The sequence below is a fragment of the Clostridioides sp. ES-W-0016-02 genome (genome assembly GCF_020641035.1).
Classification (GTDB): domain Bacteria; phylum Bacillota; class Clostridia; order Peptostreptococcales; family Peptostreptococcaceae; genus Clostridioides.
This window is the reverse complement of sequence record NZ_CP061361.1, coordinates 478,871-536,541: the sequence shown is the minus strand read 5'-3', so window position 1 is coordinate 536,541 and position 57,671 is coordinate 478,871. Positions and strand designations below refer to the sequence as shown.

50 protein-coding genes, 1 pseudogene and 1 riboswitch (1 of these 52 cut by a window edge) are annotated in these 57,671 nt (G+C 28.4%); of the genes and pseudogenes, 21 read left to right on the top strand and 30 right to left on the bottom strand.

Features of this window, described 5'->3' with window-relative positions; genetic code table 11:
* Positions 1-538: 538 nt before the first annotated feature.
* The 5 genes from IC758_RS02850 to IC758_RS02830 form a co-directional block, all read right to left on the bottom strand.
* A complete protein-coding gene (locus IC758_RS02850; RefSeq protein WP_227433650.1) occupies positions 539-1,243 on the bottom strand; it encodes a response regulator in 705 nt (234 codons plus the stop codon).
* Positions 1,234-2,841: an ATP-binding protein gene (locus tag IC758_RS02845; RefSeq protein WP_227860736.1), complete on the bottom strand. Its 1,608-nt coding sequence runs from the start codon at positions 2,839-2,841 to the stop codon at positions 1,234-1,236. Before IC758_RS02845 ends, IC758_RS02850 begins: the two co-directional genes overlap by 10 nt.
* A gap of 263 nt (positions 2,842-3,104) precedes the next feature.
* On the bottom strand, positions 3,105-4,283 hold the full coding sequence (locus tag IC758_RS02840) for a hypothetical protein (RefSeq protein WP_227433652.1): 1,179 nt from the start codon (positions 4,281-4,283) through the stop codon (positions 3,105-3,107).
* A 228-nt stretch (positions 4,284-4,511) separates the two neighbouring features.
* A complete protein-coding gene (locus tag IC758_RS02835; protein ID WP_227824615.1) occupies positions 4,512-5,006 on the bottom strand; it encodes a threonine/serine exporter family protein in 495 nt (164 codons plus the stop codon).
* Positions 5,007-5,768, bottom strand: a complete 762-nt coding sequence (locus IC758_RS02830; RefSeq protein WP_227483657.1) for a threonine/serine exporter family protein — start codon at positions 5,766-5,768, stop codon at positions 5,007-5,009.
* A gap of 686 nt (positions 5,769-6,454) precedes the next feature.
* Between IC758_RS02830 and IC758_RS02825 the strand changes: the two genes are divergently transcribed.
* Positions 6,455-9,289 (top strand): sigma 54-interacting transcriptional regulator, encoded by a 2,835-nt coding sequence (locus IC758_RS02825; RefSeq protein WP_227860735.1) that lies wholly within the window; start codon positions 6,455-6,457, stop codon positions 9,287-9,289.
* A 41-nt stretch (positions 9,290-9,330) separates the two neighbouring features.
* Positions 9,331-10,575 carry a D-alanyl-D-alanine carboxypeptidase family protein gene (locus tag IC758_RS02820; RefSeq protein WP_227834810.1) on the top strand — a complete coding sequence of 415 codons (1,245 nt, stop codon included), beginning with the start codon at positions 9,331-9,333 and terminating at the stop codon, positions 10,573-10,575.
* A gap of 369 nt (positions 10,576-10,944) precedes the next feature.
* On the opposite strand, the gene IC758_RS02815 is transcribed toward IC758_RS02820, so the two are convergent.
* The 7 genes from IC758_RS02815 to IC758_RS02785 form a co-directional block, all read right to left on the bottom strand.
* Positions 10,945-12,330 (bottom strand): sensor histidine kinase, encoded by a 1,386-nt coding sequence (locus IC758_RS02815; RefSeq protein WP_227834811.1) that lies wholly within the window; start codon positions 12,328-12,330, stop codon positions 10,945-10,947.
* The gene (locus IC758_RS02810; RefSeq protein ID WP_227435254.1) at positions 12,323-12,970 is read right to left on the bottom strand and encodes a response regulator transcription factor; all 648 of its coding nucleotides are present in this window, start codon (positions 12,968-12,970) and stop codon (positions 12,323-12,325) included. Before IC758_RS02810 ends, IC758_RS02815 begins: the two co-directional genes overlap by 8 nt.
* 487 nt (positions 12,971-13,457) lie before the next feature.
* Entirely contained in the window at positions 13,458-14,297 is an 840-nt protein-coding gene (locus IC758_RS02805; RefSeq protein ID WP_227435256.1) for a PTS system mannose/fructose/sorbose family transporter subunit IID, read from the bottom strand.
* Between the two features lie 24 nt (positions 14,298-14,321).
* Positions 14,322-15,080 carry a PTS mannose/fructose/sorbose/N-acetylgalactosamine transporter subunit IIC gene (locus IC758_RS02800; RefSeq protein WP_227435258.1) on the bottom strand — a complete coding sequence of 253 codons (759 nt, stop codon included), beginning with the start codon at positions 15,078-15,080 and terminating at the stop codon, positions 14,322-14,324.
* A 43-nt stretch (positions 15,081-15,123) separates the two neighbouring features.
* On the bottom strand, positions 15,124-15,597 hold the full coding sequence (locus IC758_RS02795) for a PTS system mannose/fructose/N-acetylgalactosamine-transporter subunit IIB (protein ID WP_227834812.1): 474 nt from the start codon (positions 15,595-15,597) through the stop codon (positions 15,124-15,126).
* 28 nt (positions 15,598-15,625) lie between these two features.
* Positions 15,626-16,042 carry a PTS sugar transporter subunit IIA gene (locus IC758_RS02790; protein ID WP_413926642.1) on the bottom strand — a complete coding sequence of 139 codons (417 nt, stop codon included), beginning with the start codon at positions 16,040-16,042 and terminating at the stop codon, positions 15,626-15,628.
* A 54-nt stretch (positions 16,043-16,096) separates the two neighbouring features.
* Positions 16,097-17,149, bottom strand: coding sequence for a galactitol-1-phosphate 5-dehydrogenase (locus IC758_RS02785; RefSeq protein WP_227483342.1), 1,053 nt, complete (start codon positions 17,147-17,149; stop codon positions 16,097-16,099).
* A gap of 393 nt (positions 17,150-17,542) precedes the next feature.
* Between IC758_RS02785 and IC758_RS02780 the strand changes: the two genes are divergently transcribed.
* Positions 17,543-18,223: a phosphoribosylaminoimidazolesuccinocarboxamide synthase gene (locus IC758_RS02780; RefSeq protein ID WP_227435267.1), complete on the top strand. Its 681-nt coding sequence runs from the start codon at positions 17,543-17,545 to the stop codon at positions 18,221-18,223.
* Between the two features lie 270 nt (positions 18,224-18,493).
* On the opposite strand, the gene sugE is transcribed toward IC758_RS02780, so the two are convergent.
* Entirely contained in the window at positions 18,494-18,814 is a 321-nt protein-coding gene (gene sugE, locus IC758_RS02775) for a quaternary ammonium compound efflux SMR transporter SugE (RefSeq protein WP_227435269.1), read from the bottom strand.
* 72 nt (positions 18,815-18,886) lie between these two features.
* Positions 18,887-18,992: riboswitch (guanidine-I (ykkC/yxkD leader) on the bottom strand.
* Between the two features lie 217 nt (positions 18,993-19,209).
* Here sugE and IC758_RS02770 point away from each other — a divergent pair.
* The gene (locus IC758_RS02770) at positions 19,210-20,037 is read left to right on the top strand and encodes a carbon-nitrogen hydrolase family protein (RefSeq protein WP_227435271.1); all 828 of its coding nucleotides are present in this window, start codon (positions 19,210-19,212) and stop codon (positions 20,035-20,037) included.
* A 111-nt stretch (positions 20,038-20,148) separates the two neighbouring features.
* Here the strand turns inward: IC758_RS02770 and IC758_RS02765 are convergent, their stop codons facing one another.
* Positions 20,149-20,931, bottom strand: a complete 783-nt coding sequence (locus tag IC758_RS02765) for an EFR1 family ferrodoxin (RefSeq protein WP_227860734.1) — start codon at positions 20,929-20,931, stop codon at positions 20,149-20,151.
* Positions 20,932-21,194: 263 nt separating this feature from the next.
* Here IC758_RS02765 and IC758_RS02760 point away from each other — a divergent pair, with 263 nt between their 5' ends.
* Both IC758_RS02760 and IC758_RS02755 read left to right on the top strand, forming a co-directional pair.
* Positions 21,195-21,869 carry a response regulator transcription factor gene (locus IC758_RS02760; protein ID WP_227860733.1) on the top strand — a complete coding sequence of 225 codons (675 nt, stop codon included), beginning with the start codon at positions 21,195-21,197 and terminating at the stop codon, positions 21,867-21,869.
* Complete coding sequence (locus IC758_RS02755; protein WP_227860732.1) at positions 21,857-23,017, top strand: sensor histidine kinase; 1,161 nt, start codon at positions 21,857-21,859, stop codon at positions 23,015-23,017. The genes IC758_RS02760 and IC758_RS02755 overlap by 13 nt, the downstream gene beginning before the upstream one ends.
* Positions 23,018-23,380: 363 nt before the next feature.
* Here IC758_RS02755 and IC758_RS02750 read toward each other — a convergent pair whose 3' ends face one another.
* Positions 23,381-25,369: a sensor domain-containing diguanylate cyclase gene (locus IC758_RS02750; RefSeq protein ID WP_227860731.1), complete on the bottom strand. Its 1,989-nt coding sequence runs from the start codon at positions 25,367-25,369 to the stop codon at positions 23,381-23,383.
* Positions 25,370-25,962: 593 nt separating this feature from the next.
* On the opposite strand from IC758_RS02750, the gene IC758_RS02745 reads away from it, so the two are divergent.
* The 3 genes from IC758_RS02745 to IC758_RS02735 all read left to right on the top strand — a co-directional run bounded on the left by IC758_RS02745 (position 25,963) and on the right by IC758_RS02735 (position 30,034).
* Positions 25,963-26,631: an ABC transporter ATP-binding protein gene (locus IC758_RS02745; protein ID WP_227483347.1), complete on the top strand. Its 669-nt coding sequence runs from the start codon at positions 25,963-25,965 to the stop codon at positions 26,629-26,631.
* A gap of 2 nt (positions 26,632-26,633) precedes the next feature.
* Positions 26,634-29,108, top strand: coding sequence for an ABC transporter permease (locus IC758_RS02740; RefSeq protein WP_227860730.1), 2,475 nt, complete (start codon positions 26,634-26,636; stop codon positions 29,106-29,108).
* A 302-nt stretch (positions 29,109-29,410) separates the two neighbouring features.
* Positions 29,411-30,034, top strand: a complete 624-nt coding sequence (locus IC758_RS02735) for a uracil-DNA glycosylase family protein (RefSeq protein ID WP_227435286.1) — start codon at positions 29,411-29,413, stop codon at positions 30,032-30,034.
* Between the two features lie 155 nt (positions 30,035-30,189).
* On the opposite strand, the gene IC758_RS02730 is transcribed toward IC758_RS02735, so the two are convergent.
* The 3 genes from IC758_RS02730 to IC758_RS02720 form a co-directional block, all read right to left on the bottom strand.
* Positions 30,190-30,969, bottom strand: coding sequence for an EFR1 family ferrodoxin (locus IC758_RS02730; protein ID WP_227851386.1), 780 nt, complete (start codon positions 30,967-30,969; stop codon positions 30,190-30,192).
* Positions 30,970-31,038: 69 nt separating this feature from the next.
* Positions 31,039-31,464 carry a MarR family transcriptional regulator gene (locus IC758_RS02725; RefSeq protein WP_227435289.1) on the bottom strand — a complete coding sequence of 142 codons (426 nt, stop codon included), beginning with the start codon at positions 31,462-31,464 and terminating at the stop codon, positions 31,039-31,041.
* Between the two features lie 11 nt (positions 31,465-31,475).
* Positions 31,476-32,153 (bottom strand): flavodoxin family protein, encoded by a 678-nt coding sequence (locus IC758_RS02720; protein WP_227860729.1) that lies wholly within the window; start codon positions 32,151-32,153, stop codon positions 31,476-31,478.
* 261 nt (positions 32,154-32,414) lie between these two features.
* Between IC758_RS02720 and IC758_RS02715 the strand changes: the two genes are divergently transcribed.
* Both IC758_RS02715 and IC758_RS02710 read left to right on the top strand, forming a co-directional pair.
* Positions 32,415-32,801, top strand: coding sequence for a BlaI/MecI/CopY family transcriptional regulator (locus IC758_RS02715; RefSeq protein ID WP_227435294.1), 387 nt, complete (start codon positions 32,415-32,417; stop codon positions 32,799-32,801).
* A gap of 2 nt (positions 32,802-32,803) precedes the next feature.
* The gene (locus IC758_RS02710) at positions 32,804-34,606 is read left to right on the top strand and encodes a BlaR1 family beta-lactam sensor/signal transducer (protein WP_227860728.1); all 1,803 of its coding nucleotides are present in this window, start codon (positions 32,804-32,806) and stop codon (positions 34,604-34,606) included.
* A gap of 428 nt (positions 34,607-35,034) precedes the next feature.
* Here IC758_RS02710 and IC758_RS02705 read toward each other — a convergent pair whose 3' ends face one another.
* Positions 35,035-37,113 carry a penicillin-binding transpeptidase domain-containing protein gene (locus IC758_RS02705; RefSeq protein WP_227860727.1) on the bottom strand — a complete coding sequence of 693 codons (2,079 nt, stop codon included), beginning with the start codon at positions 37,111-37,113 and terminating at the stop codon, positions 35,035-35,037.
* A 344-nt stretch (positions 37,114-37,457) separates the two neighbouring features.
* Between IC758_RS02705 and IC758_RS02700 the strand changes: the two genes are divergently transcribed.
* On the top strand, positions 37,458-38,036 hold the full coding sequence (locus tag IC758_RS02700; protein ID WP_227825126.1) for a TetR/AcrR family transcriptional regulator: 579 nt from the start codon (positions 37,458-37,460) through the stop codon (positions 38,034-38,036).
* Positions 38,029-38,688, top strand: a complete 660-nt coding sequence (locus IC758_RS02695) for a CatA-like O-acetyltransferase (protein ID WP_227860726.1) — start codon at positions 38,029-38,031, stop codon at positions 38,686-38,688. The genes IC758_RS02700 and IC758_RS02695 overlap by 8 nt, the downstream gene beginning before the upstream one ends.
* Before the next feature lie 129 nt (positions 38,689-38,817).
* Here the strand turns inward: IC758_RS02695 and IC758_RS02690 are convergent, their stop codons facing one another.
* The 5 genes from IC758_RS02690 to IC758_RS02670 all read right to left on the bottom strand — a co-directional run bounded on the left by IC758_RS02690 (position 38,818) and on the right by IC758_RS02670 (position 42,911).
* Entirely contained in the window at positions 38,818-39,870 is a 1,053-nt protein-coding gene (locus IC758_RS02690; RefSeq protein ID WP_227860725.1) for an ABC transporter permease, read from the bottom strand.
* A complete protein-coding gene (locus tag IC758_RS02685; RefSeq protein ID WP_227825123.1) occupies positions 39,870-40,610 on the bottom strand; it encodes an ABC transporter permease in 741 nt (246 codons plus the stop codon). The genes IC758_RS02690 and IC758_RS02685 overlap by 1 nt, the downstream gene beginning before the upstream one ends.
* A 3-nt stretch (positions 40,611-40,613) precedes the next feature.
* Complete coding sequence (locus IC758_RS02680; RefSeq protein WP_227860724.1) at positions 40,614-41,372, bottom strand: ABC transporter ATP-binding protein; 759 nt, start codon at positions 41,370-41,372, stop codon at positions 40,614-40,616.
* 101 nt (positions 41,373-41,473) lie between these two features.
* Positions 41,474-42,142, bottom strand: coding sequence for a PadR family transcriptional regulator (locus IC758_RS02675; RefSeq protein ID WP_255630980.1), 669 nt, complete (start codon positions 42,140-42,142; stop codon positions 41,474-41,476).
* Positions 42,143-42,302: 160 nt separating this feature from the next.
* Positions 42,303-42,911: an MBL fold metallo-hydrolase gene (locus tag IC758_RS02670; RefSeq protein WP_227483358.1), complete on the bottom strand. Its 609-nt coding sequence runs from the start codon at positions 42,909-42,911 to the stop codon at positions 42,303-42,305.
* A gap of 167 nt (positions 42,912-43,078) precedes the next feature.
* On the opposite strand from IC758_RS02670, the gene IC758_RS02665 reads away from it, so the two are divergent.
* From IC758_RS02665 to IC758_RS02650, 4 genes are all read left to right on the top strand, one after another.
* On the top strand, positions 43,079-43,717 hold the full coding sequence (locus IC758_RS02665; protein WP_227851378.1) for a TetR/AcrR family transcriptional regulator: 639 nt from the start codon (positions 43,079-43,081) through the stop codon (positions 43,715-43,717).
* A 161-nt stretch (positions 43,718-43,878) separates the two neighbouring features.
* Positions 43,879-44,076 (top strand): hypothetical protein, encoded by a 198-nt coding sequence (locus IC758_RS02660; RefSeq protein WP_227435321.1) that lies wholly within the window; start codon positions 43,879-43,881, stop codon positions 44,074-44,076.
* Positions 44,077-44,190: 114 nt separating this feature from the next.
* Positions 44,191-44,853, top strand: a complete 663-nt coding sequence (locus tag IC758_RS02655; RefSeq protein WP_227435324.1) for a response regulator transcription factor — start codon at positions 44,191-44,193, stop codon at positions 44,851-44,853.
* On the top strand, positions 44,853-46,034 hold the full coding sequence (locus IC758_RS02650) for a sensor histidine kinase (protein WP_227860723.1): 1,182 nt from the start codon (positions 44,853-44,855) through the stop codon (positions 46,032-46,034). Before IC758_RS02655 ends, IC758_RS02650 begins: the two co-directional genes overlap by 1 nt.
* Positions 46,035-46,163: 129 nt before the next feature.
* Here IC758_RS02650 and IC758_RS02645 read toward each other — a convergent pair whose 3' ends face one another.
* The 4 genes from IC758_RS02645 to IC758_RS02630 form a co-directional block, all read right to left on the bottom strand.
* The gene (locus IC758_RS02645; protein ID WP_227860722.1) at positions 46,164-48,824 is read right to left on the bottom strand and encodes an ABC transporter permease; all 2,661 of its coding nucleotides are present in this window, start codon (positions 48,822-48,824) and stop codon (positions 46,164-46,166) included.
* Positions 48,821-49,504, bottom strand: a complete 684-nt coding sequence (locus IC758_RS02640; RefSeq protein ID WP_227435330.1) for an ABC transporter ATP-binding protein — start codon at positions 49,502-49,504, stop codon at positions 48,821-48,823. Before IC758_RS02640 ends, IC758_RS02645 begins: the two co-directional genes overlap by 4 nt.
* Positions 49,505-49,798: 294 nt before the next feature.
* A complete protein-coding gene (locus IC758_RS02635; protein ID WP_227860721.1) occupies positions 49,799-50,734 on the bottom strand; it encodes a penicillin-binding transpeptidase domain-containing protein in 936 nt (311 codons plus the stop codon).
* 28 nt (positions 50,735-50,762) lie between these two features.
* Entirely contained in the window at positions 50,763-51,479 is a 717-nt protein-coding gene (locus IC758_RS02630; RefSeq protein WP_227860720.1) for a hypothetical protein, read from the bottom strand.
* A 335-nt stretch (positions 51,480-51,814) separates the two neighbouring features.
* On the opposite strand from IC758_RS02630, the gene IC758_RS02625 reads away from it, so the two are divergent.
* From IC758_RS02625 to IC758_RS02610, 4 genes are all read left to right on the top strand, one after another.
* Positions 51,815-54,073 (top strand): ATP-binding cassette domain-containing protein, encoded by a 2,259-nt coding sequence (locus IC758_RS02625; protein ID WP_227860719.1) that lies wholly within the window; start codon positions 51,815-51,817, stop codon positions 54,071-54,073.
* A gap of 557 nt (positions 54,074-54,630) precedes the next feature.
* Positions 54,631-55,296 carry a TetR/AcrR family transcriptional regulator gene (locus tag IC758_RS02620; RefSeq protein WP_227831723.1) on the top strand — a complete coding sequence of 222 codons (666 nt, stop codon included), beginning with the start codon at positions 54,631-54,633 and terminating at the stop codon, positions 55,294-55,296.
* 56 nt (positions 55,297-55,352) lie between these two features.
* A complete protein-coding gene (locus tag IC758_RS02615) occupies positions 55,353-56,138 on the top strand; it encodes a CPBP family intramembrane glutamic endopeptidase (protein ID WP_227860718.1) in 786 nt (261 codons plus the stop codon).
* A gap of 59 nt (positions 56,139-56,197) precedes the next feature.
* Positions 56,198-56,551 carry a hypothetical protein gene (locus IC758_RS02610; protein ID WP_227831725.1) on the top strand — a complete coding sequence of 118 codons (354 nt, stop codon included), beginning with the start codon at positions 56,198-56,200 and terminating at the stop codon, positions 56,549-56,551.
* Here IC758_RS02610 and IC758_RS21165 read toward each other — a convergent pair.
* Positions 56,535-56,807: pseudogene (locus IC758_RS21165) on the bottom strand (DUF4368 domain-containing protein); the annotation flags it as partial. The gene IC758_RS02610 and the pseudogene IC758_RS21165 sit on opposite strands and share 17 nt — an antisense overlap.
* A gap of 120 nt (positions 56,808-56,927) precedes the next feature.
* On the bottom strand, positions 56,928-57,671 hold the end of the coding sequence (locus tag IC758_RS02600) for a HelD family protein (RefSeq protein WP_227860717.1). Its footprint extends 1,374 nt past the window's final position; 744 of the gene's 2,118 nt are visible here — the last part of the coding sequence; its start codon lies off the right edge, out of view; the stop codon is at positions 56,928-56,930.

Genomic DNA, 57,671 nt, shown 5'->3' with positions numbered 1-57,671 from the left:
ACCTTAACTTAGTTCTAAGCAAGTTTTACATTATAAAAATTATATTTTATACTCATATCTTCATTCAATATATAGTATAAATATTTACATAACTATTAAATAAATATTTATATTATGAAAAATCAAACTGCTTTACCCATTTAAAAAGACATAAGTTCTCATTGCTAAAAAAGTACATTCTACAATGAATTACAGTGTTGTTATTATAGTTATATTAATAATATCATAAAGACCATTATAAAAAGATAAAAATAGTAACTTTTTTATATTAAAAAATATTTATTAATAAGTAAAATATTTTATATATAAAAAGTATTTATCAAAAAGAAATATCACATTAACTAAAGCTCAATTTGAAATATATTTTATTCAAATAAAAATATAGTCTTTATTAAAATATAGTTTTTGTATTAAAAATCGCCATGCAAATATAATATTAATAGGCTGTCTTTCCTCCTACTTATTATAAAATACATGGCTATTTATATTTAGTTAAAATATTACTAGTTTAGATTAACTAATACTTTTAATTTGATACTTATTCATCTGTCATGCGATATCCTACTCCAACTTCAGTTAAAATATACTCTGGTTGAGCAGGATTTTTTTCAATTTTTCGTCTTATACTTGCCATAAAAACTCTAAGGGATTGGTTTTCACTTTCATAGTAATTACCCCATACCTTATCTATTATAAATTTATGTGTTAAAACTCTTCCTGAATACTTAGACATTAATTCAACAAGTTTATATTCAATTGGAGTTAAGTGTATCTCCTCACCATTAATAGATACAAGATGCTTTTCATAATCTATCTTTAGATTTTTAACCTCAAAGGTGGTAGGAACGTCACTATTTATCTTACCTTGTTGAACTTTATTTCTAAGGGCCACACGCACTCTAGCCAAAAGTTCTGTTACACTAAAAGGTTTAGTTAAATAATCATCTGCTCCGCCATCTAAAGCCTCAACTTTATCTCTTTCATGCTCCCTTGCTGAAACAACAATTATTTTATTATTTTTAGCACAAGCCCTAACTCTACCTATTACCTCAATTCCATCAATATCTGGTAAACCTAAATCTAAAATTATTAAATCTGGGTCAAGAGAATGTATAAGTGATATAGCTGTGCCTCCATTGTCAGTTTCTACACATCTATAGTTTTGAGTTTCCAGAGACACTTTTATAAATTTACAAATTGGTCTATCGTCTTCTACAATTAAAACCAACGGCTTTACTTCCATTCGTCTTTCACCTCCCCTTTATCTAAAGGTATACTGAATCTAAATGTAGCTCCTCCAGAAGGATTATTGAAAGCAATAATTTCTCCACCATGAGCTTGTACTATAGACTTACATATTTCTAAACCAAGACCAATCCCTCTTCTTTCAAGATTTCTTGCTTTATTCTTTGTATAAAATCTATTGAATATATTCTTAATATCTTCACTTGGTATTCCTTTTCCGTTGTCTGCCACTTCAAATAATACATTTTCAGCTTCTTTGCTTACAGTTAATTCTATCTTAGAATTTTTAGGTGTATGTCTTATAGCATTGTCAATTAAGTTTACTAAAACTTGCTCTATCAATAATACATCCACATGAACTATTATTATTTCATCTGGTATATTGGTTTGTATCTCTCTACTATTGGCAAATTTTTTAACTCTTAATATAGATTCCGCAATTATTTCATCTACAACCTCTGGACGTTTTTCAATATCCAATTTTCCTTCATCTATTCTGGTCATGCTAAGTATATTCTCAACAGAGTGTGTTAACCAACTTGTATCTTCATATATATTTTTTAGTAGCTCTACTCTAGTTTCTTTATCTATTATGTCATCATTTTCAAGTATAGTTAAAGAAGAACCTAGTATACTTGTAAGTGGAGTTCTCAAATCATGAGAAATTGATCTAAGTAAGTTTCCTCTTAATCTCTCTCGTTCTGTTTCAAGATTAGCTTTTTTATTCTTTTCAAATAGGTTTTCTCTATCAATTGCTAATGCAACCTGTGTTGAAACTGCTTCTAACAATATCTTTTCATTTTCCGTAATAATATCAATTTTAAAACATGCAATACCTATAACACCAAGAACATTGGATTCTTGACCTTTTATAGGAAAATAGTAAGCACTACTATTTTTACAATATTTTGTTCCAATCCCAACTGGTTCACCTGTTCTAAAAGCCTCTTTTATAGCTTCCTTTTCTAATACTGAGTGGAATATATTCTCACTTCCATCATTATTACAAATATAAATACTTGGCTTACCTAGATTATTATCACCATCTGCAATAGTTACTATAACAGTTCTATTTAACATGTTTACCAAATTAGACCCACAAAATTCAATTATTTGATTTTTATTTTTTGCTTTAAGAAGTGTTTTATTATTTTCATAAAGCAACCTTATCATTTTCTCTCTTTTATGAGAAAGTCTTACTTCTTTTTTTATTCTAGAAGTTAAAGTGCTTGTTATAATTGCTGCCAAAAGCATAATACAAAAGGTCATTGGATAATCTTTTCTATAAGCTATAAAAGTATATAATGGGTGTGTAAAGAAAAAATTAAATGATAGCACTCCTATTACTGAAGAAAGTATTCCAAAAAAATACCCATGTGTTATACTTGTAGCAAATAATACACCTAATATATACACTAAAATAATATTAGATTCATTAAAACCTACTTTTTTAAAAGCTACTGATATTCCAGTAGCAATTATCATAACCAATATAGTTTTTATAAAGTCCTTAATAATTATTTTCTTACTGAGATAGTCATCTTCATCATAATCATACTCTTTTAAGTCTTCATGATGTAGTCGTTCTTTTTTCATTTACTGCAATTCCTCCTTACTGTTACTGTTTAAATTGACTCTAATGTATATAATACAATTTTATCATAATAAATTCAATCAATACATTTAATTAATACCTTCAAATTACTAAAAGGTGCTGTCTTAAAATGAAAATAAATCTCTATTTCAAAACAGCACCTTTATATATTTAAATCACTAATTTAATTTTTACATATTTAAATTGTTAATTTGATTCAATCTAATAAATTATAATATCTTAATATTTGATTTTTAAAACATTCCTATCCAACAAGCATAAATATAAAGTGGGCACATACACCTGCACATAAACCACCTATTGTATGCGAAAGAATCGCTTTACCAGCTAATGGTCTTGCATCTAAAGCATCCATCATACCAATGTGTGTACTTAAATATCCACTCCAACACATACCCATTGCTGTAAATACTGCTATATCATTAGGAGTTACAGCACCTGATTTTATAAATTCTGGCACTAGAGATATTGCTGCCCCAACAGCACCTAATGCAGTTACAGGGAATGCTATTGCTTCTGGTGAAGTAAATCCAAATAATGGTTCTATTATAAAACTGATTTTGTCACCAATAGCAGGTAATAATTTTATACCTTCATATGCAGCTCCTGTGTAAACAGCTTGACCTGTAGCAGGGTCTGTAGATGGTCCAAAAGTTAATAACATAACTAATGTACAAACTACTAAAACTCCTGGTATTATAGCCATACCCATTTCAACACCTAGCTTACCACCTTCAAGTATAGCATCCAATCCTCTTTGGAATACATTACCATCTCTTATTTCTCTAAACTCTTCAATCTTTTCACCTTTTCCATTTGCTTGTTTGTCATTATCAATTTTAGGGTCATAATTATAATACTTTTTAGTAAAAGTCAACATAATTCTAACACTAATAATACTACCTATTATTGCTCCAACGTTACCAATTATAGCTGGTAATACATATTCTTTACCTTGAGCTATCATGAAAGTTGTTACAATAAGTCCCATACCAAAAGCTGTTCCTAAGTTACATAAAGCAGGTATTTGGTATTTTTTAAAGTATTGTGTAAATGTTTTGTCTTTAGCGAATGGTATAATAGCTGGGTTATCAGATAAATAAGTTGCCACTACTCCTGCTATACTAGCACCAGGTAACCCCCATATAGGTCTCATAAGGCCCTTAAATATCTTATTTACTAAAGATATTACTCCAAATTCTGAAAGTAATGCACTAAGTGCACCTGCAAGGACTGCCATTGCCATTATCAAAAATACTGTTTCTAGTAAAAGTGCATGTGCTGTACTCATTATTACTTTGAACATCATTCCTGCACCCATGATACTGCCTACATAGCCAAATCCTACCGCCAAAAGTACAATAAATACGAAGGTTTCCATACTTACTGCCTTGACTCTCCTCTTCTCTGACAGCTTCTCCATTGTGAATCTTCCCCCTTTTAATTTAGAATTAAGGTTTCTACATTAATACAAATTTGTTAATACAAAACAAGTTCTAAAACTTACATCTGTGATTCAAGTTGTCGGTTTGTTGAAATAAAAAACCGTGACTAATATTATGACAATAAGAATATCTAATTTAATAAAAGATATTCTTATTCTATTTTATGTTATTATATTATCATCCTTTGGCATAAAAGTCAATTTTTTCTATTTCTGTGGTTTAATTTTATTTATGCTCTTCTTATATTTTTCATTATCTTTTATCTTTGAAACTATTCCATATAGATTAACTTTCCTAAATACTGTGGTTATAAATACTAATCCCAATGCAATCGAACTTGCACAAGATAATGTACTTACCCCATACTCTACTGCCTTAATATAGTCATTAGTTAAAACAGAATACATAGTGTTATATATTCCATAACCTGGTACTAGAATTATAAGACAACAGACACTTAAAGTTGTCGATGGAGTCATATAAATCCTAGCACATAATTCACAATATATTGCAAAACATACTGTAGCTATAAAAAAGCACAAATTTACTGATACACCCATATTCAAACAAAACTTATATGAAAACCATGCTATACTTCCACCGACACCTGATATTATCAAGTTTTTTCCCTTCATATTAAATAGAATTCCAAAACTTAAGGCTGTAAAAAAAGCTGCTACTACTTCTATAAACAATTTCATTTATATACCCCCTAACTTGAAGTATAATCCTAGTACCAAAAACATTCCTACTGCTATGGATACACCTACAAAAAATACTTCTGCCAACTTTGCAAGACCAGATATCAATTGACCATCTAACAAGTCTCTTAACGCATTAGTTAAAGCAAGCCCTGGAACCAAAAGCATTATTGCTCCTGCTATTAAATGGTCCATAGTCTTTATAAATCCAAGCTTTAGAATCACAATGGAACAAAAAGCTATGACAACTGCTCCTATTGCATTTACAAAAAAATCGTTTAGTGAAGACTTATTTAAGTACATAATAACAAATTTAGTCATTATTCCCACCATAAACGCAGCTATAAATTCTTTTAAATCTCCTCCAAATAATATAGAAAAAGTTGCTGCTGCAATACCTGCAAAAATTATTGTTACTATATCTGAATAATAATTGTCTTCACTTATCTCATCTAAAATCCTCTCACATAACTCAATATCTAAATCATTTATACTGATTGCTCTTGATAATGAGTTAACTTCATGAACTAAGTTTAGGTCTACCCTTCTTGAACTTATTCTTTTAATTGCTGAGTGTAGTTTTCCATCTACAAAAACAGATGCCATTACAGCTGTTGGAGTTGCAAATACATCTACATGCTCTATACCAAAAGATTGGCATATTCTACTTATCGTTTCTTCAACTCTATAAGTTTCTCCTCCACTCTGCAACATAGCTTTACCTGCATTTGAGGAAAAATTTAAAATTCTATCTATATCCACAAAACATATCTCCCATTCTTTTATAATATTATTCATATTTTATTACAATATATTAATTATTTAAACTAGTTTAAATAATTAATATCCAATATTTAGATTTTATGAAAAAATTTGTTTTTTATGCTTGTCAAAAATAAATTATAAAGTTATTTACACCATAAAATGGCTGAATTAATATTTCATAGACACTTTCAACCATTGATATATAACCTCTTTAAATTTTATAAGCTTATTTTTCTTTTCATTATTTTTGTTTCAATAAAAAATTATCTCTCCACCTAGTATTCATTTTATTAATTCTTCATTGAATACTTTAAAATCTACTATAATTTATGATTTACAATAACTATAATTTTAAATCTGTACACTTGCAAATTGCTCATAAGATAATAATTAATTTTTATGTTTATTTAAATAATTAGTTTTTATATTTATATGAACATTAAATAAAAGTGCTACATACATTACAAAGTTTATACTTATCTAATATAACAACATAATGCCTTATGTAAATCCATAAAAATCCATATCTCATATAATGCAACTATTATTTTAACACCAACTACTACACAAAACAACATATTAAAAAGTAAAATACAAAATATCCACTATAAACCTTATTTTAATATAAAATATATATTATAATATATTTTATATAACTTAAATATAAAGAAAGGGAGTACTATATGTTAAGAAAAGATAAAGTTTTATTATCACTACATAAGTTATGTAATAATATAACTTTAAAAGACCTACAATCAGAGAAAACAGGATTTACTACTCTTGAAGTTGCTAACAATTCATCTCTTGATAGAAGTAATACTAGTAAAGAATTAAATAATCTATACAATGAAAAGAAAGTTGTAAAAATATCTGGTAAACCTATTTTATTTTTACATGCTGGTATTATTGAAAATTTGATTGGTCGTACTTTAAATAGCTCAGAATATTCTATAAGCAATTGTAATGAACTATTTAAATCAACTAAAAATGATTCAGAGGATATCTTCTCAACATTACTTGGATATGATTCTAGCCTTAAATTAGCTATAGAAAAAGCTAAATCTGCCATACTTTACCCTCCAAAAGGTCTTAATACATTACTTATAGGGCCTACTGGTGTTGGAAAAAGTACATTTGCTGAAACAATGTACAAATATGCTATAGAAAGCAAAGTCTTTTCTTCTGAAAGTAAATTTGTAGTATTTAATTGTTCTGAATACGCAGAAAATGCTAACTTACTTCTTAGTAATTTATTTGGTTATGTTAAAGGTTCTTTTACTGGTGCTAACAAGGATAAATTTGGGATAGTTGCACAGGCTAATGGTGGTATATTGTTTTTAGACGAAATACACAGATTACCCCCAGAAGGTCAAGAGATGCTTTTTCTTTTGATGGATAAAGGTATATACAGACGATTAGGAGAATCTGATGTCGTACACAGAGCTACAGTCTTTATTGTGTGTGCTACAACAGAAGATATACAGTCTTCCTTACTTGGAACTTTTCTAAGAAGAATTCCTGTTACAATTAACCTACCTGCTTTACAGGATAGGTCTTTAAAAGAAAGATTATCTCTCATTAAGTATTTCTTCATTATAGAATCTAAATATACTAATGCAACTATAAGAGTTCATAAAGATGTAATTAAATCATTACTACTTTATGACTGTTTTGGTAATATAGGTCAACTTAAGTCTGATATACAACTTATGAGTGCAAGAGCATTTTTAAATTATAAGACTGAATTAAAAGATAACATAGAAATAGACTTGTCTCTTGTTCCTGACTATATTTACACTGGTCTTTTAAAGTTGAATGAAAATCGCAGTAATTTAAACAAATTATCAGAACTTGATTATATGCTTTTTTATGAATTCAATGGTAACAACTTAGAAGTTGAGTATACAAAAGAACTATCTAAATACAATATAGATACATCAAACAATGGATTTAGATACTCTACAGAGATTCCTTATCTAGAAAATGATATAAGGAGTATGTTTATAAATTATATGGAGAAATACTCTACAAAATTACTTTCAGTATCATCAGTGACTCATTCTGATTATACAAGTAATGAGATTTTTAAAGTAATCAACCCAAAGATTTACTATGCTGTTGAACACTCTTTAAAAGAAGCTGAAAAAATATCTAGAAATAAATATACAAAACAGACTTATGTTGCTCTTTCAATGCATATAAGTGCTCTAATAGAAAATATAAACCAGGATACATATAATCCTAAGTACAATCTATATAATGATAAAATTTTCTTAGAGAAAGATTTAAATATAGCTAAAATAGTTTTAAGTATAATTGAAAATGACCTACAGATATCTTTACCCAAAGATGAAGTAAAATTTATATCTATGTTTCTAAATAGTACATACCTTGAGCCTAATAATCACGCTGAAAGTATTGGAGTTATAATACTTGCTCATGGAAATTCAACAGCTAGCAGTATGTGTGATGTAGCCAATTCACTACTTGGTACAAACCATTGTAATGCAATTGACATGCCTTTGGATGTGAAAGTAAGTACTATACTTGACAAAGCTATAGAATTGGTAAAAGAATGTGATAAAGGTAAGGGAGTACTCCTTTTAACAGATATGGGTTCTCTTATAGCTTTTGGAGAACTTATTTCAGAAAAGACAAAGATTAAAACACGCTCTATTGAAATGGTGTCTACTCCAATAGTTTTGGAAGCAGTAAGAAAAAGTACTCTACCAGAAATGACCTTAGATGAGTTAGCTAACTCTTTAAGCTCTTTAAATCCATATATTGGACGAGCTGCAATTGACTCATCAGAAATAGATTACCCTGAAAAATCAAGAGATTATGTTATAATAACTACTTGTATAACAGGTTATGGTTCAGCTATGAAAGTTGCAGACTTTATAAATTCTTCACTTAAAAATATTAATAAATACAATATTAACTTAGTTCCTCATAATATAGAGAGTTTTAAAATGTATAGGAATAAATTTAGTAATACTAAAATTTTAGCAGTTGTTGGTAGTGTAGACTTTAATGTTGCTAACACTCCATTTATACACATAGAAGAACTTCTAAATGGATATGGGCTTGATATGTTAAACAAGATAATAGAAGGTACATTCAATGCCAACATTATCACTAATATAAAGGAAACAAATCTATCATATAACAGCTTAATAATAAACTTTATGTCTCAGAACTTAGAATTATTGGACTCAGTTAAATTATTCAACTATGTTAATTCATCATTATTTTCAATAATAGAGTTAATAGACGAAGACCTTAAGAGTAAATTTAAACTTGGATATATATTACACTGCTCTTTTATGATAGAAAGATGTTTTAAAAATACAACTTTTCCATATAATAACATTACTGATTTAATTGGTAAAAATTATAAATTATATGAATTAATACGAGAAGCTTTTAAAACAACTGAAGCTTACTTTAATATTTCGATACCAGATGAGGAAATTGCTTATATAATAGATATGATTAATGAATATCTAAATAAATAAAACTGATAGTTCCTATCTTGCGCACATAATTAGTATATGAAATGGAGGATGAAATTTTGAAAAGAAAAATAAAACACTTAGCAATACTTGCATTAATTTTTACATTTATAACACCTGGATTCTCATTTGCAGATAATCCACCAGTCCCAAATTCGTCAAGGGCGGCATTGCTTATAGACCAAGATACTAGAAGAATATTATTTGAAAAAAATAGCGACGAAAAAATGCCTCTAGCTAGCTTAAGTAAGATGATGACATTTTTACTTGCAATAGAGGCAGTAGATAAGAATCAAGTTAAAGAAACTGATATAGTAAAAATAGACAAGTCTACAGCTTCTGTTGGAGGTTCTACTTGTAAGCTTAAAGATGGAGATGAAATACCTCTAGGAGAGCTTATGCAGGGTCTTATGCTTGTTTCTGGAAATGATGCAGCTATGGCCATAGCAAAATACATTGGTAAAGATGAAAAGAGTTTTGTAGATATGATGAATAAGAAAGCTGAAGAAATAGGAATGCATGATACGTATTATTTTAATCCAAATGGTCTTCCTAGATATACTGACCCAGAACGTAAAGAGCCTCCTATAGAAAACATATCAACAGCTCATGATATAGTTACTCTTGGAAAGTATATGTATGACCATTATGAAAGTCAGGTTACTAGAATAACTACTATGCAAGTTTATAATGATACTAAAAAGGATTTTACACACTACAATACAAATCCTCTACTTGTTTCAGTTCCTGGTGTAGATGGAATAAAGACAGGTTATACAGATAATGCTGGATATTGTTTTGCATTTTCTATGATGGTTCCTAAAGATGCTAAAAATGAAAGAAATCATAGATTAATAGGTGTTGTGCTTGGTGATGGTAATAAGAAGAGTAGAATTTCTTCTTCTGCTAGTTTATTGAAATATGGTAAAGATAATTTCCATTCTAAGAAGATAGCTCATAAAGGAGATACTATAGAAACTCCTTGTGTTGATGGTATTGATGATTTTAAGATAAAGGTTAAAGTGGATAAAGATTTATATGGTGTTGTTTCAGATAATGAGAATATCAATCCTAAGATAGTGTTTAAGAGCATGAGCTATCCTATCAATAAGGGAGATATTGTTGGTGTTGCAAAGTATTATAATGATTCTGGTAAGTTTGTTGGAAGTGTTAATGTGAAAAGTGAAAGCAATATAGGGTGTATCCCTTTGAAGGACAAGATTAAGATTAAGGTTGCTAAGATAAATAGAGAGCTTGAAGGTAAAAATTCTGTTTGTTTTAAGGCTTAGTGCTTAGATAAAAGTTAAGAGATTGAATGAAAGTTGAAAGAGCTCCACTGTATGGTGGGGTTTTTTGTTGTTGTGTTTTTACAAAAAAATTAAAATAGTGGCAACAATTGAGGATGTGAGGGAGAGTTGCCACTATCTATATAGGGTATTATATTATGTTTTTAAGCTAGTTTTTACTATCTTCTATGTTTATATAATAACTCTTGTGTGTGAATTTAATAGAGAATTCATGTGAATATTATGTGAAGTTTTATTTTTATCAAGATAATATTTAGAATATAATTTAAACCTGTAATCATATTTCAAACAACAACTTTATCCATCAGGGAAATAAATTAATTCAATGTATTCTTATAAAATAATACACAACTATATAAAGATAATATAAAATTCTATCTTTCCATCACAAATTTCAACCTTATATCTAAAATTATTTTCTTCAAGTATAGTCTTAACTATTGTAAGACCAAGACCAGTACCTGAAAGTTCTTTACTTCTTGACTTCTCTAAGACATAAAAAGGCTTCCATATATCATCAATATCATCTTCTCTATCATAATCTATTCCATTTTTTATAGATAAAATAATCTTATCCTTATCTCTAAAAAGATTAATCTCTATCTCATTATCACTAGTATACTTTATTGCATTACTAATCAAATTATTAAGTACCATGTCTATACTATCTTTATCAGAATTTATTATAAGATTTTTATCTTCTATATCGCATTTAACACTTATATTATCCTTAGATATCAATAATTCATAATTTTTTAAATTCTTAAGCAGTCTTTCCTTTAAATCTACTTCACACAAACTAACTTCTTTTTTCTCATATTTAGCCCAATATAAAAGAGTATTTATTGTATTAGACATATTTTCTGCCTGTTCAATTATTGTATCTGTATAAGTACCATCATCCAAACCATCTTTCATACCTATAGCATATGCTTTTATAAGTGCTATTGGAGTTTTCATTTCATGAGATGCATCAGATATAAAAGATTTTAAATTTTCATTTCTTTTATTTAATTCATTGTGTGCCTTTTCAAGCTTCACACTCATTATATTTATGCTATAAGCTAACTCCTCTATTTCATCATTCGTTTTTATAGCCTCAGTTCTAAAATTTAACTCAGATATATCCTTCGATAAAAGCTTTAACTTTTCCATAGGTCTTATAATTCTGTTTGACAGTATAAATGTAAGTATAGTTATTATAATTACTGAAAATATCCCCATTATTATATTAAATCTATTTACTATACCAATTGTTTCTTCTGAATGTTCTATTGGTATAGATATAGCAAATAAATAATTATCCTTTTTCATAAACTTTACTAGTAGACTATATTTGGTTTTTCCCTGATTATATATTTTATTAATACTTTTATTGTCAATATCTTTTAAAACACTTCCTTCAATCCAAAATTTATTTAAGCTCAAACCTTTATTCCAAAAAGCGTCTAGCAAATCTTGATTTATTTTATCCATACTATTTTTATTTTTGTAATTTTTATCTAATGTTACATATACAATGGCTGTATTACTTTTTTCTTCAATTAATTCAATATTTGACTTTAATTTATTCATATCCTTATGTTTTATTTCATTTTCAATGTTGTTCAATACATTTCTTTTTTCATGTAAATAATACCTATGAATAAACATACTATTTATAGCTATAGATATTATATAAACAACTACAACTACTATTGATATACTTATAGATAGCTTCTTATTTAGTTTAGTCATCAAAATCCTCCAGACTATACCCTAATCCTCTGTAAGTTTTTATTATATCTTCTCCTACTTTTGTTCTCAGTCTTCTTATATGAGTATCTACTGTTCTAAAATCTCCATCATAATCCAATCCCCAGACTAAATCTAAAAGTCTTTCCCTAGATAAAACTATTCCTTTATTATTTACTAAGCAATGTATTAATTCCAATTCTTTTTTAGTCAATAGTAGTTCATCATTACCTTTAAAAACTTTATTTGACTCAAAATCTATTTTTAAATCTCTTATATTAATTGTATCTTTATAATTTACCAATTTCTTAGCCCTTATTATTAAGACTCTAGGGTCAAATGGCTTTTTAACATATTCATCTGCACCTATATTGAGTGCCTCGATTTCATCTTCGCTTTGACTTTTAGCTGTCAACATAAGTACCTTTGTGTTACTATTTTCCTTTATCTCTTTACAAACCTCTATTCCATCAATTACTGGCATCATCCAATCCAGTATTGCTAAATCTATTTTATTTTCATAAAAAACATCTAAAGCCTCTTCCCCATTTTTTGCAGTAAATACATTGAAGCCTTCTTTTTTAAAATAAGCACAAAGTATCTTAATCATACTCACTTCATCATCAGCAATTAATACATTCATATATTCACATCCCTAAATTTATTATATTTCATATTATATCCATTGTTTCAATTATATAAAATATATGTTACAAGAAGTTTACAATTATTACTAAATACCAATATAAAATAGAGTACAGATAAGCTTTAATACTAAATCTATAAATTTAAACACATAGTTAACTCTGCAAAATTTTTAAATATAATTGTTACTCTCTAAATATTAATATAAAGCAGAAACCTACAAAATAACTCTTCTATATAAAATTAATATTTTTATCCAATCCCATAAGATTTTATACATAAATAAAAAAGTATCTCACCTATGATTTAAAAATCATTTTGAGATACCTTTTACAAAATTATATATTCTACACTACTTATCTAAGCTTAAAACTTAAAGCTTAAATCTTAATCTATTAATAATCTAATTTACCCTAATTGCTATTGTATTTTATAGATATAGCCAATTTATCTAAAATCCTCATCAATACATCATATGCATTTATTTAAAATAATCCTAATATACCTGTAATAGCACCTACCACTATCAATATACCCATTATTTTTATTGGAGAAAGACCTTTCTTTAAAGCAAAGAGTACCAATAAAGTAAGTACCAAAGGAATTAACCCTGGAAATATCTTATCAAGTAAATCTGTCTGAAGACTAAATTTAAAATCTCCACTAGTATAACTTATTGGTGTAGATAAATTAATAAATCTACCTACTAGTCCGCCCATAACTAAAGTCCCTAGTATAGAAGCACCTTCTATAACTTTATTTACTATTCCACCCTGAAGTATACTTTCAACAGCTTTTTTACCATACTTGTATCCATTTGTCCACATTCCAAATGAAATTGAAGTCATTATTATATATTGAGCCAATACAAATAATATCGGTCCTGCAATTGATGCTCCTCCCTCAGTTAAACCAATACAAACAGCTAATACTATAGGTGTTATAACTCCTTGAGTTAAAGTATCTCCAATACCTGCCAATGGTCCCATTAAACCTGTCTTTATGGCATTCATACCATCACCACTTATTTCATCTGCACCATTAGCTTTTTCTTCTTCCATAGCTATTGTTATTCCATGTATAACACATCCACATATAGGCTCTGTATTAAAAAATGCCAAGTGAGTTTCTACTTCTTGCTTTAACTCTTCTTTATCTGGATATAACTTTTTAAGTACTGGTAACATTGAATGTGAAAATGCTGTTGATTGTAATCTTTCATAATTGTAGTTAGATTGTGCAAAGAAAAACCATCTTAGCCATGACTTTATCACATCTTTTTTGCTTAACGTTTTCTTAGCTACTTCACTTTTTGTATCTGACATAATTTTTTCCCCTTTCTTATATATTTAAGATGTCGCACCATCTTTTCCATATTTAATTGAAGTAATTGTAAGAGCAAGTATTACTCCAATAACAGATATTACTATTATATCTACTTTAAAATAAACAGCCATTAATATACCTAATATGAAAAATGGCATAGTAAACTTATTTCCAATTAATTTTAAGTTCATAGCAATTCCTAACGCTGGTAACATAGCTCCAATTACATTGAATACATGTAACACATTATCATTCATTACTTCTAACATTCCATCTATTGCATTTGGCCCAAAATAAACAACTAATAATGCTGGTATAAAACTCATTACAAACAATAGTATCTGAGGTGGAACTATATTTATAAATGCTACTTTATCTATATTTCCTTTTTGAACCTCTCTATCTGCCCAGTGTGCAAAAAAAGAATTGACTGTCATTTTACCTATCCAAAGTACAGTTGCAACAGTACCTAATGGAACAGCTATTGCCATTGCAGTACTTACATCCAAATTAGATGCTATAGCTAAAGCAGTCCCCACATATCCTGCAAAAGCTGGGTCTCCCATTTGAGCCCCTCCTGCTGATATGAATCCTAAATATATCATATTTATACCTGCACCTATAATTGCTCCTTGAACTGGGTCTCCTAGTATAATTCCTGTTACAAATCCAGCTAATAAAGGTCTATTCCATGTAAAAAATCCAACATAAGTTAGCCATGGACTCCAAGAAAGATAATAAAAAATTGCTATTAAAACTGCTTGAATTAGTGAAATTTGCATGTTCTTCCTCCTTATTTAATTTTAAATATTTACAAAATAGGTCTTACAACAATGTTCCTACATCAATTTTCTTTGCATCTGGAACTATTTGTATAAAACACTTAACATTCTTTGATATTAATTCCCTAAATATTTCTTTCTCTTCATCTGATACTGATATATTCTTATAAAAACTTTTTCTTCCAAGACCAGCACCCATACCCCCAACATTTAATTCTTTTAAATCTACTCCATTATTTACTAGACCTAAAACAGTTTTAGGATATTTAACTAATACTATTAAATTTTCATCTCCATCATATGATTTTAAAACTTCAGAACCTGATTCTATATCATGCACTTCAACCTTAACAGTTGAAGGTGCTGCCATTTGTAATACTTGAACTATAAAAGGGTCTTTTACAACTAAATCATCTACTATTACTATCCTCTTTGCTGATGTAATCTTACACCAAGCAGTTATAACTTGCCCATGTATTAATCTATCATCAATTCTTGTTAATGCTATATTGCTCATAATAATTCCTCCAAAATTTTAATTTATTTTATATATTTAAAGCTGCTTTTACATCTTTAATTCCTGAAACTCCAACTTCTTCACATAAATTTTTTAAATCTTTTAATTTCATAGTATCTCTGTTTAAAAACAGCTCTAAAAGCATAGGCAAATTTACACCTGTTAAACATTCTAATTCACATTCCTTAGCAAATTTATTTATTATAACAGCAGATGTATTGAAAGGAGTTCCTCCATAAAAATCAAGTAATACTAAAATACCTTCATCTTTATATTTTTCAATTCCATTTTCTAATTTTCTACTAAACTCATCTATACTGTCACCATGGTTTAATCCTAAAGTTTCTACTTTTTCTTGTTTCCCTACTATTAATTCAGCACTTTCTAACATTGCTTTAGCCATATTCCCATGTGCAGCTATAATTATTCCTGCCATATGAATCATACCTCTCTTAACTTTTTTATATACATTATAAATTACTATCTTTATTGCTCTACCTTAATTAGCCACATTAATCATTATCTTACCAAAGAAAATGTCTCTTTTGTATATTTTTTCAAAATAATCTGGCACTTCATCTAAGTTTATTCTGTGTGTCACCAATTTCTCAACATTCATGTCACCTTTTTGCATATGATACAAGCCAGCACTCCATTCTTTTCCTGGAAATGGAAATGAATTTCCAAACCAAGTTCCTTTCACAGTTAGCTCACTTCTCACTATCTTCTCAAATTGTTCTCTGCTTAAAGCTACATCTCCATATGGTACTCCTGCATACAGTACTGTCCCACCTTTTTTGGCTAATAATAATACCTGACCACATGTCATTGGAGTTCCTGCTGATTCAATAACAATGTCTGCTCCAGCTCCATTAGTTAATTTTTTTATCTCTTCTACAATATTTTTTTCTTTTGCATTTATACAAATATCTGCTCCTAATTCCTTCGCTAATTCTAATTTCTCATCAAATACATCTATAGCCACTATTTTTGTAGAACCAAATATTTTTGCCCATTGTATTGAAAATAAGCCTATTGGCCCTGTTCCAAGTACTACAACAGTATCTCCTACCTTAGTTTCTGACCTAAAAAGTCCATGCCCTGCTATACACACTGGTTCTAAAGCAGCAGCCGTTTCATAACTTATTTCTTCTGGTATTTTTATCAAATTTCTTTCCTTTACCTTTGTATATTCAGCAAAACATCCTCCAAGCTCTTTATTGCCTATTATTGCTACATTATTACATCTTGAATACAACCCTTTTTTACATTCATCACATTCAAAACATGGCATAGCTGGACAAACAGCAACTCTATCTCCTATTTTAAAATCTTTTACTTCTATACCAACTTCTGCTACTTCTCCTGAAAATTCATGTCCTAAGATTTCTCCCACCATATGAGGGCCTGTCTTTGAGTATTTTGATATATCAGAGCCACATATACCAGCAACTTTTACTTTAACTATTACATCATCTTTTTCTAATATTTTAGGTATATCTGCATTCTCTACTCTTGTATCTCTTACACCATAGAACTTAACTGACTTCACATTAACCACCTCTATTGTTTATTTTATTTAGATATATACTCATCTTTTTTATGTAAAATATATAGAGCAATTTTTATGCCAACATTTGTAAATATAGTTTTCATGCCATTTATCACACTGTTATTATATGTGTGTCAAAGTGTGTCAAAAAATTTTCCTACAAAAACTTATGTGTGTTAATACAAATGACACTTTCTTTCTGAGTACTTTTCTAAATTTTTTCATAAAATGTACTTTTTTTATTATTTTTATAAAAATGTTCGGAAAAATTCTCTATTTTTGTGATATAATATTAAATATAAGGCATCAATATAGATTTTTATACGAATACCAGAACTTTTTTGACACTAATGCCTTATTCAATATAATAATTTAATATTTTGGAGGTTGTTTATGAAAAAAGTGTATCAAGGAAAGACTAAAGATGTTTTTGAATTAGATAATGGAAATTTCTTACTTAAATTTAAGGATGATGTAACTGGCAAAGATGGTGTATTCGATCCAGGTGAAAATACTGTAGGGCTAAGCATAGATGGAATTGGTAAGGCTAATTTAGAAACATCTGTTAAGTTCTTTGAAATTCTAAACAATGCTGGAATTAAAACTCATTATGTAAGTGCTAATTTAGAAGATGCAACTATGGAAGTGTTACCAGCAAAAGTTTTTGGTAATGGATTAGAAGTTATTTGTCGTTATAGAGCTGTTGGTAGTTTCTTACGTCGTTATGGTTCATGTGTTGAAGAAGGAGCTAAGTTAGACTGTTATGTAGAAGCAACTTTAAAAGATGATGACCGTTGTGACCCACTTATAACATCTGAAGGTTTAGAAGCTTTAAATATTATGACTCAAGCTCAATTTGATTCAATGAAGAGTATGACTCAAAAAATTTCTAACATAGTTCGTGATACTATAGCTGAAAAAGGACTTGAACTTTATGATATTAAGTTTGAATTTGGATTCTACAATAATGAAGTAATATTAATAGATGAGATAGCATCTGGAAATATGCGTGTTTATAAAGATGGTGTAATAGTTGACCCTATGGATTTAACTGCTTTATTATTAGCAAAATAATTATACAGAATATATACATATAATTTTCAAATACAAATCTAATAAACTTATAAATAAAAACAAGCTATGAATCAGAAATTCTATAAAATATCAATTACTTTAAAACATTTTATAATTTCTAATTTCATAGCTTTTTTATTGTATTATTACAACATTTTATAATTTCTAACTTTATAGCATCTTTTATTCTGCCGATGCACTTAATTCCTATAAATTAGCTTCTATATTCTATAACTATCACCTCCTACTATTTATCCTAATTCATACTTATTAGTTACTAGATAATAATTTCAATCCTACAATCCCCACTACAATAAGACCTATACATAAAATTCTAGCCATATTAACTGGTTCATTTAAAAGAGCAATTCCTACAATAGCAGTTCCAACTGTACCAATTCCAGTCCATATGGCATATGACGTTCCAAGCGGAAGATGTTTAAGCGCCAATGATAAAAAATAAAAACTAACAATCATCCCAACAACAGTAAGTATACTTGGAGTCAACTTAGAAAATCCATGTGAATTTTTTAATTGAAATGCCCAAAAAACTTCAAATAGTCCTGCAATAAATAAAAATAACCATTTCATATAAATCATCCCTCTTTTCAAATAATATATCTCTTTTTTAGCAATAAAATAACCTGAGAAATATTATAAAATATCTCCCAGGTTTTTATCCTTCCGTGTTCACAACAAAATTATGTTGTGGGTTTTATCTTGGACCAGACCAATCATTAATAATTGCGGAACCCTATAAAACTCTAGTATTATTTTATTGTCTTTAAAATAATACTAGCAACATAGGTAAAAAAAGTCAATATATTGATATGATATAAATTATAAGAGTATAAATTAAAATATATATCTATAGTAATTTGTACTCTTTGGTTATATAACATATTCAACTTACATATTTTGTATTTATATCTAATTTTTATTTAATATGTTATAATAACATAAAAATATCGAAAGGAGTAATTTTTATGAATTCCTACAAAATTGCAGTGTGTCAGATGATTACTACAGAAAACAAGATTGAAAATATTAATCATGCTGTAGAAATGGTAACAGAAGCTGCCAATAATGGGGCTAAAATTGTGGTTTTACCGGAAATGTTTAATTGTCCATATGAAAATAAATACTTTCCTAAATTTGCAGAAGAATATCCAGGTGAAACAACAAATACATTGAGTAAACTAGCCGAAAAACATGGTATTTATCTAATTTCTGGTAGTATTCCAGAGTTAGAAGATAGCAAAATCTATAATACTTGTTATGTATTTGATAAAAATGGAACTTTAATTGGAAAACATCGCAAAATGCACTTATTTGACATTGAAGTTACAGGAAAAGTTAGCTTTAAAGAATCTGATACTCTTACTGCTGGAAATGATGTTACTATAATAGATACTGAATATGGAAAGATGGGTATTGCTATTTGCTATGATATTCGTTTCCCTGAATTATCACGTTTAATGGCTCTTGAAGGTGCAGAAATCGTTATCTTGCCAGCAGCATTCAATATGACAACTGGACCTGCACATTGGGAATTATCTATCAGAATGCGTGCTTTAGATAATCAGATATTTTATGTTGGTGCTGCACCTGCTCGAAATAAAGATGCTTCTTACATAGCTTTTGGTAATTCAAGAATTTCAGACCCTTGGGGAAAAATTATAGCTCAGGCTGATGAAAAGGAATGCATTATCTATGCTGATATTGATAGAGATTTAATTCCTGACATAAGACAACAATTACCATTACTTAAACATAGAAGAACAGACTTATATGAACTTAATATTTTAAAATAAAAAATTATAAAACCCCCTAAATTAATTATTTAAAATATTTATGGGGTTTTTATTATTGTAATTATCCCAACTACTCTTAGTTACTAATTGATTAATAGTAGTCATTTTTTATTAAATATCTTTACTTTTCTCACTTATCATATCTTCCAACTTTATATTTGGATTATGGTATCTCTTTTTATTTTTAGTTGCATCTTTCCATTGAATCGCTTGCTTAGGACACCAATGTACACATGCTAAACAATGTTCACAATTGTGTAAAAACTTCGGTCTCCCCTTTTCAACGTCTATATTATTTACAGGACATACTTTTGAACAAATACCACATTCTATACAGGTATCTTCAACTGAAAAATGGCTATCTTGATTTGTACAAGATGAAATATATTTTTTATAAAACTTCTTGTATATAAAATTTGTTTTGCCAATTTTATTACTTTTCTTATTTACAATATCTTCTGACACTTCATTAACCTTGATTTCTGCTTTTCTAAGTAAATTATCAATTTTTTTATCATCTTTTATTTTAAACTCACAAATGTAATTGGAAACCATCTGTATCCTTGAACCTAGATTTAGTCCATGACCCTTCTCTTTCAATAAAGCATCCACATCATGAAGCGCACTTCCACCTATCATGCCTCCACAAGTTACTACAGCAAAAATATATGGTTTATCACTTTTAATATTTAGATTTGATATAAATTTAGAAACAAGATTAGGTAACCCCCAAAAATATAATGGAAATACAAATCCTATCATATCACTATTACAATCTACATCAGTTGTTTCACATATTCTAATTATATTTGCATTTATTTTATTCGATATACTCTCTGCTACACTTAGGCTATTTCCAGTTGATGTAAAATAATAAATAACTTTATCTTTCATAAAATACTCCTCCCAAGATGCCCTTTTAGAAAATTATTCATCTTTATATATTAAAATTAGAATACTCAAATAAAGACTATTAACTACATGCTTAAATTTTCCAATAATTAGACACTTGATTTATTTAGTATATAAAAATATACTAATTTTAATCATTAAAACTATTATATTTTTATGTAAATTTAATAATTTGAGAAATTCTTGAGATTTTTATACTAAAATAGAAGTTGTTTAAAAAGTTTTATTTAGAAAGGAGAATTTTTATGAACAGTAAAATACTTGTTGTAGATGACGAGGAAGGAATCACCACTTTATTAAAGGATTATTTTGAAATAAATGATTATGAAGTTTATACTGCTCAAAATGGAAAAGAAGCACTAGAAAAAATATCTAAAAATCCAGACATTATTCTACTTGATATAAACATGCCTGAAATAGATGGAATTGAATTTTGCAGTAGAATTAGAAACTATATATCATGTCCTGTCTTATTTTTAACAGCCAAAATTGAAAACAATGATAAAATTAATGGTTTTCGTGTTGGTGCTGATGATTATATTGTAAAACCTTTTGATTTAGAGGAACTTGGGGCAAGAGTCTCTGCTCACTTAAGACGCGAACAAAGAAAATCAAATCATACTAAAGTCAATTTTTATAAAGATTTAGTAATAGACTATGAAAAAAGGTCAATTTCCATTGATAATAACCAAGTTTCACTTTCAAAAAAAGAATTTGATATCGTAGAACTTCTCTCTACGAACCCTGGTCAAGTATTTGATAGAGAGAGAATTTATGATAGAATATGGGGCTATGATAAAAATGGAAATAGTGATGTTATAATGGAACATATCAGAAAAATACGAATTAAATTATCAAGATATACTCTTGAAAATTACATAGAAACAGTATGGGGAGCTGGTTACAAATGGATAAAATAAAGAATATGTCATTAAAAAAATCTTTTTTCTTTCTCACTCTATCTTCATTAATTATAGCATCAGTACTTACAACAGTCTCATACATTTTACTTAATTACATATATCACTCTATACAAGACAAATATTTACAAACTCCTTTATACACAGAAACTATAACCATAGTGCAAAATAATTTAAATCAATATAGTGATTTTGATAAAGTATTGATTAATATAATTAGCACACTTCAGCTTATACTCCCACTCGTATTTTTTATAGGACTTCTATTATTGGCTGATATAATTTTTTATAAGGTAAAATTAAAGATACCTATTGAAATACTTAATAAAGGAGCAAACGAAATATCCAATAATAACTTAGATTTTTACTTAGAATATAAGAGTAATGACGAATTAGGTAATCTGTGTAGTGCTTTTGAGAAAATGAGGTTGCAACTAAATAAAAATAATATAAAAATGTGGACTATGATAGACGATAGAAAACAGCTTAATGCTGCTTTTTCTCATGATTTAAGAAATCCTCTGACTGTTCTAAAGGGATACTCAGATTATTTAATAAAATACATGCCAACAGGAAAACTTAGTGATAAAAAAATTTTATCAACTGCACAACTTATGTCTGAACATATCAACAGAATTGAATACTATGTAAATAGTATGAGTAATGCTCAACGATTAGAAGAGCTAGTTATTACAAAATCTACATCAAGTATAAATGCTTTTGTAGAAAACTTAGATAGCAATATCTCTATTCTATCAAAACAAGCTGGAAAATCTTTTAAAATTACAAATAAAGTGGATAATATAAACGTATTATTTGATGAAAATATTATTCATAGAGTTATTGAAAATATAATATCAAATGCATTTAGATATGCAAAAAATAAAATATCTATACTTATATACCTTGAGCAAGAATTCCTTACTTTCGTAATTGAAGATGATGGTGTGGGATTTAGTGAAGAATCTATAAAATCAGCATTAAAACCTTTTTATAAAGATAAGACTTTAAATAATAACAACTTAAATTTTGGTATGGGTCTTTATATATCTAAAGTATTATGTGAGAAACATGGTGGTTCTATTTTTATTGAAAACAATCCAATTGGTGGTGCTAAAATTACAACAAAGTTCTCAACAAAAGGCTAGAGGTACTTTAGTTTTTAATCTAGATTTTCTTGTATAAAACATAATAAACTTTGTATAAAGTATAATAAACTTTTAAGTTTTATTAAAATATACCCTATAGCGTACATTCTAATAAAAAGACGCAACCTTAAACATAAATATAATCTATCTGATTTTTTTAAATCAGATAGATTTACACAACACATTTCAAATACATAAAAATCTATTTCGCTAATTAAATTTAATTTTTATAATACAATAATAAATTTATCTGTCAATTAACTCAGTCCATTATCATTCAAATAACATACTAATGCTTCTGCTTAAATAACTTCTTTACTCTTTATGTATAAATTTATGTACAGATAAACTTGAAACTGTTTATTAAATATTTTTTTCTTTCAATCTATCTGAATCTTCTAATACATCAGTATTATGTCGATAGCGTCCTGTTGCACGATGGTTATGATAAAATTCTTTTTTATCAGCATACATGAGTTCGTCTGCAGTTTTTATAATGAATTGAATATTTTCACAATTTTCTTCCCATTTTGAACCAATGGCAGCTTTACATTCATCATTCATAAAATTATTCCTTAATTTTTGAACTTTTTCATTGAATTCATTCTCACTTATATCTATGCAAATAATTACAAATTCATCACCACCAATTCGATAGTAGGAACCTATTTCAAAGCTATTTTGAATGATTTTTGCACATGCTTTAAGCAACTCATCACCAGAATCATGTCCTAAATTATCATTGATTTCCTTGAGTCCGTTTACATCTAAATATACTACGCCAATAGAATTTTTTTCGCCCACAAGGTTATCAATATCGTGAATATAACGGTTTCTATTATAAAAAGAAGTAAGAGTGTCTAAATAACTTAAACGATAAAGAACTTCCTCATTTTCATTTCTATGCATTGCAATCATAATAAAATAACTAAGAGTTTCAAGAAATGTAGCTGCATTTTCCGTTAAGTTTATAGAGGGGTTATCCAGTCCAATACATCCATCTAATTTTCCATTACGCTCTAATGGAACCATGACCAGACGCTTAATTTTCTGTTGTAAAAGAATCTCATATTCAAATTCCATAGTCAATTTTAAGTCTTCTATATCATGAATAACTACATTGCCTCGCTTTTGAAACACATTGAGCCACATTGAAAAATCTGACTGTGGTAAATCCTGTAGGTTATCAATTTGTGGAATTATACCTTCTTTACACCATTCTGCAATATTAGATAGATTATCACCATGAAATAAGAAAATGTAGGCACGTTCAGCTAAAAACAAATTTCCTACCTGTTCCAATACATAATTAGTAGCATCTAACGTTTCATGATTGCGATAAAGTTCTCGAATACACTCAACAAGAACATTATCTCTCTTCAAACGGCTCTCTAGTTCAATTTTTTCATTAGTTGCTTCAGTAATATCAAATGCAATTTCCATTCTTGCTGTGCGGCCCTCCCACTCCATTAATCTATCTTTTAATAAGTAGTGGCGTTTAGTGATTGGGTTTGTATGTTCCCAAGTATAATTTTCATCCTTTTTTAGAATAGAATTCTGACAGAATGAACATGGAGAATCAAATCCCTGCAATACTTTATAACACTTCAAATGCTCTTCGTCATTGATATTGAAAGTTTTCTTTCCAGCTTCATTGACAAATAGCAAATCATAGGTATCAATGTCTGATATATACATTAGTTCTGTTATTTCATTTATAGGAACAAGCAATTCTTGCAACCTTTTTGATAACTGTTCGTTCTTTAGTTTATTCTCATTTTCAGCTTCAATCAATCTTCTGCGACGTTTATCTTGGCAGAAAGCAAAAACAGTACATAGCCCTGCCATCAATATAAACACTATATTAATATAAAACAATAAATTTCGAGCATCTTGAACGATTTTATCAGTATATACCTCTGCAGCCATTACTAACTGGTCCGCTAAGTTAAAGTAATCTTCACTCATCTCAAACAGTTTGTCCCCAGAACCTACATCTCTATAACTCATGATTTCTACCTTAATATCTGACCAATCCTTTTTCATTTCTACTAATAATGATTGATACTCTTCACTTTCAAGTCTTATTAAATTAAGTTCAGCACTTCCATTAGAAAGCCCTGTTAGTATATCATCTAGGTGTGCAATCAAACTATCATCCTGTACATGAGCAAGTTCTTTTTTTATCAGTCTCTGTGTAGCACCACGGATAATACCTGTATAATTGATAACACGTGCATCTCCCTCAAGGTTGTTGATAGAACGAACTGACAATATACCTGTCAAAATTAGGGCAATGCTCAAGATAAGTGGAACTGCACCTATTCGCAGTTTTGCGAATACTATCTTCATATTGTATAGTCTTCCCAATATTCTATAGTCCTCCCAATATCTGGTTTAATTTTATGTTTACAATTATTATATCACAATAATAATCCATAACAGCTTTATATTTCAAAGCTACAGTTAATTTTATTAGTAGTTATCCTCCTCCTATATCAACCACTATGAACAAATAAAAATATTAAGTAAAAATGTTCATAGCAACTCCTACTTTATTTTGGAATATTTTTCTTTAATAGTAAATTACATCTATTTAACCCTTATACCCCTACGAATTGAATTGTACTCAACAAATACCCTTAAATCTGCCTTGTTTTAATAAATTTTCTTTAAATATTTTCTTTAAACTAATTAAACTTTTCTAAGGAAATTTCATTTTAATTTTTTATTCTTATTTCTTTATTAAATTATAATTTCTATTGAGATTCAAAATAATAGATATACATAAGTCTATCTATCTTATTTTTTAATACAGTATTTCAAATATATTTATATTCTTTTTGTCTAGAATTTACTTCTATTTATATAATTATATAAAAATTGAGAAAAAATTGAGTTTTATGACTTACACTCTTCTTATACAAAAAAGGAGTGTGTTTTTTATGATTATAAAAGCAAAACAACTATCAAAAATATATGGTTCTAATAACAACAAAGTTATTGCATTAAACAACATTGATTTAGAAATAAACTCAGGTGAATTTGTTTCTATCATTGGACCTTCTGGAAGTGGAAAAAGTACACTTTTACATATCTTGAGTGGATTAGATAGTCCTACATCTGGGCAGGTATTACTTGATGGGAAAGATATGTATAAATATAGTGAAAAGGAACTTTCCACTCTTAGAAGAAAATGTTTTGGATTTGTATTTCAACAGTTTAATCTACTACCAGTTTTGACAGCTTCAGAAAATATTTCAATGCCTGTATTATTAGATAAAAGACAACCTGATAAAGAATACTTAAATGAAATTTCATCATTGCTTGGAATCTCAGATAGATTGCATCATCTTCCACATGAACTCTCAGGAGGTCAGCAACAAAGAGTTGCTATTGCTAGAGCATTAATTGCAAAGCCAAATGTAATATTTGCAGATGAACCTACAGGAAACTTAGACAGCAAAAGTGGTAGTGAAGTTATGAATCTTCTTATTAAAACATCAAAACAATTTAAAAAGACTCTAGTAGTAATAACTCATGATGATAGGATTGCAAAGCTTGCTGACAGACAGCTTTCAATAATTGATGGTGTACTTATGGAGGTGAAATAGTAATGAAGAATTACCTTTCACTTTCAATAAAAGAGTTAAAAAACCAAAAACTTATGACTACATTAATTGTTATTGCAATAATAATGTCAACTATAATGACAACTGTAGTAGGTCAATCAATTGGCATACTTCAAAACTTAAGAAAAGAGCAAGCTCGCTCTTTTAATGGTGATAGACATGTATCCTTTCACCAACTCAATAAAACTCAAGTTGATAAACTAAAAAAAGATAATAGAATCTACCAAGCTGGTCTTTCAACAACACTTGGTACTAGTAAAATAAAGAATACAGGTATCTCTATACTTGTAAAAGAATACGATAAAATAGGACTTTCCAACTATCCAAAACTAATGAAACTAAAGTTTGGAAATCTTCCTAAAAATAAAAATGAGATTGCTTTAGATGAAAACACCTTACAACTTATGGGAATAAAACCAAAACTTGGTATAACTATTCCTATGGATTTAAATATCTCACTCTTAAATGATACAGAACAACCCTATGGTTATAAAACCAATTTTAAACTAAGTGGTATTTTAGAAAATGACTACACAGGCTATGCAAGTGGAATAGTAAATAGTGTTGTAGGTAAAGGTACATCAGAAAATCTATTACCTAAAAGATATGCTTTATCATCATTGGATTTTAAAATAAAGCAACAAAATAAATTTCAGGAAATTGTAAATCAATTAGCCAAAAAAGTCAATATTTCTCGTAGTTCAATTCAATACAACTGGGTTTATTTAAATACATTAGGAATTAACTTTGAAGGAGATAAAAACAGTTCCAATAGTGATAGCATGTCTATAATTATAATAATATCTTTATTTGTTGCACTCTTAGTACTACTGGCCTCTGGACTTGTAATCTATAATATTTTAAAAATTTCTGTTACAAAGAAAATCAAAGAGTATGGATGTTTAAGAGCAATTGGAGCTGAACCAAGGCAACTATATAAAATTATTATCTTACAAATTTTATTTTTATGCGCTATCGCTATACCTATTGGAGCTATAATTGGAATTGTTTCTTCTGAAAGCATAACTGAGATGGTTACGAATATTTTAAATCCAGATATATTTTTAGTAAATGACAGTAAACAAATGCCTGAGATTATACAGAGAAATTCAACAGCATACTTAATTCCACTATTATTAAGTGTTAGTATTTCACTAGTATTTTCATTTGTTGCGGCTTTACCATCAGCAATATATGCTTCACATGTTTCTCCTAAAATTGCTATGGCTGGTAGCACTATCAAAATCAAAAGAAAAATTAAGATTAAACGAGAAAAACCAATCAAAAACTTCGAAAGACATCTAGCATGGCTAAATCTAAAAAGAAATAAAGGTAGAACTATAATAACTATACTATCATTATTTATGAGTATAACAGTATTTGTTGCACTGAGTGAATTTTCTAATGTATTAGATGTATCCAAATCGGTTAGTGACTTAAAAAAAGGAGATTTTTCTTTAATAAATGAAGTGCCTGGCTTTGATAAATCTACGCTAGATAAAATAGTTAACATGAAAAATATCAATCGTACCTCTTTTATCAAATACTCTGAATATAAACAAGGGGAAATAAATACAGATATTAACTTTAAAAATGGTTCTGAAATGTTAAAAGTTATTGGAGTTGATGAACAAACTCTTAAAGAATTAATACCTTCTGTAAAAGATTCTTTATTGGAGGATTTCAAAAATGGCTCTCTATGTCTTATAAAAAATCCAATTGCTATTTCTACATCAGATACAAAATTTAAGGCTACAAATCTAAAACCAAAGGATAATATTACAATTAATAAAAAACAATTAAAAGTATACAATACTGTAGATAAAATGATTAATTTGCAGGGTAATGGTTGGTTAAATGGTATTGATGTTATTGTATATGATACTGTATATGACACCCTAACAAATAAAAATAGATTCAGTCAGATAAATGTTTATGCTAAAGATAAATCAAATTTAGAAGAAATAAAATTATCTATTGAACAAATTTGCAAAAACAATCCAGGTTCTCGTTGGATATCGTATATTGAATCAGACAACCAACTTAAAGAAAGTTTCAAACAAATACAATTTTTAGCATGGACTATTATACTATTTGTAGGTTTGATTGGTACTTTAAACATTATTAACACAACTCATACAAACATTAATACTAGAATTAATGAAATTGGAGTTAAGAGAGCTATTGGTATGAGTAACAGTAGTTTATACAAAATGTTTTTATGGGAAGGTTGTTATTATGGAATCTCTGCTTCTATATTTGGTTCAATTGCAGGATATGCCAGTGCTATTATAATAAACATGGCTACTATAGAAAAAATTGATTTTACTAATATCCCAATTGTTTCGATTTCACAAGCTACACTTGTTTCTATAGTTGCATGTATTATAGCCACTCTTATTCCTTTAAGGAGAATTAAAAAAATGGATATTATTGATTGTATAGATATTATAGAATGATAATAATAAATTAATATCTATAAATAAAACATAATAAGTTATCTTTTTAAAACTATAATCCTATAGATTTTTTGATTATATATCTTTATGACCACAAATATTGCTATCGCCTTTATTTATGGTCTTTTTTTATGTTTTTAAATAGAATTGAACTTTTCAAAGGATATTCTTTATATAAGTTATTAATTAATAAACATGACATTATGTTGTCATGTTTATTGTGCTATTATGTTTTTAAAATTCTTTTGCTTTACAATTACTTTTTATAGTATTTAAGGCTTAAAATTAAGGAGCTTAAACATATGAAGATAAATATAAAATCAACTTTAAATGAATTTATTAAAAATAATAATCTTTTTGAGGATAATGAAGTCTTATCATATCTTCCCAATATAACAATAGATACAGACTCTATAAAAACTATAATGATTAACGAAGTTGTACCAAGTAATCCTAATGATGATTTTTATAGTTTAGATGAGCATGCTGACTACTTAAAAAATACAATCCCTTTATTCCAAAATGCAGGTATAAAAGTATCTAGCATAAACGATATCTTAAATCTAGGCATATATATAACCAATGCAGTAAAATTACCTAAATCAGAATATACAATAACTCGCGACACTATTCAATCGCACATGCCTATTTTAGAAGAAGAAATTAAATTATTCAGTAATCTAAAGGTAATAATGTTAATGGGAGATGTAGCAAAAAAATCTTTTAATATGATTACTAAAAAACATACAAAAAAGAATGCAGTTCCTTCTATTTCAACATACAAACTTCGTAATAATGAACTTTATTATGACAATTTACGAATATTCCCATCATATATTATGACTGGTGGAAACTTATTGATTGAAAAATCAAAATTCGAAATGGCCTCAGAAGATATTCAAAAAATGATAGAACTTATAAAATAATAGAAAAGTGCCTCATAAAAACGCTTTGAGGCACTCTACTTTTCAAATCATAAGTTATAATTATAGTACTTTTTTTATAGTAAATTTAAATTTTTATTTAATATTATTTATCACTAACCTTTAATATTGTCCATCATTGAACAAATCAAACTTATCTATTTTTCTAAAAATATATCCTTTACTGTAACATCTGGATGGTGATACTTCTTTCTATCTGTCAAAAACGATTTTTTTATATTAATAGCCTCTTTTGGACACCAATGAAAACAGGCTAAACATCTTTCACACTCATTACCCCACTTTGGTTTTCTGTCAACTATACTTATGTTTTCTAATGGACAAACTCTTTTGCATGTTCCACACCCATTACAATTATCTTCGGCAAAAAATTTAGTGGTGGCAATCTGCATGTTTTTACCTACTAGACGAAGCACAACACTATCTATATGTGACTTTAAATTGTTTTTTCCCTCTATATTTCCAAATTCCAAGTTATTGATACATTTTGCAACTTCAGCTACTCTATTAGTTTGACTTCTCAATCTTTCCTCTTCAACATCTGGAGGTGTTATCAAAGCATTTCCAGGCATATTAATTAAAAAACCAGCAGATAATTTTTTACCCTTTTTCTTAAGTAATTTATCTATAGTAAATAAACTGTGTCCAGCCACCCCATTGCAAGTGGCAATAGCATATATATGAGTATTACTATTAAAATTCAACTTATCTATAAAAAACTTTACTATATCAGGAACATCAGAGAAATAAACTGGAAAAACAATTATCAATATATCTTCATTTACGTCTATATGTCTTTCTTTTCTATGTATAGCTAAAGGTATTACTTCCCCATTTTCATTTAACATTTCTTTTAAAGTCTTTGAAACCACTAAAGAGTTTCCTGTTCCAGAAAAATAATAAATCTTAGAACTCATCCTTATCCCTCTTTCTATTGTTTTGTATCATCAATGAGTTAAAAAGACTTCTTAAAACATAATTTATATTTATTTACTGAGTTTATCTAAAGCTTCAGTAAATAAAGACAGCTCCTCATCTGAAATAGTTTTAAATGTCTCTGTTGCATATATATCTGCAATTTTATTTAATGGCTCTTCTAATTCTCTTCCTACATCTGTTAAAAATATTTGAAATTTTCGTCTATCTTTAACATCTACTTTACGAACAATTAAGCCTTTATTTTTCATAACATCTAAAATTCTTGTTGTATTAGATTTATCCTTACATGATTTTTCGCACAAATCTATTTGAGAAATTCCATCTTGTTCCCATAGAAATCTTAATAAAGCATAATGATCAGTTGTTATATCATACCCATTTTGCTTAAACATCTTTTTTAAATCTTCTTTTACTTTCAATGAAGTACTTATTAACTTACTTGTAACTTCATATAATTTCTCAAAATCTCTCATAATACCTCCATCTAAATAATACCTTGCGCCTCCCATCTATCAATTATTCCTTTATATTGCTCAATATTTTTAAATGCCATTGGCTTTAAAATAATATTCATAGCAATAAAATCGTAGATTTGAGAAAACACAGGTGGATTTTTCTTTTCCTCTATACAATAAACAAATTTTTTAGATACCTTTTGTATCTTTGATTCTACTCTTTCAACTATAGGATTTTGATTAAATCCAACCTTTACAGATAAATGACCACAAACATAACCTCCTGAATCTGAAACCATTGATTTCATAAAAGAAATAGCTTTTGAACCACGAGCATTTTCATATGTTGTAACTGCTATACATGGTTTATGATACAATAATCGCTCTAACATCATATGAGCTCTATCTGTAAACACCTTAAAAAGACCAGTTACACTACTTCCATAAGTTGGACTACCAAATATAACGCCATCACTCTTAGTAATTATATCATGAATATACTCTACTTTATCATTTTGATTAATACACTTACCTATTTTATAACAATTTAAACAACCAATGCAATATGATGGATTGACTTCACTTAGATTAAAAAAATTGATTTTGACATTTGGTTTAATTTTTTTTATATCTTTGCATAACTGAGTCAAAACCTTTGATGTTGCCCCATTTTTTCTAGGGCTTCCATTTATAACTGTAATTATCATAATTTATACCTCCAATTTAGTTGTTATATCAACAATAAGTATATCAACCATTTTTTCAACTGTCAATATAATCCTTATATTTAATTTTTTACCATACATACAGATTAATTAGTCATAGATATACAGCTTAATTAATACTATTTATATTTAAATACATGTACTTTCTAGATGACTAAAAATGAACTATTTAAAAAAATTGACAAAGCAAACTAATGATAATATACTTTATATATTACAAATGTAAGTATAAGGAGGTATCTTATGAAAAAACTACCACAGATTTCAGAAGCAGAATATCAAGTAATGAAAATCATCTGGAAATATGCTCCTATTAGTACGAATGAAGTGATTGAAAAGCTAGTAAAAACAAGTAAGTGGAGTCCTAAGACTATTCAGACAATGTTGTTGCGTTTGGTTAAAAAGGGAGCTTTGGCATATGAAAAAAATAGCAGAGTCTTTGTTTATACTCCAATTGTTAAAGAAGAAGAGTATGTATCTACAGAAAGTAGTTCTTTTTTAAATCGCTTTTATAATGGAACACTTAATTCTATGGTACTAAATTTTTTAGAGAATGATAAATTATCAGAAGATGATATAGAAGAATTAAGACATATTTTAGATAAAAGGAAAACTAAGGAGGATAAGTAAGTATGTATGCTCCATTTTTTATTCGATTCTTGCTTAGCACAATAACCTTATCTTTTTTAATTATTATAATTTTGCTTGCTAAAAAAATATTAAAAAAACATATTTCTGCAATGTATCAATACAATATCGGGTTTATGATACTTATAATGTTAATAATCCCATTTATTCCGCTTAAATATATTAATCATTTAAATATATTTAGCTATATATCTAGTTTTACTCAGATTGAAAATAATACAGCAAATACTTCTATTGTAAAAAACTCTTCAGACAGTATAATTAATAATTCAAATGCATTAAAAGATTTTTCAGTATCTTTGAGTCAATCTAATTTCGATAATTTAAATATTTTATTGCTAACATTATGGATAATTGGAATTACAACCATGATAATTATTACAGTTCATTGTAATTTTAAAATAAGAAATATAAAAAAATCAGTACAAATTTTAGAAGATGAAGAGATACTTTCACTTTTTAAGCACTGTAAAGAAAATATAGGTTTAGATAAGAATTTTATACTATGTAAATCATCTATTATAAATACACCTATTACATTTGGATACTTTAGGCCACATATTATATTACCAAGCGAATCTATATCTAAATTATCTTTAAAAGACATAAGATATATTTTACTTCATGAATTACAACACTCTAAAAACAAAGATATTTTAGTAAATTATCTAATGTGTTTTTTCCAAATATTATATTGGTTTAATCCTCTTATCTGGTATGCACTTAAAGAAATGAGATTAGACCGTGAGATTGCATGTGATATTTCAGTTTTAAAAAGACTTGATGAGAATAGCTACATAGAATATGGACATACCATAATAAATTTTATAGACAATCTATCAAAACCATCTAATCTCACACTTACTTCAGATATTGGTGGTTCAAAAAAGCAAATAAAAAGACGTATATTAAAGATAACAGATTTCCAAATTGAGTCAAAAGCTTTAAAACTTAAAAGTATTTTAATTTTTACAATAATAGCTTTAATTGTATTTGGAAGTAGCCCTACACTATCCATTATGGCAGATGTCAATGAAAAATATAATCTTACAAGTAATCAAACTTTATATGAAAATTTAAGTCAGTATTTCAAGGGTTTTGATGGAAGTTTTGTAATGTATGATTTAGAGTCAAATCAGTATCATATTTATAATGAAGAAAAAAGTAAAACGAGAATTTCACCAGACTCCACTTATAAAATTTATAGTGCTTTGTTGGGATTAGAAAATGGTGTGATAACAAGAGATAATTCATACATTCATTGGGATGGGAAGTATTCTACTAATGATTCTTGGAATAAAGACCATGACTTATTTTCCGCTATGGAAAACTCTGTTAACTGGTATTTTCAAGATTTAGACAAAAAAAATGGTATGAAAAACGTACAAACTTATCTAAAAAAAATTAACTATGGAAATTGTGATGTTTCATCTGGGATATCAAACTATTGGTTAGAATCTTCTTTGAAAATCTCACCTATTGAACAGGTAAATTTACTTAAAGATTTTTATACAAATAAATTTGAATTTAAAGATGACAATATAAAAACTGTAAAAGATTCATTATTGATATCTAAAGAAGCTGGAGTATCGCTTTATGGAAAAACTGGTACTGCTAATATAAATGGAAAAGATGTAAATGGTTGGTTTATAGGCTATGTAGAAAAAAATGGAAATACTTATTTATTTGCAACAAACATTCAAAGTAAAGATTATTCTAATGGTATCACAGCATCCAAAATAACATTGTCTATTTTAAATGATAAAAAAATATATAAGACAAATTAATGCAAATATACTTTTAAAATTACAATAAAAAAATTTGATGGTTGTAATTTGTTTACACATATCTATATAAATACTCTAAATATGGGATTTTATTTATAAATAGTTTAAATATTTATGTAAGTTTTTATTTATTTACATAAAACCTAATACTTTTTCTTTAAGATTTAAAAACTTCATACAATATTCAAATTAATTCTCTATAAAATTCATATACAAGGTTTATTATATAAACATAGAAGATAGTAAAACTAGCTTAAAAACATAATATAATACCCTATACAAATAGTGGCAACTCTCCCTCACATCCTCAATTGTTGCCACTATTTTATTTTTTGAACTAATAAAAAACTTCACTATATAGTGAAGTCTCTTATTAGTTTGACTTTTATCTAAAAATAAGCCAAAAATATAATCTCTAATACATCATATTAATCTTCAAATACTGATTTTATAATAGGTATAACATAATGGCTTCCTCCACGATGTTTCACATCTTCAACCATAGCTAATGCTAAATACTGTTTGTCACTATTTTCATCAACTGTAAAAGCATTAAACCATCCAAGCTCTGTTCCAGTAGTATCATCTTTTGATGCTTTAATTTCTGCTGTACCAGTTTTTCCAGCAATAGTAACTCCTTCAGTTTTAGCACTATGGCCTGTTCCATTTGGATTTTCAATAACTTGAATTAAATCATCACGAATAATTTTCACAGACTCTTTAGAAAACACATCTTTTTTCCAGAATTCAGCCTGTGGATTTTCTTTAAATTCAAGATAAGGCCTTATCATACTTCCATCATTGACAAAAGTTGAATATATTGATGCCATATGTACTGGATTTACAAGTACTTTACCTTGACCATACCCACTATCTGCTAATTGTATTTCTGTATCAAATTTATTGTCAGTACCAAATTTTGAAGAAGCTAATCCAAATTCAAATGGTATACTTTCTTCAAATCCCAGTTTTAATAATTCTTTTGATAATACATTTTCACCTATTTTTAATGCTGCTTTGGCAAAGTAAATATTATCAGAGTAAATCAATGCATTTTTCATATTTACAGTATTTCCATAATCCTTTAATGTAGTTACCTTATAACTTCCCCAACTAGAATCTTTTTGCCAACTAAGACCACTATGTCCAAAATTTTCATTAGGATTAATCTTTCCTGTTGTTATACCAATACCAGCAGTAACTGGTTTGAAAGAAGACCCAGGGCATAGTCTGGCTTTAAATCTATTATACATTGGTTTATTTTCATTTTCATTGAGTTCCTTCCATCTATCCCCTGACATACCTAGTATAAATTCATTTGGATTGTATGATGGACTACTTACAAGAGATAAAATCTCTCCTGTTTTAGGATTCATAACTACTGCGCAACCTTTATCATTTTTCAACTGGTCATATAATTTACTCTGTATCTTCGAATCAATGGTCAGTTTGACATCTTCCCCATCTTGCTTTGGAACAATTGCTAAAGTTTCTTTTTTATCTCCATATCTATCAGCTATGATAATCTCACATCCATCAATACCACGTATTCTGTCTTCCAATAAACTTTCTAAACCAATTTTACCTATTATGCTATTAACATTGTAGTTCTTTCCCTTTTTTTCTTTTAATATTTCTGCATTCACATTTTGAACATACCCAGTTAAATGACCAGCTTTTTCACCTAGTGGATATGCTCTTACCTCTGTATTAGATATTTTAACTCCTGAAATGCTAAGTAATGATTCTTGTAATGATTTATCTTTTTCTTTTACAGATCCATCTGGATTTTCTTCTATTTTTTCAATAGTTTTTATAGGTACCATTGAGTTTTCTTTTACCCAAGATGCATCTAATTTTTTTTGGATTTGCTCAACTGGTATATCTAGTAAATCAGATAGTTTTTTTAGGTCTTCTACATTATTACTCATCTTTCCAGGCACTAATCCTATAACAGATGCAAGACCTTGACCAGCAAGTACTTCACCATTTCTATCTAAAATATTTCCTCTTTTAGCTTTAAGTGTTGATACTAGAACCTTATTATCATTTTCAAGTTCTGGAAATATAACTTTTGACTGCCATCTTATTTTATAGTTTTTTTGCTTGTCTTTAGTCAACAATACTTCATTTGAAAATGAGATTTCTCCTGCTAAAGTGTTTATTTTAGAATCATAATTTATTTTTGTACCTTCATCTTCATCTTTTTTAATGTCCTTAATATCAATACTTATATTGTGTGCACTAATTCCTTCGTATATTTTTTTATTTCTAGAGATAAAATCTTCTTTTTTGTTTTCTAGTTTACTTTTCTCATCTAATAGATTGTACATTTTTTCATATTGTCTTTCATTTGCGAAAGACATATACTGTTTTAATACTTCATCTGGTTTGATTTTATTAAATCCATTCAATACAAAATTAATTGTAAGACCAATAATAACTGTAACTAAACAGATTAAAGCTCCAAGGATTAGTAATTTCTTTGTTTTTATCTTTTTTTTCATACAAACCCCCTTATTCTTCAATACATTACATATGTAAGCTTTAAATTTAAAATAAGCCCATAAATATATCAATTATATACTTTTTTATTGGTCTATTGTTTTTAAATATACTCATAAAAAATATGTATCTTAAATATTATAATTGATAGTAATTTATATATTACATATGTAAGTTTTAAAAGTCAATATTATTATTACTATCTTTAATAAATTTCTTTCTTAATTTAAAATAAATTAAGTTATCTTACACCTAACTGTTTTATACTATATAAATTTAAATTGACAAAGCGACACAAGTGTCTTATAATCAAAAGCGACATACATGTTTCAAAGGAGGAAAATCTATGGCAACAAAAGGAATGCAAACTAAACAATTTATTATTGATACTTCAATAAGGTTATTTTCTGAAAAAGGCTACAGTAATGTAACTATGAAAGATGTTTGTGAAGCATGTAATTTAAGTCGTGGTGGTCTATACAGACATTTTAATTCAACAAAAGAAATTTTTATTGATATGCTAAATTCTCATAAAAACAATGCTAAAAATTTATTAGATGAAAGTATCAAAGAAAATATATCAGCTAGGCAAATGTTAGAGTATTTTCTTAATCAACAAAAGTCAGAAATACAAAGTGAATATTCTGGACTAGATTTTGCAATCCATGAATTTGCTTTTGTAGAAAAAGACCAGCGTGATTATATGAACAAAAGATATAACTCAGCTATTACAATGCTTTCGAAGTTAATAGATTATGGACAATCTAAAAATGAATTTAAAAAATGTAATTCTACAATACTTGCAACACACATAATGTTCTTGCTTGATAGTATGAAGACATCCGCACCTGTTTTAATACTTACAGATAACGATATTGATAATCAAATAAATCTTATAAAGGATATGGTGATTTTATATGAGTAAACAACAATTCCATAAAATTGACTTACAAAACTGGGAACGATATACACATTTTTATTATTTTTCAAATATGACAAATGTAGGATTTGATTTAACTATAGAAATAGATATTACTCATTTACTTGATGAAACAAAAAAGAAAAATATCAAATTTTATCCAGCATATCTATATATAGTAACAACTTGTTTAAATCGATATAAAGAACTAAAGATTGCATATGATGAAAATGAACTAGGATATTGGGATACTTTAACTCCATTCTATGCAATTTTTCATGATGATAATAAAACTTTTTCATCAATATGGACAGAATACAATAAAGATTTTTCAATATTCTATAAGAGTTACTTAAATGATGTTGAACAATATGGAAAAAATTATGGTTTTTTAGCAAAACCTAATCCTCCAAAAAATTGCTATACTGTTTCATGTCTTCCATGGATTAGTTTTAAAAGCTTTACTGTACATAATCATGGTCTTGAAAATTATTTTTTCCCTACAGTTGAATCAGGTAAGTATCATCAAAAAGATGAAAAAATACTTCTCCCTCTTTCTATAACAGTACATCATGCAGCTACTGATGGATACCATGTAAGTTGTTTTATTGATGATATACAAAAAATGTGCTTTAATACTGATACATGGCTATTCTAAAAAACATCTGTATTATAACCATGTATTATAATATTTATAATCTAGGATAAACAATCACATTGCACTAATGGGATAATGTGATTGTTTACTTATTTTAATTATAACTATTTATTTTTTCTTTAATTTTATTTAGTTCTCAATTTTATTTAAATATTTTACTCTTTTAGTCCATCCCACAGTTAACAAAATTAAAGCTACTATTGTTGCTGTTAAAATATAAATATAGTTCATATTAGAAAACCATCCTTTCCCATCTTCCATGTAAGTGGAAATACTTATAAACCATCGTATGGGACTTATGATACTCATATTTTGCAACATAGTAGGCATTTTATCAATTGGAATAAATGAACCACCAACAAGTGATAATATAAGAGATATACCAGTAGCAAATAAATTTGCATACATCTCTTTATTAAACAAGGAAGATACAAATGTTCCAAAAGAAGTTGCCAAAGCCGATATCCATACACCCATTAAAAGTAAATTTATATAACTGATACTAATATCAATATTAAATAATTTAATAATAGTTATAGAAACTAGATATTGAAAATATGTGATTGCAAAGTTATATAGCATATTCCCTAACACATATCCTCTTATATTTTGTGGTGAATATAATATTCTTGTAAATGTACCTGAATTCTTATCTTTAATAATCATTGATGCTGTAATAGTAGATGTTATCATTAAAAATAATACAATAAAAGCAATTATTCTTTGCAAAACCCCTAATGTGTTTTCTTGTAGTTTACTTATATTTATAGTTGTTGAATCTTCTTTATATGATTCTATTAAATACTCCAATATATTATTTGTACTTTTATCTTTTATAGAATAAAGTTCGAAATTACCCTTATTAAAATATATAACAGCAGAATATTTTCCAGTTATAATATCAGTTTTAACTGTTTTAAAATCTGCAGTTTCAACATCAATTCCTTGAGTACTTTTTAATGCCTTAACCATATCTGTATAAATATTCTTTTCAGATTCATTTAAAACTTGCTCATTTTTATACTCACTTAAAATACCAATATTAAAAGATGGTTTACTTATGTAGTTTGCCATTACTCCAAGTATTACTATAATTATTGGAAATAAGAGTGTTACTAAAAATCCTGATTTTTTATTTATATTTCTTTTAAAATTATTATTAAAAATACCTATTAAGTTCACTATATAAATGCCTCCTTTTTAAAAAATTTAACTGTAAGTACTGTAATTAAAATACTTATCATTACAAATATAGATGATATATAAAAAATAGGTTGAAAATTATTATCATAAATACAAGTAACTATACTCCTATTGACCCAAGTCAATGGTGATATATTAATTGCTAATGAAACAATTGGGTTTAATGAACTAACTGGAAAAAATACTCCTCCTAAGAAACCAAAAACCACTATTGGTATATTAATGATATTACGTAGTATATCTAAGTTTTTGCATGCAAGACCTAAAAATAAACCTATAGCTGATACTACAGTTGATTCACACACTAAAAGAAAAATAATAACTAAAAAATTTCCACCAAAACTTATCTGAAAAACACTTTTTATTATCATTAAAGTTATTACATTGCACAGTGAAAGTATAATTGTACAAGAAAAAAGTTTTGAAAGTACTAGTGCTGTTATAGAAATAGGAGAAATCATATAACGATATGATGTACTAGAAATTTTCTCATCTTGTGACGCATATGAAACACTAATAATTCCCATAAGTACACAAAATGGTATTGTGACAATAGTATAATAGTTATATGATGTAAATTCTGTTCCATAAGATTTTGATGTTAAATATCCTAATAACATTATGGTTATTAATGGAAAAACAATATTATAAAATAAAATAAAAAAATCTTTACTTCTTCTCTTTATTCCTAATCTAAACAATGGTAAAAAATATCTCATATATTATTCCTCCAAATCTCTCAAATTTGTACCTGTAAGATATAAAAAAATATCCTCCAAGGTCTTGCAACCAAGTTTTAAATACTTATCTTTATATACGCTCTTATCTAAGTCTTCTAAAATTACTCCTTTGTCAATTAAAACAATCCTATTACATAAAGCTTCTATTTCCTCCATATAGTGACTAGTGTAAATAATTGTTGTACCATTCTTATTAATCGTTTTAATTGCTTCCATAATTTTATTTCTCGATTGAGGGTCAATTCCAACTGTTGGCTCATCCATAATGAGAATTTTAGGACTATGTGCGATTGAACAAGCTATATTTAATCTGCGTTTCATTCCTCCAGAAAATTTTGATGGAAGTTCTTTGTGTCTACCCCAAAGTCCAACAAACTCTAAGGCCTCTTTAGTTCGAGATTTGAGTTCGTTTCCTCTAAAACCATACAATGAACAAAAGAATTTAACATTATCATATGCACTTAAATCTTCATATATTGCCAGCTCTTGTGGCACAACACCAATAGCACTTTTAAAAACATTTTGCTGATTTTTGATACTTTTACCTTTATAATATATATCTCCACTATCTGGAGATACAATTGTAGTAAACATATTAATAGAGGTGCTTTTTCCTGCTCCATTTGGCCCAATAAAACCTAAAATATCCCCTTCTAGTATTTTAAAACTCTCCCTTGATACAACTTCCTTATTTTTATATCTTTTAGATAACTTTTCAATCTCTAATAGTACATTTTCCATTTATAAAACCTCCTAATATTTTAACCAATATTATATATCCAATGTTGTATATATTGTTTTTTTAAAACACGAGCCTTTGACCCGTGTTATTATGAATAAACTTATTTTTTATTTTGTAATTTTAGTATTATTTTATCTATATTTTCTATAACTTTGTCTGGATTATTAATTATTTCATCTCTGAGTTTTTGAACCTCTAATAGTTCACTTGTTGCCTCATTTTCAAATAAAAAATCTTCTTCTATATTTGAAAAATCTATAGATTTAATGACGTTCTGTGTTTCATAACCAACAGATATGTACTTATCAATATTATTTAGTATTTCCTCATGCCATAGTATTTGATAATTCAAATTATCTATTGTCATATCAAAGGCAATTCTTTCTGTTGGAAGGCTTTTTTTATCAATCTTTTTAATTTCTTTCCAGTTTTCCCAATACTTTTTCTGCTCTATCAGATGCTTTATATGCTTTTCAAGATTGGTTTGTATAGTATCTCTTGGTAATACATCTAAAATATTATACAACAAAAACTTATTTGAACCTATTGGAACTATAGGCATTTGCAGTTCTTTTTGTAATTCTTCTCTTAGCTCCACTTTACCACTTTGTGTAATATCATAAATCTTACGAATTCTAGCACCATTTTTTTCTTCTCTCAAAACTCTAACTAATCCATCTTTTTCTAACTTTGTCAAAGCATAGTAGATTGAACCAGATTGTATTTTGGTCCACCTATCTGCACCAGAAACTTGTAAAAATTTTTGAATTTCATATCCATGTGTTGGCTTAATATTTAAATAATATAAAATTAAAGTACGTATCAGAAAAATTCACCACCTTATACTCTATCTTGGATATTATACTATCACCAACGTTGTATATAGTCAATAGTTATTATTTTAAATAATGTATCATAAGTTATTATTTTTATTCTTTAGTACAAGGGCTTCCATGAGACATACATATCCAGTTGTATTTTAAATTTTCTAACTCATTTACAGATTTCATCATTTTTTCAGAGTCCCAGTTCCACAGATTAGGATATGGAATTATATTTCCGTTCTTATTCTTAACTAAGTCTCCTGCAAATAAAACATCTTCAAAAAGCATACAAACATGTCCTGGTGTATGTCCTGGTGTATGAATAATTTTTATATTTCCAACTTGCATATTGTCTCTATAAGGCTCTATATCTTTAATAATTCTTTTTGCAATTGTCTTTCCAATAAATTTTTTGAATCCAGGTCTATCCTTCTCTCCTATAATAAATGGGATATCTTCCATATGAGCCCACACTTTTGCTCCTGTATATTCTTTCAATAACTTAATATTAGACATATGGTCAACATCATGATGAGTCAGTAAAATATGCTTAATATCAGTTAGTTGAATCCCAAGTGTTTTTAATTCTTTAATTATACCATTCCCCATAAAAGGAAGTCCTGTATCTATCAATGTAATCTCTTCATCAAACACAATAAAACAATTTGCACCACGAGTACTATCTAACAACAAGATATTTTCTTTTATTTGCATAAATAAATCCCCCTTTTTTTATATTTTACCTATATAATTAATTAGTAAAGTTATAATAAATTATAGTGCTTTACATTAATTTTATTCGCAATAGTATACCGTTGTTATATAAGTATACCATCAGTATACTATTTTATCAATGGAATCAGTAAAAAGGAGTGTTTTATATGCCAGAATTATCAAAAAGAGATAAAGAAAAAATCCAAAGAGAAAATGAAATTGTTGTCAAAGCAGAAAAATTATTTTGTCTTAATGGATTTGATAACACCTCTATGAATGAACTAGCAAAGGAAACAGAATATACAAAACGTACTATATATAAATATTTCTCATGCAAGGAAGATTTGTTTTTTGCTGTTGTACTAAGAGGGTATAAAAGACTTTGGGATAGTGTTAAAATAGAAAGTTCAAAAGGTAAAAATGGATTTGAAAGATTAAAATTTTCATATTCTGCATTTCATAAATTCTACTGTAAAGAGCCTTCTTTACTAGCTTTAATGGGAATGATTGGACTTGTACAATCTAAAAACTCAGACTTAGAGATACCTTTTAAAGAAAAGTTTTTTTCTTTCAATAAGTTTATGTTTGAAGAAATACAAGAACTATTTGAAATAGGAAAAGTTGATGGAAGTATTAGGTCAGATATTGAGATACCCACTCTTATGTATTCATCAATATTTACACTTACAGGATTTTTTAATTTATTATCTATAACAGGAAAATCGTATCTCAACAATTTTAATATAGAAGAAAAAAAATTTATTGAAACCACTCTTGGTCTTTTGATAGATTCACTTAAAGCGTAGTTTTAATTTATAAGTTTTTTGACAGGAATTTTATTTTCTGTGCAGGATAATCTAGAGGATAAAATGATAACTTTGTTGTAGAACAAGGATTTCCATTGTGTATGATTTTGTGTATCTGTATAATATCTGTATAAATAGAAATTTACGTTGGAGGACTGTGTATGGAAGAAAAAGATAAAAGAAATAGTTATGTTACTTTATTTATGTTTATAGGTGCAGGTATTGGTATTGCTATCGGTTTTGCGATTGGTATCTCTCAAGGAAAAACTGGAATATCTATGTGTTATGGATTAGTATTTGGAATGATAGTAGGAGCTGGTCTTGGAACTATTATAGAAAAGAGCAATAGTAAAGATTAAAACAAATTCCAGTTTGGTAACTGAATATTCAATATCACACAAGCAGTTAGTTATTTATGCTGATAACCATATTTTTACACTATAATTTCTTTTAAATGAAAGGACTGAAAATAAATGGCAAAAATACTTCTTTTAGAAGATGATGATACAATTGCATTTGGGATAAAAGCTTCCCTAGAAAAGAAAAACCATGTAGTTTGTTGTTATAGTACAATCACTGAAGCTAAGAAAAAATTTGACAAAGATATCAATTTAATTCTACTTGATTTAAATTTACCTGATGGGATTGGATATGAATTTTGTAAATATGTTAAAAATATAAGAGATATTCCAGTGATATTTTTGACAGTGCGCGATGATGAAAAAGATATTGTACAAGGTTTGGATATGGGTGCAGACGACTATGTGGTTAAGCCATTCTTACTTTCAGTACTTCAATCTAGAATTAATGCTGTACTTAGACGTACTCATTCTAACACTACTAGCACTCTTACATGTGAAAATATAAGATTGAATAAAGATGAAGTCAAAGTATATTTGGACAATATTGAAATCTCTTTGACAGCAGGAGAATACAAACTACTCCTAAGTCTAATGGAGAATAAAAATAAAGCACTTACTCGTGCAAAACTATTAGAAATGCTCTGGGATATAGATGGCAACTTTGTAAATGATAATACTCTTACTGTTACAATAAAGCGACTTAGAGAAAAACTAAAAAATCCATCCTGTATAAAAACCTTGAGAGGTATAGGATACAGAATGGAGGACAGCTAGTGAAAATAAAAAAATATATCAATAATACTGTTATTTTTATAGTATTCTGTTTAGTTATTACTATTTTGTTAAGTATAATTCTAACAACTGTAACTTCTTCTGAAGAATATAATATGATAGCTAAAACCATTGGTACATCCTATCAACTTAATCCTAAATCTACAGAACATATTTTAGAATCACTAAAAAATTCAGATTCTCATGACTTTAATGTGGGAAATGAGATTTTATTAAAACATGGTTATACTAAAAATACATTTTGGTATAAAAACTTTTTTTATTTCATGATAGTGTCCTTTATTATAGTGTCAACAATGGCTATAGTTATGTTTATAATTCAGTATAGAGAAAAAAGAAAAAATATGAATAGAATAAATATGCTTACGAGCTATTTAGAAGAAGTAAATTTAGGAAAAGAATCTGTACTTTTACGTTGTGAAGATAAGTTTTCACATCTTGAAGACGAGATATACAAAACTGTGGGAGAACTTCGTTGCTCAAAAGAATTTGCTTTAAAAGAAAGACAAACTCTTTCAGATAATCTTGCAGATATCGCACATCAACTTAAAACTCCAATTACTTCTATGTCGCTCATGGCACAGTTACTTGCAGAAAGTTGTCCCGAGGAAGAAATAGATTACCTCAACAGACTTACAAATCAAATATTAAGATTAGAAAGATTGGTGTCATCCTTACTTACTTTATCAAAGTTAGATGCAAGTACTTTAATATTTGAAAGTAAGCTTATAGATGTCCATTCTCTTCTTACTCATGCAGTTGAACCTATAGAAGAAATTTTAAAAGAAAAAAACCAGACATTTCTTATTGAAGACTCTTCGTTTGTAGAATTTAACATTGATATTAACTGGACTTTGGAAGCTCTTTTAAATATTCTTAAAAACTGTAGTGAACATGTAGAAGATGGTAGACAGATTGTTGCTTATTATAGTAAAAATCCTCTATACATTGAAATTATTATAGAAGATAATGGTAAAGGTTTTGCTCAAGAAGACCTGCCATATATTTTCAATCGATTTTATCGTGGTAAAAATGCTAGCAAATACAGCATTGGTATAGGTCTTGCTCTATCAAAGTCTATTATCGAAAATCAAAATGGTACTATACATGCAGAAAATTGTCATCATGGTGGTGCAAGATTCATAATTAAGTTTTATACATAAAAAACTGGATTATAGGAAAACACCTATAATCCAGTTACATTATATCTTATTTATCATTTATACATTATCTATAACTTACACACAATATTATTTAAAGTTGCTTTTAAAAAATATTCAAATAAATCTTGTTTATATTGTCTCATTTTTTATAGATTCTACTATGTTTTCATTATTTAATTGTTTATATCCCATAATATACGATGCTATTACTACAATAAGTATCAATATGGTAAAGCTCGTCACTATGGATATTGGTGCAAATAATAAGTACTCCATAAAACTTATTTCATTTATATGGATGAAAGCATACAATATAGCTATTTGCACAGGAATACTGAGTAATAATGGTGTAAGACCAAAAAATAATCCTTCTAAGATAATCATCTTTTTCATGCCATTTGGAGACAATCCTGCAGAACGTAACATAGCAAATTCTTGTCGCCTACTTCTAAGATTCCCTGAAACAGTCGCCCATACATTTGATAAACCAATTGCAGCTAACAATGCTGTAATAAATCCTACTATTAAATTCATAGTTATTTGTCCACTATCACTTAACTCTTCATTTTCTACAACATCATTAATCCTATAATCACCTGACCCATAATATTGGTTGCAAATAGATTCAAACTCTTTTCTTACTTTAGAAATATTATCATGATTATCTATTTTAAATAGCCCTGTTATCCTATTTGATTTTAATCTACGATTTTCATGGTAATTTTTAGACATATCTTGTACTGTAGACATTGGTACTACTTGAATTAGTGTGTATCTACCAAGCCTTTCTGCTATTTGTGGAAGTGTATCTGTAATAGCTCCTACTTTCATGTTAAAAGTATAATTTCCCTCATCTTCATCATATACTTTTTCATTCAATGTAATGTTATCTCCTACAGAAAGATTTAAATAATCTATATATACTTTATCCCTACGTGTACTACGCTCAACATCTTCCTCACGATTATATACAATTGAAATTGGATTTTTTGTATCATAATATGGTTTAGGGTCTATAGAAAGTTGTTTGCAATATTTTGCAAAACTCTCATCATCAAGTCCAATCATAGTTGAAGTGATACGAAACTTACCATCACGTTCTATAGGAGAATATTTTTTAGCTGAGACTATATTTTTAAATCCTCCACTCTTTGCAAGCTCTTTTGAAGCATCTTTTTCAGTTAACCAAGTTGCTGCAGACATTTTTAGATAATATAATGAACTCTCTACACCTTGTGTATTGTTTAATTGCTCTAAAAACTGTTTTTCTGTAGGTTCACTATTTTCCAAATACAATGATATATCCCTTTGACTCGCATAAATATCACTACCATAAACACTCTCTGCACCTTTTTGACATGCAATTATATTTAGAAAGCTTGTCAATAATAAAAAAGAAAGTGTTAAAGATATTGTTGCAGTACGATAAGATTTTTTACGGGCACGAAGCGCATTTACTGCAAGTTCTCCTTCTATACCAAATAACCTTGTTAATGAGTATTTATTAGAACTTTTAATTTTAACACTATCACCTTGTCTGATTGCTTCTATAGGTGCTAGTTTTGATACTCTACGTGCTGGTATCAGTGCGGAAACCCATACTGTTATTATTGTAAGTAAAACAGCTGGTAAGAAAGCAGGAATACCATAAGTAAAGATTACCTGTTGATTATCAATATTAATATTTACTGAATTAATATAACTTACAAGACCATTACACAATGCCCACCCTAAAAATAAGCCTATAGGTAAAGGGATAATTGTCAATAAAAAACCTTCAAAAACTACAGACTTTTTAATCTGCTTTGGAGATGCTCCAATGCTAGCTAGTATGCCCAATTGAGTAAGTCTAGCATTTGCTGATAATGCAAAAGCATTATAAATCACCATTACAAATACAGCCACTGTAAAGATTGCTATTGTTAAATACATAAGAGGTGTTGAAAATTTTTCTATACTGTTCATAGATGCTTTCTGTTCTGGAGAAAAGACTAACATCTTTAAAAGATAATTACTATTATACTTAAGATTGTATTTTCCATATTCATTCATTTTCCATCCTAATGATTTAGCAAGCTTTGGAAGCTCTTTATATGTATCTCTAATATTTTTAAATCGCAAATATACAGTAATATTATCACTAGGCTTTATACTTGCTCTATCAAGATAACCAAGAGCTGTATATGCAGGTACAACTGATGAAGTAGTAACATCTATTTTCCCTACTATTGTCAACACAGTTTCTGAAATCTTTCTAAAACTTTCACCTTTTGCTGTTGGTGCTGTAGGTACAATATAATTTTCATTTAAAACCCTATCTCCTATTGGGATAGTAATCTTATCACCAACTTTTACATTTGGATTACTTTCAAAATATTGTTTTGAGAGTGCAATTTCATTAGCATTATTTGGTCGACGCCCCTCTAGTATAGTGTCTTTTTCTGGCATAGAATTCCAATATTCTGATGTGGCATTTCTATAAATTATGTAATCCCTTTTATCATCATTAATTTTACCTACATACCATGGTCCTTTAATCATCACATCATCAACTGAAGAGAAATTTTCAATTAATGATAAGTCACTTCCATGAGTTTCATCAAATAATTCTCCATGCCAATTACCTTCTTTCTCAACTGAAAGTCTTATAAAATCACTCCACATTGTATATAATAATCCACATAAAGAAGACATCATAGTTGTAGTAAGTAATATAGCCAACATTATAGCTATACTACTACGCTTATTACGACGTACAAAATCTAAGGTGTATTCTTGAAGAATATTCATTTCTTCACCACCTTTTCAGAAACTATCATACCATCTTCCATAGTTATAATGCGATTTGCTTCTAATGCTATTTTTTCATCATGAGTAATAAGAAGTATTGTTTGATTAAATCGTTTATTTGATAAGTTTAGTAAATCTACAATTTCTTCAGAATTTTTTCTATCAAGATTACCTGTTGGTTCATCTGCTAATAAAATAGCTGGTCTATATATTAAACTTCTAGCTATAGCTACTCTTTGCTGTTGCCCACCTGAAAGTTGACCTGGAAGATGTTTTAGCCTATCAGTTAATCCCAAGGTAGATACAATTTCCGAAAACCTATCTTCATCCACTTTCCTCTTATCAAGTAACATTGGTAATAATATATTTTTTCTAACATCAAGAGTAGGTATAAGATTATAAAACTGATATATAAGCCCTACTTTTCTGCGTCGAAAAATTGCCAATGCTTCTTCTTTTAAGCTTGCTATCTCAGTATCTTCAATATAAATTTTTCCAGATGTAGGTCTATCTACTCCTCCAAGCATATGGAGTAATGTAGATTTTCCAGAACCAGAGGCTCCTACTATGGATACAAAATCACCTTTTTGAACTGATAAATTCAAATTATTAAGAGCCGTCACCATAGTTTGATTTGAGCCATATGTCTTTGTTAAATTTTCACATTTTAGTATTTCCATATATAATCATCTCCTTTATAGTTAAAGTTTAGCAATCCAAAATGACATTATAGTGACACTTCAAACTAAATGTTGACTCTCTCTCAAAATACTTTTTTCAATTAAATATGATACTTTACATAAACACCTTATAAATTTTAACCAATATAAGATTATTTTTTATTAAAATTTTGCTCATATCCTTTTACATATACTTAAAATAATATAAATAAAATAAAAACTATGCAATATATTTATCAATTCATTGCATAGTTACTTAAATCTACCTAATATTTTAGTATAAAGTTATGTCTATTATATAGTACTGTAATAGTTATTAATTATATCAATTGCAATCTCTTTTACTTTTGGTCCTCCAATTTTTTTATTAGAATCATCTGATTTAATAGCAAAGTAATATGTATCATCTTCATTTTCTACCATCCCAACAAACCATGCATCAACACATTGCTTCTTTTCATCAAATCCTGTTCCAGTTTTACCATATACATTTATTTTCTTATCATTTGTATCTATTTTCATAATGTCCTTCAAGAGATTAATATTCTCTTTTTTAAAACTTGTATCACCCTCAAAAATTTTAGTTAATACTTGTGTTTGCTCTTTGGGAGAGATTTTTAATGAAGATTCTAACCAGAACCCATTTAAATCTTTACTTCCATTTTTTAAATTTCCTTCCCACTCACTAATGTCACAATTCCCATATTTTAGATTATCTAGTGTATTTTGAACAAATTTAGCATCAACTTGATTCATCAGTTTTCTATGATACCAAACACAAGATACTTTAAATGCTTCTTCTAAATTAAGATTTCTATTCCAATCTTCAATCTCATAAATTGTGCCATTATACCCCATAACTGATTCTTTTGAATTTACTATTCCTTTTTCTAAACCAATTAATGTTGAAATTATTTTAAAAGTAGAACAAGGTGAAGCCCTTGTTTCAATTAACTCTTTATTGTATATATTATATTCTTTATTTTTACTACTATAAAAAACAGCCCCTCCACTAATATCTTTGAAACAATCACTATAATCAACTACATTAACTTTATCTTTTTTCTGTTGTGTACTATCTTTACTATCCAATTCATTTGATTTAAAATTTGTATTGTTACTCTTAATATTTTGTTCTTTACTCTTTTGATTACTTTCCATTGAATGTTTTGCTATAAATGCAATGATTAATAGAATAATTATTAAAATAAAACTTGTCTTTCTTTTCATATCTTACTCCTTCCCTATATATGTATATTTATAATCCTCCTTTAAAATAATAGACATCATCTGTCATATACTCTAAACGTGGAGCTTGAATGTGTTTATTTATAAAATCTAACTCTGGCTTATTTCCTTTTAAATCTTTAAAGAATACAATCCCATCAACAGATTGTAATTCAGCTCCAAAGAAAAAACAAACTGATTTTTTATTACCAACTATCTTAGTTACATCTACATTTCTATTTAACTTATTTATTTTATTTACTACTTCTTCTGAAAAAATATTTTCTAACTCCTTTTTGCCAAGTTTAATATTTAGATTATATTCAGAATTTAACTTTTTCTCATCACATGCTTTTAAAACTGCTTGTACAACCTCTATATAATCCTTTTTGTAAAGTTGGAATCTAAAACTTTCACTTGGTCCAGGAAGAAATATAGTAGATATACTTATAAAAGTACAAACTATACATCCGATTACTTTTCTTTTATTTAAATCTTTTCTAAGATGTAGTTTAATAATATGTACACAAATCCATATGAAAGCAATCAACATTAATGGTATTGCAAATAATCCTATGAATAGTAAAATCACTCCTCCTCTCAATATAATATTTCCACAAAGAAATAAGAAGTCACTTACAAGAAATAAAGCTACAGGAATAATTATTCCTTTTATATTTTCTTTACCTAATATAATTATGTTGATTAAAGCTATTATAAAAACAGCTATTATAACTATCAGTAACATTGTTCTCTCCTTTCAAGTAGTAAAATTATGTCTGAGTATACACTTAAAACTTACTATTGTAATATTTAAAATATTACAATAGTAAGTTTTAAAAGTCAAGTTATTTAAATCTTTTAAACTAGCTTATTTTTACTAAATTCTAAATAAGTTTTATAATAGGAGTTTTGTTTTTATATGTAGCATACTAATTAATACTGTTTACACTGTAAGTAAATTTAAAAATAATATCTGTAATATAGCAGAATATATCATGAAAATAAATTTTAATCTTATTATAATATAACTACATAATATAATTATGCTACTAAAATATATAAAGAAAGGGCTTAGTATTTATGTCAGATATCATAATAAAGGGACTTACACATAATAATTTAAAAAACATCTCACTTAAACTTCCAAAAAACAAAATCATTGTCTTTACTGGAGTTTCTGGCTCTGGAAAATCAAGTATTGTATTTGACACAATTGCGGCAGAATCACAAAGACAAATGAATGAAACATATTCAGCATTTATTAGAGGTCGACTTCCAAAATACAAAAAACCTCATGTAGAACTGATTGATAATTTAACTGCTTCTGTAATCGTGGACCAGTCTCCTCTTGGTGGCAATGCACGTTCTACAGTAGGAACTATAAGCGATTTGTATTCTTCACTAAGATTATTATTTTCTAGAATTGGCAAACCATATATAGGAACAACATCATATTTTTCGTTTAATGACCCAAATGGTATGTGTAAAAACTGTTCTGGAATTGGTAGAGTCAAAGCGATTAATATTGAGTCTATTCTAAATCCTGAAAATTCATGGAATGCAGGTTGTGTAAATGACTCTCTATTTAAACCTAATTCATGGTATTGGAAACAGTATACTGAATCTGGACTATTTGATTTAGATAAACCTCTGAAGGATTATTCTATGGAGGAATATAATTTATTGCTATATGGCTCAAAAGATGGAAAAAGCAAGCCTGAAAATTCAAAAGTTGAAGGTATTTTTAATAAATACAATCAAACATATCTAAATCGAGATATTAGCAATATGAGCAAACACACCAAAGAAAAGTCAGAAAGACTTATAACTGATGAGGAATGTCCTGAATGTCATGGAAAAAGATTAAATAAAGATGCTCTTAACTGCACTATTTTAGGGTATTCTATAGCAGATATGAGTAATATGGAATTTACTGAACTTTACAATTTACTCTCTCAAATAAATGATGATAGAGTTGAAACTGTTGTAGATACTCTTCCTGATGGCTTGAAAAGAATGATTGATATTGGACTTCCTTATTTACATCTAAATAGAGAATCGACTTCTCTATCTGGAGGAGAAGCTCAGAGATTAAAACTTGTACGCTATATGGGAAGTAGCCTCACAGGTCTAACCTATATTTTTGATGAACCCAGCACTGGAATGCACCCAAGAGATGTACATCGTATGAATCAATTATTAAAAAGACTTAGAGACAGAGGAAATACAGTTCTGGTGGTAGAGCATGATAAAGATGTCATATCTATAGCAGATGAGATTATAGATATTGGTCCAAATGCTGGTAAACATGGGGGAAATATTATATTTCAAGGTACCTATAATGAATTACTTCTAGCAAATACACTTACTTCAAAAGCTATGAATTTGTCATTATCTCTAAAATCTAATACTCGTAAACCAAAAAACTTTCTTCCCATTAGAGGAGCTTGTTTGTATAATCTAAAAAATGTTGATATAGATATACCGGTTGGAATCATGACAGTTGTTACTGGAGTTGCTGGTTCTGGAAAAAGTACTTTGATTTCTAATATTTTTGCAAAAAAATATGAAAAAGATGTTATTAAAATTGACCAAAACCCTATCACAACTACAAATCGCTCTATGCCAGCTACATTTCTTGGTTTTTTTGATGAAATAAGAAAACTTTTTGCTAAAGAAAATAATGTTGGTGAAAGTTTATTCAGCTTTAATTCTAAAGGGGCTTGTCCTATTTGTAATGGAAAAGGAATACTTGTTACAGAACTGGTATTTATGGACCCTGTTGTTAATATATGTGAAGCTTGTAGAGGTACTCGATATAATGAAGAAGTCCTGTCAAAATTGTATAAGGGTAAAAATATAGTTGAAGTTCTTTCCATGACAGTAGATGAATCACTTGAATTCTTTACGGAAAAGAAACTTTGTAAAATATTACAAACTATGAAAGATGTTGGATTATCTTATATGACTTTAGGTCAGCCACTTAGTACACTATCTGGCGGAGAATGTCAAAGAATTAAACTAGCAAAAAATCTTAATAAAAAAGGTACTATATATATTCTAGATGAACCAACTACTGGTCTTCATATGTCTGACATTGACAAGCTTATGTTGATTTTTGAAAGAATAGTAGACAGAGGTAATACAATTATTATCATTGAACATAATTTAGATGTTTTAAAGCAAGCAGATTGGGTGATAGATATTGGACCTGATGGTGGTAAAAATGGTGGTCAGGTGGTATTTGAAGGTACTCCATCAGAAATGTTAAAAAAAGGTAATACTATAACATCAGACTTTCTTAGAAAATCAATAAAAAAAATAAGAACAATGGTGTAAATAAAACTACAGAAGAAATGCTTTTTATTTTAAAAAATATCTATTAAAGTATGGAATAAGAATACACATAATTATATATTTTATTTATGGCTTGTACAGTTCTAATTACCTCAAATAGTACTTCTGATATTTTGTTAATTTTATAGAAGACACTTTAATCTATAGAATTAACAAAATGATTAACAAAATCTCAGTATTTCCCCTATCAGAAATCAACAAGGGAAAAATCGTTTTATCCAGTGCTGGCGTAGTTTAAAGTGCCTCCTCCTTGATATAGTAGCGGATACATTGCTTTAATTAGCGCTAAGCTTCATGTTCCGACTTACTTTACCACACAATCATCTGCCTTCACATCGTTTTCGGTTCCTATTGCCACTTCGTTCTGCCTGATACCAGCCACAGTTTTATTAACAGCTATGTTGCCTGTGATTGACTGGACCACATCCACAACATTAAAATGACACATTCGTCATTTTAACATTGACATGACATAGAAAAGAGAGTATAGTATATCATATAATAATGACGATAAAGTCATTTTAAGGGAGGTTGATGTAATGCCAAAAGTAAATGAACAGTATTTGGAGGAAAAACGGGATCAGATACTGGATGCTGCATTTGATGTTTGCATGTCCAAGCCAGTATATACAGTTAAAATGAAAGATATTATTGAGAAAACAGGCTTTAGTCACGGGCTTGTATATCGTTATTTTACTAATTTGGAGGATATCCTATTTGCCCTCATTAACAGAGACACATCAATTATTGACGTGTCTGCTAAAGTTGATGAAATACTGCACTCAGGACATTCTCCAGAAGATGTTGTAAAGCAGCTGTTTTCGCTATATTTTGATGCGATTATGATTGGCATCACTGGGTACGGTAAGATTTTAAATGAAATGCTTTCTACGCTTGCCAGCGACCAGCAATATTATCAGAGGTTTCGGGCAAATGTGAAGGTTGCATCCCATAGCGATTATTTACAAACGCAAGCATATCAATATATTGAAGAGCAAATACAAAAAGGCTATTTCTCTCCTAAACAGACGTTAGATGAAATATATTCTTTCATTACAGTATGTCTCAGCGGAATCGAAAGGGACTTGATTCTAACAAGGTGCTACCCTGCTATGCAATATATTCAGTTGAATACGGATGGATTACTGTTCAGCCTGTGTACATCTGTCCTTTTCATGTTGGGAAGCAGTAACCAGCCTGTCTGAAAATAAGGACAACAAGAATGAGTCCATAGTTTATTTACAATGAGGAGTTTATGCTGATGTGGAATTATTATGAGAAAAAACCAATACTACAATACTTATTGCTTGTATTTTTAATTGCATGGAGTGCTACAACAATCGTCATAATAGGCGAACGGCTTGAATGGTTTGCAGGGCCGATTGGAACTGTCGTATACTACTTACTAGTGAGTTTCTCAATTGGATTTGCTCCAGCTTATGCTGTTACGATTCTTCTTAAAAAAAGCGGACAGATTCACGGGATTAAAGAACTTTGTGAACGTATCGTCAGAACCAATCATATATCCAGCTCTCGCGCCCTGATTGTTGCTATTTTCTTTGCCAGCCAGATTGTGATCAATATCCTTTGCAATCGATATCTGGGAAAGCCTTGGTATACGATACTCCTTATGTTTCCATTCATGATTATAGGAGGCGGATTGGAAGAACTTGGCTGGCGCGGTTTTTTGCAGCCAGCATTAGAGCAAAAACTCCCTTTTTTTGCTGCATGTCTTCTCACAGGCGTGATATGGGCCATTTGGCATCTTCCGCTCTGGTTGCTACAGAACGCAAACCAATCCTCCATGAACTTCATCTCGTTTTTGTGTTGGTGTATCGCGATGTCTTTTATGTTAGCAGTCTTATACAGGCTGACTGGAAGTGTCATGATCTGTGTGTGTTTTCATGCGTGGTGCAATGCGATTGGTGGTCTATTCACAATGGACCTTCTTATCCAGCCAATACAAGCAAAGTCAATTGTGCTTCTAGGTCTCCAAGTTATTTTAGCTATGATTGCTTACATCCATATGAATTTGTCTTGGAAGTAACTCAGAAGATACAATGCTTCATATCGAAATGCAAGTTTGCTGAACTATAAGAAGTTCATATGGCTAAAGAAAATGCAAATATACCTAACAAAACCGTTTATTTGCTTTCTATGACAGATTATATTGAGTTGAAAGGTACACTTGTATCATTTATTCAAAATTTTAATTATAACCTTGTTCCTTTTATGATTACTATTTTTTTTATTAAATTCTTAGATAGAAAAGAATCAGTTGATATTCTTACAAAACGATTAGAATATCTTGAAAAAAGCAATATAGGTACTTCAAAGCAAATAGAAATTTTGAAATCCCAAGACTTGCCTGCATATATTATTTTCAACGTCAAGCACAGTGCACAAATTATTCAAACAGATATAATATCAACGAAAAAACTTATTAACACGATAAAATAAATTGATTAAACTGGAGAATCGTAAGTGATACCCCAGTTTCTTTCAAATAATGGCGACACGGGTTCTTGCCTTGATAAACTTCTGGTAAGGGCATATACGCCCTTAGCCAGCCATATCCTCTGATCGGAGGACTACCTTCTTGGCTACCCTTGCGGTAACGCTCATGCACAACAAGGATTTTTTCAACAAACTCATTAAGCATAGTTGTTGTCATGGTGTCAAAGTTTTTGTATTTGTCAATGAGGTCAATAAGCTCCCCCATTAAGAGTACAAGCGGAAAAGCACATGAAATCAGATTTTCAAGTAATTGAGTGTCAAGATGTTATACCTCATAATAAGTTAGAAAAATCAATCTTTACAATGTAAACTATATATCTCAATTAAGTTCTATCAACTGTGTTAAATTTCCAGTGTATGTAAGCTTAAGTTTATGCATAGCCCGTGTACAAGCAATATATAATAAACTACGGTCGTAATCATTGTAATATGTTTTATTATTTACTGAAGGAATAACAACTTCATCAAACTCTAGCCCCTTTGACATCTTAATAGAAGTAATTGATACACCTTTTACAAAACTAGAACTTTCAGGAGATATTAAATTAACATCATATTCTTGCTTAATAACATCATATATTGCTTTAGCCTTGCTGTTGGTTTTTAGTATAATACCAAGGGTAGCATTGTTGCTTTCCTCAAACTGCTCAATCTCCATTTTTATCTTATCTATCTCATCTGGTTCGTTACTGCATTTAATCACAACAGGCTCCTCACCATGTCTTTCAATAGCCTCCAGCGAAGTTATATTTTGAATTTTCTTGGCAAAATTAATAATCTCAAAAGTAGAACGATAACTCTTGTTTAACATTACTAGCTCTCCATCATCATAAATATGTACCATATCATCTAATGTATGTAAATGATTAGGGTTGATTAGTTGTCCAAAATCTCCAAGAATAGTTTTTTTACATTTGAAAAGCAAGTTTATTACAGCATATTGAATAGGAGTGTAATCCTGCATTTCATCAATAACAATGTGTCTTATCACTTTGTCTTCTTGTAATCCCTCATATGCAGCATGAAGATATATAAATGGATACACATCTGCCCACTCAAGAGT

Excerpts from the sequence above, each read along its gene's own strand:
- IC758_RS02750 (WP_227860731.1), bottom strand. The coding sequence starts at position 25,369 with ATGAAGATAGTATTCGCAAAACTGCGAATAGGTGCAGTTCCACTTATC.
- IC758_RS02850 (WP_227433650.1), bottom strand. The coding sequence starts at position 1,243 with ATGGAAGTAAAGCCGTTGGTTTTAATTGTAGAAGACGATAGACCAATT.
- IC758_RS02820 (WP_227834810.1), top strand. The coding sequence starts at position 9,331 with ATGGAGGATGAAATTTTGAAAAGAAAAATAAAACACTTAGCAATACTT.
- IC758_RS02805 (WP_227435256.1), bottom strand. The coding sequence starts at position 14,297 with ATGTCAGATACAAAAAGTGAAGTAGCTAAGAAAACGTTAAGCAAAAAA.
- IC758_RS02790 (WP_413926642.1), bottom strand. The coding sequence starts at position 16,042 with ATGATTCATATGGCAGGAATAATTATAGCTGCACATGGGAATATGGCT.
- IC758_RS02710 (WP_227860728.1), top strand. The coding sequence starts at position 32,804 with ATGTATGCTCCATTTTTTATTCGATTCTTGCTTAGCACAATAACCTTA.
- IC758_RS02660 (WP_227435321.1), top strand. The coding sequence starts at position 43,879 with ATGGAAGAAAAAGATAAAAGAAATAGTTATGTTACTTTATTTATGTTT.
- IC758_RS02810 (WP_227435254.1), bottom strand. The coding sequence starts at position 12,970 with ATGAATGTATTAATTGCTGATGATGAAGTGAGTATGATTAAGATACTT.
- IC758_RS02780 (WP_227435267.1), top strand. The coding sequence starts at position 17,543 with ATGAAAAAAGTGTATCAAGGAAAGACTAAAGATGTTTTTGAATTAGAT.
- IC758_RS02765 (WP_227860734.1), bottom strand. The coding sequence starts at position 20,931 with ATGAAAGATAAAGTTATTTATTATTTTACATCAACTGGAAATAGCCTA.
- IC758_RS02610 (WP_227831725.1), top strand. The coding sequence starts at position 56,198 with ATGGCTAAAGAAAATGCAAATATACCTAACAAAACCGTTTATTTGCTT.
- IC758_RS02760 (WP_227860733.1), top strand. The coding sequence starts at position 21,195 with ATGAACAGTAAAATACTTGTTGTAGATGACGAGGAAGGAATCACCACT.
- IC758_RS02645 (WP_227860722.1), bottom strand. The coding sequence starts at position 48,824 with ATGAATATTCTTCAAGAATACACCTTAGATTTTGTACGTCGTAATAAG.
- IC758_RS02725 (WP_227435289.1), bottom strand. The coding sequence starts at position 31,464 with ATGAGAGATTTTGAGAAATTATATGAAGTTACAAGTAAGTTAATAAGT.
- IC758_RS02695 (WP_227860726.1), top strand. The coding sequence starts at position 38,029 with ATGAGTAAACAACAATTCCATAAAATTGACTTACAAAACTGGGAACGA.
- IC758_RS02740 (WP_227860730.1), top strand. The coding sequence starts at position 26,634 with ATGAAGAATTACCTTTCACTTTCAATAAAAGAGTTAAAAAACCAAAAA.
- IC758_RS02770 (WP_227435271.1), top strand. The coding sequence starts at position 19,210 with ATGAATTCCTACAAAATTGCAGTGTGTCAGATGATTACTACAGAAAAC.
- IC758_RS02845 (WP_227860736.1), bottom strand. The coding sequence starts at position 2,841 with ATGAAAAAAGAACGACTACATCATGAAGACTTAAAAGAGTATGATTAT.
- IC758_RS02640 (WP_227435330.1), bottom strand. The coding sequence starts at position 49,504 with ATGGAAATACTAAAATGTGAAAATTTAACAAAGACATATGGCTCAAAT.
- IC758_RS02815 (WP_227834811.1), bottom strand. The coding sequence starts at position 12,330 with ATGACTAAACTAAATAAGAAGCTATCTATAAGTATATCAATAGTAGTT.
- IC758_RS02735 (WP_227435286.1), top strand. The coding sequence starts at position 29,411 with ATGAAGATAAATATAAAATCAACTTTAAATGAATTTATTAAAAATAAT.
- IC758_RS02680 (WP_227860724.1), bottom strand. The coding sequence starts at position 41,372 with ATGGAAAATGTACTATTAGAGATTGAAAAGTTATCTAAAAGATATAAA.
- IC758_RS02625 (WP_227860719.1), top strand. The coding sequence starts at position 51,815 with ATGTCAGATATCATAATAAAGGGACTTACACATAATAATTTAAAAAAC.
- IC758_RS02705 (WP_227860727.1), bottom strand. The coding sequence starts at position 37,113 with ATGAAAAAAAAGATAAAAACAAAGAAATTACTAATCCTTGGAGCTTTA.
- IC758_RS02730 (WP_227851386.1), bottom strand. The coding sequence starts at position 30,969 with ATGAGTTCTAAGATTTATTATTTTTCTGGAACAGGAAACTCTTTAGTG.
- IC758_RS02620 (WP_227831723.1), top strand. The coding sequence starts at position 54,631 with ATGCCAAAAGTAAATGAACAGTATTTGGAGGAAAAACGGGATCAGATA.
- IC758_RS02835 (WP_227824615.1), bottom strand. The coding sequence starts at position 5,006 with ATGAAATTGTTTATAGAAGTAGTAGCAGCTTTTTTTACAGCCTTAAGT.
- sugE (WP_227435269.1), bottom strand. The coding sequence starts at position 18,814 with ATGAAATGGTTATTTTTATTTATTGCAGGACTATTTGAAGTTTTTTGG.
- IC758_RS02630 (WP_227860720.1), bottom strand. The coding sequence starts at position 51,479 with ATGTTACTGATAGTTATAATAGCTGTTTTTATAATAGCTTTAATCAAC.
- IC758_RS02825 (WP_227860735.1), top strand. The coding sequence starts at position 6,455 with ATGTTAAGAAAAGATAAAGTTTTATTATCACTACATAAGTTATGTAAT.
- IC758_RS02715 (WP_227435294.1), top strand. The coding sequence starts at position 32,415 with ATGAAAAAACTACCACAGATTTCAGAAGCAGAATATCAAGTAATGAAA.
- IC758_RS02840 (WP_227433652.1), bottom strand. The coding sequence starts at position 4,283 with ATGGAGAAGCTGTCAGAGAAGAGGAGAGTCAAGGCAGTAAGTATGGAA.
- IC758_RS02800 (WP_227435258.1), bottom strand. The coding sequence starts at position 15,080 with ATGCAAATTTCACTAATTCAAGCAGTTTTAATAGCAATTTTTTATTAT.
- IC758_RS02670 (WP_227483358.1), bottom strand. The coding sequence starts at position 42,911 with ATGCAAATAAAAGAAAATATCTTGTTGTTAGATAGTACTCGTGGTGCA.
- IC758_RS02795 (WP_227834812.1), bottom strand. The coding sequence starts at position 15,597 with ATGAGCAATATAGCATTAACAAGAATTGATGATAGATTAATACATGGG.
- IC758_RS02685 (WP_227825123.1), bottom strand. The coding sequence starts at position 40,610 with ATGAGATATTTTTTACCATTGTTTAGATTAGGAATAAAGAGAAGAAGT.
- IC758_RS02665 (WP_227851378.1), top strand. The coding sequence starts at position 43,079 with ATGCCAGAATTATCAAAAAGAGATAAAGAAAAAATCCAAAGAGAAAAT.
- IC758_RS02755 (WP_227860732.1), top strand. The coding sequence starts at position 21,857 with ATGGATAAAATAAAGAATATGTCATTAAAAAAATCTTTTTTCTTTCTC.
- IC758_RS02745 (WP_227483347.1), top strand. The coding sequence starts at position 25,963 with ATGATTATAAAAGCAAAACAACTATCAAAAATATATGGTTCTAATAAC.
- IC758_RS02635 (WP_227860721.1), bottom strand. The coding sequence starts at position 50,734 with ATGAAAAGAAAGACAAGTTTTATTTTAATAATTATTCTATTAATCATT.
- IC758_RS02655 (WP_227435324.1), top strand. The coding sequence starts at position 44,191 with ATGGCAAAAATACTTCTTTTAGAAGATGATGATACAATTGCATTTGGG.
- IC758_RS02615 (WP_227860718.1), top strand. The coding sequence starts at position 55,353 with ATGTGGAATTATTATGAGAAAAAACCAATACTACAATACTTATTGCTT.
- IC758_RS02700 (WP_227825126.1), top strand. The coding sequence starts at position 37,458 with ATGGCAACAAAAGGAATGCAAACTAAACAATTTATTATTGATACTTCA.
- IC758_RS02720 (WP_227860729.1), bottom strand. The coding sequence starts at position 32,153 with ATGATAATTACAGTTATAAATGGAAGCCCTAGAAAAAATGGGGCAACA.